A 57,098-nucleotide genomic window follows, 5' to 3' on the forward strand; every position below is an offset into this window, starting at 1 on the left:
GCCGCAAAGCTGCTGGGCTACGGCCCGCAGTTTGACGTGCGCCAGGGCCTGCGCCTGGCGGGCGACTGGTACGCCGCCAACCTGTAGCCGTCAGCTCTGCATCCCTGCAAATATGAAACCCCGCGCAAGCGGGGTTTTTTGCTGTCAAAGATCAGCATCGCGAGATGTTGCGAGAGTTCAGGCGTTGGATGTTCCTTTGAGTCGGTGGACGCTCCGCTGCCAGTTTAAACCATCCTCACGCCGCTCATCTGTCCCTATTTGTCGCCCACAACAAACGCCCCAGGGTACATGCCGCGAAAAACTTCAAGCTGCTGCTGCGCGCCGAACGAATCGGGCCACGGCCCTACCTGCACGTTCCACATGTTGTTGCTGCCGTAGACAAGCCGTCCTTGGTTGCCGCTCTGCGAAAGGATGCTGATGAGGTTGTCGGCGTTGATTCTGTCGGCAAAGGCCCCCACCTGCACGTAAAAAGCTCCCGTCAGGTCGCCGTCCTCCTGCATGCGCTCGACGCTGCCCATGCTCTGCACGCGCACTCGCGCCGTGCCGGGGCCGACAATGCTGAGTCGGTTGGCCGCAGCCCGCGAAAGATCAATGACGCGGTCGTCCACAAAGGGGCCGCGGTCGTTGATGCGCACGATAATGGAGCGGCCGTTGCCCAGATGCGTAACGCGCACCCTTGTGCCCAGCGGCAAAATCTTGTGGGCTGCCGTCATGGCGTACTGGTTGTAGGTCTCGCCGTTGGCGGTGGTTCTGCCGTGGAAGCCGGGGCCGTACCATGAGGCCGTGCCTTCTTCCACAAAGCCGTTGGCCGACTTGAGGGGGTAGTAGGTCTTGCCGCGCACCGTGTAGGGGCGGCTGCCCGGCACCCCGCCCTTGTGCCAGGAGCGCGAGCCGCAGCCAGCGAGCAGGGCGGCGCAAAGCAGTGCTGTAAAAAAAAGCAGAAGTGGTCGCGCCGTCATGCACATCCGCGGCCCTGGCCAGCCAGATAGGGCAGGCAGGGGAGGGAATTTTTTTTGCCGCAGGCAGCGCATACGCCAGTTCCTTCGCATTGCGCAGTGGATTCGCACTCAAGCTCGGCCAGCAGGGCAAGACCATCCCGCCCCAGTCTGCCGCTTTCTTTTGCCTTGGCAAGCAGGGCAAGCGCGGGCTCGTGGCGACCGGCATTCAAAAAATCCCGGGCGGCCATGAGGTAGAGCCGCTCCCTGTCGTTGCCAAAAAGCGAGGCCAGCAAGTGGTCGTAGTTGGGCCCAAAGACGCGGCGGGCAAAGTCCTCCTCGCTGGCGAGCCAGCGGGCAAGATGGGCATTGTACCGCTCGACGGCCAGATAGCTCGCCAGCAGGCGCAACCCGTGCCCCAGTACGTGCATGATGCGCGAGAGTTCGCGCGACGAGCTTTCGGAGGTCTGCCCGCCGAGGCCGCGCAGGGGGTTGTACATGTCTGCCGTAACGGCAGGGCTGCGCGAAATCTGGATAAGACGGTTGGCGTAGTGTTGCCCCTGAAAGGCGTCTTCCTTCAGCTTGCCGCATTCATGAAAGGCATAGCCGATGCACCAGTCTATCAGGGCCTCAAGGGCTTTTTGCGCTCTCGCTCCGCCCGGCAGCACGCTGTCGGCATGGCGGCGCAGGGCGTTGATCTGCGCAAGCTCGGCCTCATTGCCGCTTTCTGCCGGCGGGTCTTCGAGCAGCGGCAGCTCCACGACGGGCATGCCGCCCGGCGCCATGGCCTCAATGCCTGGGCTGTTGCGGAACAGGTGGTGGGCGGTGTCTTTGAGCCGCCAAAAAACCCCCTTGCGCATGGCCTCGCCCAGGAGGTCGCGCAAGGCGGTGTACGAGACGGCCCCATCCACGTCAAAGCGGTGGCGCTGGTCGGCCAGCAGGCTGTAAACTGTGCAATAGTCGCGCACAAGATCGCGCACGAGAAAATCGCGGTTGGCCAGCAGCCAGCGTCCGTTCACGCTTCGTCCTCCTGCAGCAGGGCGCGCGCTACGGCAATATCGTACAGCAGCGTGGGGTCTGCCTCGGGGTTGCGGTCTTGCTGATACATGCGGGCAGCGCTGCGCACAATGGCCATGCTGAGCCAGGGGTGTCGCTCCCACACTTCGGGGTGGTCGCCCCGCCAGAGTCTAAACTCGACCTCGCCGTCCGGCCCGCGGCGTACGTAGACGCGCGACTGGGGGTTGCCCGCCTGCGGGTGGTAGTACAATCCAAGTTGGTCTTTCATTACTAATAGCCCTTGCTGGTCCGCAGCCAAAGCCGCGCGTTGGTGCGGTACGCCCGCACATGCCGATGTCAGCATACGCGCAAGCAGGCGGTTTGCCAAGGGCGGGAAATATTGTTGTGAAAAATTATACAATATTTAAGAAAAAAGTTGCTTTTTGCCCGAAAAAATTCCCCCCAGCTACCGCCTAAAGTAATGATTTTGCCATACTGTGTTCACGTGCATTGTGTCGCAAAGCCTTGAGCGACGGGTATTCACACTCCTTCTGTGTATATCGTGCCGCCCCGGTTGTCATTAGGTTGAAAATGGGCTAAGCAGTGATTTGACCGCGTTGCGGCCTGACGGTCGGAGGCCCTTGCACGTCCGTTATCCGCGATCCCTTGGGGCGTCCCGATTTTGCGGGGCGTGCGTATGCTGGTTTGTCCTGCATGCGTGTGCTGGCGGGTAGTTTACCGCCACGCATGGGCAGCGATTTCGCGCCTATACCCCGGATTGCCGCACCGGATCGCCGCAGTTGACCGGCACGTCACGCGAACGCGTGATACAAACAAACCATGTGGAGGTATGGCAATGGCGAAACATGCAACCCCCTTGTTGGACCAGCTTGAAAGCGGCCCTTGGCCGAGCTTTGTGTCCGACATCAAACAGGAGGCGGTCTCTCGGGCCAAGAACCCCAAGGGTCTTGACTATCAGATCCCTGTGGACTGCCCCGAAGACCTTCTGGGTGTACTTGAGCTTTCCTACAACGAAAAGGAAACCCACTGGAAGCACGGCGGCATCGTGGGCGTGTTTGGTTACGGCGGTGGCGTTATCGGCCGTTACTGCGACCAGCCCGAAATGTTCCCCGGCGTGGCCCACTTCCACACCATGCGTGTGGCTCAGCCTTCGGGCAAGTACTACCACAGCAAGTTCCTGCGCGACCTGTGCGACATTTGGGACCTGCGTGGTTCCGGTCTGACCAACATGCACGGTTCCACCGGCGACATCGTGCTGCTTGGCACCCAGACCGCCCAGCTGGAAGAAATCTTCCACGAACTGACCCACACGATGAACGTCGACCTGGGTGGTTCCGGCTCCAACCTGCGTACGCCTGAAGCCTGTCTTGGCCAGTCGCGCTGCGAATATGCCTGCTACAACACGCAGGGCATGTGCTACCAGCTGACCATGGACTATCAGGACGAACTGCACCGCCCCGCCTTCCCCTACAAGTTCAAGTTCAAGTTCGACGGTTGCCCCAACGGCTGCGTGTGCGCCATGGCGCGCTCTGACTTTGCCGTTGTCGGTACCTGGAAGGACGACATCAAGATCGACCAGGACGCCGTGAAGGGCTATGTGGGCGGCGAATTCGCCCCCAACGCCGGCGCTCACTCCGGTCGCGACTGGGGCAAGTTCGACATCCAGAAGGAAGTCGTTGACCTGTGCCCCTCCAAGTGCATGAAGTGGGACGGCTCCAAGCTTTCCATCAAGACCGCCGACTGCGTGCGCTGCATGCACTGCATCAACACCATGCCCCGCGCTCTGCACATCGGTGACGAACGCGGCGCGAGCATCCTCGTGGGCGCCAAGGCCCCCGTGGTGGACGGCGCCCAGATGGGTTCGCTGCTCGTGCCCTTCGTTTCCTGTGAAGCCCCTTACGACGACGTGAAAGAAGTCATCGAAAAGATTTGGGACTGGTGGATGGAAGAAGGCAAGAACCGCGAGCGCGTGGGTGAAACCATGAAGCGCCTGTCGTTCCAGAAGCTGCTGGAAGTCACCGACACTCCCGCCGCTGCCTACCATGTGAAGGAACCGCGTTCCAACCCGTACATCTTCTTCAAGGAAGAAGAAGTTCCCGGCGGTTGGACCCGCGACCTCGCTGCTTACCGCAAACGCCATCAACGCTAGTCAAAGGGGGAGAAGAACATGGCTTTTATTTCTTCCGGGTACAATCCCGCAAAACCGATGGAAGGCCGCATTACCGACATCGGACCCCATAAGTATAATGAATACTTTCCTCCGGTGGTCAAGAACAACTTCGGCAAGTGGCTCTATCACGAAATTCTTGAGCCCGGCGTGCTCGTGCACGTGGCCGAAAGCGGCGACAAGTGCTACACCGTCCGCGTGGGCGGCACCCGTACCATGTCCATCACTCACATCCGTGAGCTGTGCGACATCGCCGACAAGTACTGCGGCGGATACCTGCGCTGGACCACCCGTAACAACATCGAATTCATGGTCGACAGCGAAGCCGGCATGAAGGCCCTGCGCGACGACCTGAACAGCCGCAAGTTTGACGGCGGTTCGTTCAAGTTCCCCGTGGGCGGCACCGGCGCTGGCATCAGCAACATGGTGCACACCCAGGGTTGGGTGCACTGCCACACCCCCGCCACCGACGCCTCCGGCCCGGTCAAGGCCGTGATGGACGCCGTGTTTGAAGACTTCAAGTCCATGCGCCTGCCCGCCCCCGTGCGTATCGCGCTTGCTTGCTGCATCAACATGTGCGGCGCCGTGCACTGCTCGGACATCGGCCTTGTGGGTATCCACCGCAAGCCCCCGATGGTCGACCACGAATGGGCTGACCAGCTGTGCGAAATTCCTCTGGCCGTGGCCGCCTGCCCCACAGCCGCTGTGCGTCCCACCAAGGTGGAACACAACGGCAACAAGGTGAACTCCATCGCCATCAAGGAAGACCGCTGCATGTACTGCGGCAACTGCTACACCATGTGCCCCGCGCTGCCCATCTCGGACGGCGAAGGCGACGGCGTTGCCATCATGGTTGGCGGCAAGGTTTCCAACCGCATCAGCATGCCCAAGTTCTCCAAGGTCGTTGTGGGTTACATCCCCAACGAACCGCCCCGTTGGCCTTCGTTGACCAAGATCGTGAAGCACATCGTTGAAGTGTACGCGGCCAACGCCAACAAGTACGAACGTCTGGGCGACTGGGCTGAACGCATCGGCTGGGAAACCTTCTTCAAGATGACCGGCCTTGAATTCACTCACCACCTTATCGACGACTTCCGTGATCCCGCCTACTACACTTGGCGGCAGAGCACGCAGTTCAAGTTCTAGGCATATCTCGTTTTAACCCCGGCGGCGCATCCGCGCCGCCGGGACAGGAGAACCACCATGGCTGACGACAAAGACGTTGTTGTTGAATTTTTGAATAGCAAATCCGCGTCCAAGTCCAAGTTCTATTTCAAGGACTTCCTTGAATTGTTCCCCGATCGCGGTCCCCGCGACGTGAAGAAAGTTCTCACCAAGCTGGTGAACGAAGAAGTGCTGGAATTCTGGTCTTCCGGTTCCACCACCATGTACGGCCTGAAGGGCGCGGGCAAGCAGTCCGCCGCTGAAGGCGAAAATTAGTAGCGTAAGCACCGGCCCAGCGCCTGTTGCTTTGGGCTGCGCCAAAACGCGCTTTTTATTACGGTCGAGTACCTTGCGTACACTCCCTGCATAAAAAGCGCGTCTTTGTTGTCGCTGCGGCAGGTACACGCCGATGCCTCCGGCACTTGCTGCCGGTTATGCTTGATTCACGTCGGGCCAGCAGGCCCCGGTCATGCCCGTACGGGCATGAGCATCCGCGAGGCGCGTCAGCCTTTGCGTGGTAGCTTCAGCAAGTTATGCCGCAACGCAAGTTGTGGCATTTCTTGCTTTTGGGTGCTTGAGGGGTAATGCTTTGCCATGCCTGACGCAAAACGCGATTGCCTGGCGTCTGCGCTGGGCGGGTATGGCAGCATGCCGCGATGCGCCGCTACGCCTGCGCAGACGCAGATTTGCCGGGTCGGCATTACGAAGCGTCATCCATTTGGCCAAGACGCAGCAGGAGGCCGTATGAGCACGTCGTTTACCCTGCCTGATGCAGAAAAAAAGTTTCTTTCACAGCAGGCCCGCACCTCCATTGAAGCGGAGTTGCTGGGAAAAAATGTTGCGGATATTCCTCGACCGCCAGCGGCGGAATTTGCCCCGGGCAGCGCGCTGCACCGCAAGCTTGGGGCCTTTGTTACGTTGCACATCAGCGGCAATCTGCGTGGCTGCATAGGCAATATTGTCGGGCGCGAACCGCTGTACGCCACAGTATGGCACATGGCCCAGGCTGCGGCCTTTGCCGATCCGCGTTTTCCCGCTCTGGGCCTGGCGGAGTGGCCGCGCGTCAACATGGAGATTTCCGTGCTGGATGAGCTGACGCCCTGCCCCGACGCGCAGGCAGTGGAAGTGGGCCGTCACGGGCTGGTGCTGCAGTACGCCGGGCGCAGCGGCGTGTTTTTGCCTCAGGTTCCTGTGGAGCAGGGCTGGGACAGGCTGGCTTACCTGGACAACCTGTGCGGCAAGGCGGGCCTGCCCCCCGGTACGTGGAAACTGCCCGGCGCACAGCTCTTTTGGTACGAGGCCACGGTGTTCAAGGCCTAGCGTGCAGGCCATTGCAAACAAAAATATGCCCTACACCTGCAACCATTGCTGGTATGGGCGCTTATTAAATGTCTTTCATTGTAAAACCAACGTCAAGAAGCATTTTATAAAGCTCAATGTGCGTTGTGTTGTCTATGTTGTTGTTCTCGCAATTTTATTTTACCCCTTTTTTTACTTGTCTGGTTTCTTCGAAAAGCCCGGCAACGTAATTATGTTCGTAATCCTCTTCGCAGTTGAAGTGTGAATTTTACTTGGTCATGACCATTTTCCACTTAAGGCTAATAGTTAAAAACATTTGCTCTATATAAATTGTCGCTATTGGCTTTTTGACAAATGCCTTGCTCTGGATTAGTTTACGTCATTCTCAGGGCGGGGTGAGAGTCCCCACCGGCGGTGATGCGGCGGCCAGACGGCCCCGCCAGCCCGCGAGCGCCCAGTGTTTGGGGTCAGCAGATCCGGTGCGAATCCGGAGCCGACGGTTACAGTCCGGATGGAAGAGAACGGTTTTATGCCGCGCGCAGCGGTGCGTCCTTTATTTGAAGGCGCCCTTTGCCTTGCGGCCCGTCCACGCCCTGATGCACCATCTCCCGGCCCGCGAGGCCGGAAACAGGAGAACGGAATGCATCAGTCCTCATTATCCCTTTCGTCATTCGGCACTTCTGAAGAGCGTGTGCGCGCTGCTCTGGCTTCGTTGAGCAAAGGCGGCGGCGTTTGCGTTGTGGATGACGAAAACCGGGAAAACGAAGGCGACCTCATTTTTAGCGCGCAGCACATCACCGTGCCGCAGATGGCCATGCTGATACGCCACTGCAGCGGCATTGTCTGCCTGTGCCTCACCGACGAGCATGTGCAGCGGCTTGAGCTGCCCATGATGACGGAGCACAACACCAACACGCAGGGAACAGCCTTTACGGTCACCATTGAGGCGGCCACCGGCGTTACCACGGGTGTTTCCGCCGCTGACCGCGTGGCCACCATCAAGGCGGCCGCTGCGCCCTGCGCCAGACCTGCGGATTTGCGCCGCCCCGGTCATGTCTTCCCCCTGCGGGCGCGCCCCGGCGGCGTGCTTGAACGGCGCGGCCACACCGAGGCGACCGTTGATCTCATGCGTATGTCTGGTCTGGAGCCGTGCGGCGTGCTGTGCGAGCTGACTCTGGATGACGGCGAAATGGCCCGACTGCCCGAGGTGGCGGGCTTTGCCCGCGCCCACAACATGCCTTTGTGCAGTGTGGAGGATATTGCGGCGTGGCGGTTGGCTATGGGTGATCTGCACCTCGCCGCCAGCGCATAATTGATGGGCGCGCTGCAAGCGTCTTTTGCCGCGCGCGTCTTTTGCCCGCGCGTGTCTTTTGCCCGCTGACAGCGTCAAGCAGGGCTTTTTGCTCCAGTCGAGTACCATTGGCGTACACTCCCTGCGCAAAAAGCCCTGCTTTTCTCGTCAGCGAACAAAATCCATCGCGCGGGAAGTCAAGGAGTCGGCTTTCTGGACGCAAAGCGACCCTTCCTCACAAGGCGCAGGAAGTCTGGTCTTCATGTAAAACAATAGCCCGGTTCATCATCTGAACCGGGCTATTGTTTTAATGGCGCTGTCGCGATTAGCCGAAGTATTCGTGGGGAGACTCGAGGACTTGAGTAAAGAGCTTATAAAATTCAGCCAGATGTATTCCGTCAATGAAGCTGTGGAGCGCTTCGATTGACACGGTGATGTTGCCTGAGGAATCAATTTTGCCAAAAAGGAATCTGGGTACAGTGTCGACCCAAGGGTCTCCCCACGGGTTGGTTGCTGACAGTATGGGGATATCTGGCACGCAGCTAAAGTAGATTAGGCTCTGGGCGTCGCCGCCCTCGGGATAAAGGGTTGGGGCCTGGTCGGCAACCGTCCGTGCCGCGGTGATGTTGCTGCTGAATGCCGAAAATTTTTTATCAAATTTTGCGACGCAATTGCAGTGCAGCGCTCTGCCCTTGGGGATGTAGGTAAACGCTGCATCAATGCTGTCAAATTCCGCAGGGCGCAGATTAACGATTCTTTGTCTGAAGCCAGCGACGCTATTGGCGGCGAGCATGGCGGCAAAATAGATGCAATCTGTAAATCTAAAGCCATGCTGCTTTTTTACTACGCATAATTGGGCAACATTTGCCGAAAAAGAAACACTGAAGCACGGATTTTTACGAGACTGAAAAAAATTAAAGTGTTCATTTCTTTCCCACGAATCATCAAGGTATTTCATAATGAATCCTGGTGCGTCGCTGTTTTTTTAAACAAGGATGCACATTGCCTGACATCTCAGGATAATCATTGCAGACTATCGGCTGCGGTCTGACGCTGGCACGGCTGCAAGTGTTGGGTAAATTCTTTTCAGGTGCTTAATATCGCTACTCAACCGGCGCGAGGCGTTGGGCCAGCCTGGTATAGCGCTTGCGGGTCTTGTTGTTGTTTACGGCCATTTTAAGGGCGCGGGATTCGCCCACGAGGATGACCAGCTGCTTGCCGCGCGTAACGCCCGTGTAGAGGAGGTTGCGCTGCAGCAGCACATAGTGCTGCATCATGATGGGTATGACCACGGCGGGGTATTCCGACCCCTGCGATTTATGGATGGAGATGGCGTAGGCGGGCGCTATTTCGTCCAGTTCGTCAAATTCGTAGGGCACGACGCGCTCGTCAAAGGTGATGCTGAGAGTGCGCTCGTGCACGTCCATAAAGCTGATGCGGCCCATGTCGCCGTTAAAAACGTCCTTGTCGTAGTTGTTGCGTATCTGCATGACCTTGTCGTGCAGGCGAAAGCAACGGTCGCCACGGCGCACTTCTATGCCGTGGGGGTTCAGGGCTTCCTGCAGGCAGGCGTTCATGCGGCCGGCGCCCACAGCGCCCTTGTGCATGGGCGTAAGCACCTGAATATCGTCTACGGGGTCAAGGTTGAAGCGGCGCGGAATGTGGTTGCGCACCAGGTCCACAATAAGCTCGGCGGCTTTTTCGGCGTCGTTCTGGTGGATAAAGTAAAAGTCCGAGAGCCGTTCCTTGCTCGATTCCAGCGAGGGAATTTCGCCCCGGTTGATGAGGTGGGCGTTGCAGATGATTTCGCTTTCCGCTGACTGGCGGAAGATTTCGGTCAGCTCGACAACGGGCACAACGCCGGAGCTGATGATGTCCGAAAGCACGTTGCCGGGGCCCACCGAGGGCAGCTGGTGCACGTCGCCCACGAGCACAAGGGTAGCGCCCAGCGGCACGGCCTTGAGCAGGTGGTAAAAAAGCAGGGTGTCCATCATGGAGGCTTCGTCCACCACCAGCAGGCCGCAGGCGAGGGGGTTGTCCTCGTTGCGGGCAAAGCCGTCTTCCTTGGGGCTGTATTCGAGCAGGCGGTGGATTGTGCGCGACTCGCGGCCCGATGTTTCGGACATGCGCTTGGCGGCGCGGCCTGTAGGCGCTGCCAGCAATATGCGGGCGCGCACCTCGCCAAAAAGCTTGATGATGGCGTTGATGATGGTTGTCTTGCCCGTGCCGGGGCCGCCGGTAAGCACCATCAGCTTGCTGCGGGCGGCGGTGCGCACGGCTTCGAGTTGCTCGGGCGCGAGCGAGATGTTGAGCTCGCCCACCACCTTGTCCACCAGGGCGTCAGGCTTTTCAAAACGCACGGATTTGGGCGAGCGCAAAAGACGCTGGATGTAGAAAGCGGTCTTGGATTCGCAATGGTGGTAGCGGCGCAGGTAAACGCCCGTTTCGCCTGAGGCGTCGGGCATGTCCAGCTCTTCGCGTACGATGCGCTCGTCGCTTTCAAGGGCCGCGAGGGCGTCCTCCACCAGGGCTTCGTCCACGCCCAGCTGAGCGCAGACGGCCTCGGTCAGTTCGGCCTGCGGCAGGTAGACGTTGCCGTCGTCGGTGGACTTTTGCAGCACGTAGAGCGTGCCCGCCTGAATGCGCAGGGGGTTGTCGTGCTCAAAACCGAGCTTGGCGGCGGCCGCGTCGGCGGTGACAAAGCCGATGCCGTGGATGTCCATGGCGAGGCGATAGGGGTTTTCGCGCACGATGGCGAGGGCCTCAGCCCCGTAGGCGCGATAGATGCGTACGGCGTAGGCCGGAGTAATGCCGTGGGGCTGCAAAAAGAGCAGCAGATCGCGCATGCCCCGGTGTTCCGCCCACGAAGTGCGGATGCGGTCAAGGCTCTTGCTGCCTACGCCGCGTACCTTGAGCAGGCGTTCGGGCTCCTCGTCGAGGATGCGGATGGTGTCTGTGCCAAACGTTTCGACAATGCGTCCGGCCATCTCTTCGCCAACGCCCTTGATGAGCCCTGAGGCGAGATAAAGGCGAAGTCCCTCGCTGGTGGCGGGGAGAATTTCTTCGGAGTTCTGAAACTCGATCTGACGGCCAAACCGGGGGTTGTTGACCCAGCGCCCGGAAATTTTGAGCTGTACGCCAGCCTGGGGGCTGACCATATGCCCGATGCACGAAACCGGGTCGCGCGGGCGGGTAAGGCCCGCGTTGCCGCCGCCGCTGCTGACGCTGGCGGGCAGTAGGCGCAGTACGGTGTAGCCGTTTTCTTCGTTGTGAAAAACGACGCGCTCAACAGTGCCTGTAAGTTCAACGGCGTCAGGATGCTGCAAAAGGGGCAGGTTGTTCATGGGCGCGGATTGCTCTTGTTGGCGGGGCTTGCGGCGGCCTTGCGCTGGCGCGACCACCAGAACCAGTTGCACTGTTCGTACGGCAGCTGGGGGTTTTGGGCCTGGGCCACGGCGCAGCAAAACACGTCCAGGCAGCATATATCAACGGCTTGCCCCTTGATGCGGCACAGGTCGTTGTACAGGGCCTGCGGGTCGCGGCGGGCCAGGTCGCGCACATCTGCAACCCCAAGCAGGCGCAGGTCTTCAAGTGTGGCCGGGCCTACGGAGCGCAGCGCGCCAAGCGGGCGGGCGTCCGTATTTTTGTTCACAGGCCAAGCCCCATGCGTTGCTGCAGCAGCAGGGCGTCGGCCAGCGCCAGGGCCGTCATGGCTTCCATCACCGGCACAACGCGCGGTATGGCCGCAAGGTCGTGCCGTCCGCCAATGAGTACGGAGGCTGCGTTGCCCTCTTTGTCCACGGTTTGCTGGGTGACGGCAATGGAGGCGATGGGTTTGACGGCGGCGTGCATGACAATGGTCTGCCCGCTGGAGATGCCGCCCAGTATGCCGCCCGCGTGGTTGGAGGCAAAGGCGGCCTTGCCGGGCTGCGGCGGATCTGCGGGCAGCAGCGGGTCGTTGTTTTGCGAGCCGTGCAGTTTGGCCGCGCCAAAGCCCTCGCCGACGGAAAATCCCTTGACCGCGCCAATGCTCATGATGGCGTGGGCCAGCACGGCCTCGAGCTTGTCAAAAACGGGTTCGCCAAGGCCTGCGGGCACATTGCGGGCCTCGATGCGCACAATGCCGCCCAGGGTGTCGCCAGCCTTGCGGGCGGCCAGCACCACCTGGTCCCACAGCTGGGGCATGGCCTCGGTTGCGGCGCAATAGGGGCGGTTGCGGGCGTTTTCCAGATCAAGGGAGGCCCAGTCCTGCACGGCTGTGCCGCCCAGCTCCACGCAGGCAGCCAGGATCTTTACGCCGCGCCGTTCAAGTATCTTGCGGGCAATAACGCCGCCAGCCACGCGGGCGGCGGTTTCGCGACCGGAGGAGCGGCCCCCGCCCCGGTGGTCCCGTATGCCGTTGTATTTCTGAAAATAGCCCCAGTCCGCATGCCCTGGGCGAAAGATTTCGGCCAGATTGCCGTAGTCGTGCGAGCGCTGGTCTTCGTTGGCGATGTAAAAGGCAATGGACGTGCCGGTGGTCACGCCTTCGTACACGCCGGAGAGCAGGCGCACGGCGTCAGATTCCTTGCGCTTGGTGGCGGTGGGCCCCTGACCGGGTTTGCGGCGGTCAAGCTCGGCCTGGATGTCGGCCTCTGTCAGCTGCAGGCCTGCGGGGCAGCCGTCAATGACGCCGCCAAGGCCCACGCCGTGAGATTCGCCGAATGTCGTCAGTCGCAGAGCCTGTCCAAATGTATTGCCAGCCATGTGCTACCTCGCCTTCACTACAGCATTTTAAGACGCAGCGTCAGCGCGTGCATCTCTGTGGCGGGCGTCCGCTCGCGTGGTCGCCGGAGCGGTTTCAGGGTGAAATTGCCCGAGAGCCGCGCCAGGGTGCGCGTCCAAGTGCTTCAGTATAGGCAAGGCCGGGACGGCTTGCAACTCGCACGGGCCGGATAGTTTGCCGTCGCCCGCCGGGCGGGCGTATGGAGGCGCGGCAGACAAGGCGGAAAAGCTGCGGCAGTGTGGCAAAGAGGCGGAAGAAACGGCAACGGGGCAGGGATCGGCCCAATGGGTGATCCCTGCCCCGCGCCAGTGAATTGGCCGGAGGTGTTAGACCTTGGCGGCGGTGCGCAGGTCGGCCACGGCGTCGGTTTTTTCCCAGCTGAATTCGGGCAGCTCGCGGCCAAAGTGGCCGTAGCACGAAGACTTCTGGTAGATCGGGCGCTTGAGGTCAAGACGCTTGCTGATGAAGTAGGGGCGCAAGTCAAAGACGTCGCGCACGGCCTTGGTCAGCATCTCGTCAGAAAGTTCGCTGGTGCCCTGCGAGGAGACAAGCACGCTGACGGGTTGGGCCACGCCGATGCAATAGGCGATCTGCACTTCGCACACTGGGGCGAGGCCCGCGGCAACCACGTTTTTGGCAATGTAGCGGCCCATGTACGCGCCGGAACGGTCAACCTTGGAGGGATCCTTGCCGGAAAAAGCGCCGCCGCCGTGGTGGCCGCTGCCGCCGTAGGTATCCTGGATGATCTTGCGGCCGGTAAGGCCGCAGTCGCCCATGGGGCCGCCAACCACAAACCGGCCCGTGGTGTTGATGAAAATTTCGCAGGCTTTTTCATCAAAATAGCCGGAGGGCTCCAGAATGGGGCGGATGACGTGTTTTTTTACGGCTTCGACCACATCAGCCTGGCTGGCGCTGGCAGCGTGCTGGGTAGAAACCACCACGTTGTTGATGCGCACGGGCTTGCCGTCCTGATATTCAAAAGAAACCTGGGTCTTGCCGTCGGGACGGAAAAAGTTCACCGTGCCGTCCTTGCGCACCTTGGCCAGCTGCTGCGAGAGCTGATGCGCCCAGTAGATGGGGGCGGGCATAAGGGTGGAGGTCTCGTTGCAGGCAAAGCCAAACATCATGCCCTGGTCGCCCGCGCCCTGATCTTCGGGCTTTTCGCGCAGCACGCCTTGCGCGATGTCGGGCGACTGGTGGCCGATGGCGTTGATAACGGCGCAGGTCTGCCAGTCAAAGCCCATATCGGAGCTGTTGTAGCCGATGCCCTTGATGGTTTCGCGCACAACATGGGGCAGGTCGGCGTAACCGCTGGTGGTGATTTCGCCTGCGATAACGGCCATGCCGGTGGTCACCAGAGTCTCGCACGCCACGTGGGCGTTGGCGTCCTGCGCCAGCAGCGTATCAAGGATGGCGTCCGAGATCTGGTCGGCAACCTTGTCGGGGTGGCCTTCCGTGACAGATTCTGAAGTGAAATAATACCTGCCCTTGGTTTGCATATGATTCTCCTTGGGCGCTCGCGTCAGTGCGGCGCGGGTTTATGAACGCAGCAGTATGTTGTCGATAAGCCGGGCTTTACCCATGCGCACCGCGCAGGCCATAAGCGCAGGGCCATCGACCTCGCTGAGCGGCGTTATGGATTCCGGGTGGACAATACTGAGGTAGTCCAGCCGCCCCATGGGCAAAAATTCCGCCCAGCGGCGCAGCACTGTTTCACGCAGCAGCTTGACGCTGGTTTCGCCGCTTTGCGCCAGCTTCTGGGCGTAGAGAAGGGCTTTGCGGATTTCGGGGGCGTGGGCGCGTTCTTCGGCCGAAAGGTAGACGTTGCGCGAGGATAGCGCGAGCCCGTCTGCTTCGCGTACGGTTTCGCGGGTCTCGATGCGCACGGGCACATCAAGGTCGCGGACCATGCGGCGTAGGATGGCCTGCTGCTGCCAGTCTTTTTGCCCAAATACGGCCACGTCCGCGCCGGTAAGCATAAACAGCTTGAGCACCACGGTGCATACGCCCCTGAAATGCACAGGCCGCGACAGGCCGCACAGACCGCGTGAAAGTTCGGGCACTTCCACCCATGTAGCGTGGTCAGGCGCGTACATGGCGCCGGGTTGGGGCATAAAGAGGATGTCCGCGCCCTGGCTGCGTGCGATTTCAGTATCTCGCTCGGTGTTGCGGGGGTATGCGTCCAGATCCTCGCCGGGGCCGAACTGGGTAGGGTTGACAAAAAGGCTCACCACCAGCCGTTTGGCCAGGGTGCGCCCGTGGGCCATGAGGTCTTCATGTCCCTGATGGTAATAGCCCATGGTAGGAACCAGAGCGATGTCGTCGCCAGCTCTGTGCCAAGCCTTGCATTGGGCCGCCAGTTCTTGGGGATTTGTTAATATCTGCATATCAAGGTATTGTGATATTGTTTATGGAGCAACATATATACACGCGAGCCGTCAGCTTGTAAAGATTCCGCCCAGGCAAAGAAACAGAGCCGCGCGCTGGGGATGCTTGACCCTGCCTGCCGCTGTGGGCATAACAGCCGATGGGGGTATATATGCTGAAACCGTTTTACCAGGGCAAGTTGGATACATTCTGCGCCATCTATGCAGTGCTCAACGGCCTGCGTTTGACCCACAGCATCCGCGTGCTCAAGGCTCGCGACATCCTCAACGAAACTCTGATGGGCCTTGCAGCATCGCCGGAGGCCTTCCGCGCCGTGCTGGAGCAGGAAACAGACTACTGCAGCCTGGTGGACGGCATGCTGCGCATACAGGGCAGGGCTTTTCCCCTTGAGGTACGCCAGCCGTTTACAGACGATGACGATCCATCTGTGGAGCAGGTCTGGGATTGCTGCCGTACATGGCTTGCGCCGGGCAGCGGCCGCGCCGTGATCTTTCGTTTTTTGCGCCACCTCACCCTGGACGGCCCGCCGGTAAACCGCCACTGGACCACAGCAGACGCGCTTGCGGGCGACGTGCTGCATCTGTTTGACTGCAGCCACGAGGCCGAGGCTATCCTGAATGTACGGAAGGACAGCTTTGTGACCCGTGCGGACGACATCTGCGAGGGCAAGCTGCTGCATATCCAGCCCTACACCATTCGTTTGCTGCGTCTGCCGCTGTAAGAAATTACGCAAACCTGATGGGGCGGGCCTGCGCCGGATTTGGCCTGGTTTTTGCGGCGCGCCCGGTGCCCATGCCCTCGCTGCCGCCAAAAAAAGCCCCTTGCGGGGCCGTGCGGTTGCTGCTTTGGCGGGGTAAAGGGGCGCGGGGCGGCCCCGGTACAATCAGTATTCCCTGGGGGGGGCTTCGTTGCTGATGGGCAGGCCCAGGCGCACGGCGTCTGCCTTTAGCTGCGGGTGCACCCAGAAGGCCTTTTCCTGCACAAAACTGAGCACTTCAAACTCCGCAGTATCCACCGGGCGGGAATAATAGAAGCCCTGCGCGCAGTTGCAGCCGCTGTTGAGCAAAAAGCGGGCGTGCTCCTTGGTTTCCACGCCTTCGGCCACAATGGACATGTCCAGGTCGCGGGCCAAGGCAATGGTGTCGCGGGCCACAATCTGACCGCGCTGATTGTTTATGCCGTCGCTGATAAAGGCCCGGTCGAGCTTGACCACGCTGAACGGCAGGTCGCGCAGCGTGCTCAGGGACGAATAACCAGTGCCAAAGTCGTCCATGGAAAAAACAAAGCCCGCAGCCCGCAACTCGTTCATGATCCGTATCAGGCGCGGCTCGTTGGCAAAAAACGCGCTTTCGGTCAGTTCCAGCTCCAGCATGTGACGCGGCAGGTTGTACTTGTTCAGGAGGCTGACAAGCTTGTTTGGCAGGTCGTCGTCATTAAAGTGCAGGCGCGACATGTTTACCGAAATGGGCGTGGGATCGTACTTTTTGTCCAGCCATGTGCGCAGTATCTGGCAGGTCTGGTCCCAGATGTGGGAATCGAGACGCACAATAAAACCGTTGCGCTCAAAAAGCGGAATAAACCGACCGGGCAGAATGAGCCCGTCAGTGGGATGCTGCCAGCGCACCAGGGCTTCGGCCCCCACAATGCGGCCGCTCGATATCTGCACCTTGGGCTGCAAAAAAAGCCGGAACTGGCCTTTTTCCAGCGCCTCGTACATCTGGTCGGTGATATAGCTCTCGTCGTGCAGCTTTTTGCGCAGCGCTTCATCATAGAAGGCAAAATTGACAATGTCGCTGCCCTTGACGGTTTTTTGCGCCAGATAGGCCCAGTCGCACAGAATGTGGGCTGGCGTGCGGGGATTTTCCACCGGGCAGATGCCAAAAAACAGTTTGACCCTGAAGGTGTCCGAGTAATGCTCAAGGCGTAGCGATAACGCCTGAACAAACTGCAGCGCACGTTCTGAGCCGCCAGCAAGGCATACGGCAAAAACGTCGGCGGTAAGCCGTGCAAAAACCTCTTTTTCGGGGGTAAGGCGCTGGCGCACAAGGCGGGCTATGCCCCGCAGCAGGCGGTTGCCTTCTTCCAGACCAAAGGATTCGTTGATGCCCTTGAACCCGGCCACGTCAAAACGCAGTATGCAGTACTGCTCGTGAGCCCGGTTTTTTACGAGCTTGTCGATTTTTTCAAAAAACGTCTGGGTGTTGTATGCGCCGGTGAGGGGGTCGTGCTCCGCCCGCAGACGCAGGGCCTGCTCGCTGCGCGTGGACGCGTCCACATCGTTGAGCGTGCCTATGTAGCGATCGTTTGATTCTCCGTCGTCAAGTTTGGTGTAGGTGACCTTGCACCAGATGTACTGGCCGTCGCGGCGGCGCAGGCGAACGTTTATCTCGCCAGACCGGATGCCCAGGGCCAGACGCGCCAGACAGGTGTCAAAGGGCTCCATGTCGCCGGCATAGAGAACGTCGTCCTCGCGCCAGACATCAAAGGGATTGCGCCCGTCATAGTCGCCAGCCAGCATCTCGGGTATGCGCGGGCTCAGGTAGGTAAGGTCTTTGCCGCGCCACTCAAATACAAGGGTGCGGGTGTGGTCGACCACAGCCTTGTAGCGCAGCGCGTCAAGCTTTTGCTGCAAGAGATGTTCGTTGTCGTGCCCCATCTCGTCAGTGTCGTGCCTGCTTTGCATATCTTCGGTGCAGACAAGGTACATTTGTCCTTCGCCGTGTCGCAGCGCGGCAAAGGCAATGATGCGCACCCAGCGGTACGAGCCGTCCAGGGCTTTTTGGCGAAGATCCTGAGCCGCAAAGGCGGGCGTGCCCGCCAGGCGTTTTTGCAGGCCCTGGGCGGAAAAAAAGCTGGCAAAAAGCCCGGCGTCTTCGGGGTGCACCCGCGCGGCAACGTCCGCCCGTATTTTTTCAGAAAGCTGCAACGCAGGATCCGCAGGGGCAAAATGGGCAGGATTGTGGTAGATATTGCTAAAAATATCAGTTTCAAAATCAATGAGGCTGATGTCGTCATAGTGGCTTTGCAGCGCTGCGATCGGATAAATCTTCCCCGCATCTTCCACAGACTGTCCGCCATCTGTCGCAATGGCTGAAGTGGCAATATTTGCAGGGGAAAGTATTTTCATGTGGTTCCGCCTTGCGGCATTACAATCTGCGAGAGGGGTGTTCAACAACAAATTATATCTAACACCAGAAGTATCGTTTTGCAAATGTTGGCGGTTGCATGGACAGGAGCCGGCCGCGCGGCCCTCTTTGCATGGCGGATGACAATCGGCCCGCCCCTCTGTATTGTGCCCCGATGACAACCGTAAAATTTGCCGCATCTCTTAAAGTCTGGTCACTGAGTCTTGGCTGCCCCAAAAACAGGGTGGACAGCGAGCGTCTGCTCGGCTCGCTGGGCGTCGCCGTGCAGCATGTGGAGCACATGGGCAAGGCTCGCCTGGTATTCATCAATACCTGCGGGTTTATTGACCCCGCAGTGCGCGAATCTGTACGCGCGGTGGTGGATGCCGTACAAAGGCTCCAAAAGTGCAAGGTCAAGCCCCTGCTGGCCGTTGGCGGCTGCATGGTGGGACGTTATGGCGCTGCGGAGCTGGCAGCCGAACTGCCCGAAGTGGACGTGTGGCTGCCCACCGCCGACATCCCGCGCTGGTCTGCCATGCTGGCGGCGGCGCTGGGCTTGCCCAAGCCGCCTGTGCATATCCCCGGGGGAGGCAGGCTGCTTTCCACCGGTCCTTCGTACGCCTGGCTCAAGGTGGGCGAGGGCTGCAGGCACAAGTGCGCTTTTTGCACCATCCCCTCCATCCGGGGCGGACTCAAATCGCTGACTGCCGACGACATCGCCGACGAGGCCCGCGCGCTGCTGGCGCAAGGTGTGCGTGAGCTGGACCTTGTGGCGCAGGACCTCACCTCGTGGGGAGTTGACCTTGGCCTCAGGCACGGACTGCCGAGCCTGCTCGAAAAACTGGTGGGGCTTGAAGGGCTGGCGTGGCTGCGCCTGCTCTACCTCTACCCCAGCGGCGTTACGCCGGAGTTGCTGCGGTTTATCAGAGACTGCGGCGCGCCCTTGCTGCCGTATCTGGATATCCCCCTGCAGCACGCGCATCCCGATGTGCTGTCGCGTATGGGGCGGCCCTTTGCGGGCGACCCCCGGCGCGTGCTCGACGCTGTTCGTGCGGTGCTGCCCGACGCCGCCTTGCGCACGACCTTTATTGTGGGCTACCCCGGCGAAACCGAAGAACATTTTGAGGCACTGTGCCGCTTTGTGGAAGAAAGCCGCTTTCAGCATGTGGGGGTGTTCGCCTATCAGGCGGAAGACGGTACGGAGGCTGCAACCCTGCCCGATCAGGTGCCGGACGAGGTCAAACAGTGGCGACGGGATTCGCTGATGGAAATTCAGGCCGACATCAGCAACCAACTGCTGGCGGCCCATGTGGGCAGCCGCATGCAGGTGCTGGTGGACGCCCCGCACCCCGACTGGCCTGGTCTGCACAGCGGGCGGGTGTGGTTTCAGGCGCCCGAGGTGGACGGCATCACCTATGTGAGCGGACCCGGCGTTGCGCCCGGAGCGCTGGTGGAATGCGACATTGTGGAGAACAGCGACTACGACCTCACCGCGCTGGCCTGAGCCCGCTGCCAAATAACGGGGTAAACCCCAGTCCAAAATATCCCCGAAGGGCGCGAGCCCTTCGGGGATATTTTGGGAAACGTGCTGAGCACGCCCTCAACCAGTATTAACCCTGGATCAGGTTCATGGCCATCTTGGGCATGCTGTTGGCCTGCGAGAGCATGGCAACAGACGACTGGGTGAGGATTTGGTTGCGGACGAACTTCGTCATTTCCGTGGCCACGTCCACGTCGGAAATGCGGGATTCTGCCGCCTGCAAGTTTTCAGCCTGGGTTGTAAGGTTGGAAACGGTGTTTTCCAGCCTGTTTTGCAAGGCACCCAGGTGCGCCCGGATCTTGTCCTTGGAAACCACGGCATTGGTAATGGCAACGAGAGCCTTCTGCGCCGCCTCCTGGGTCGAGATGGTCTTGCCGTCGGACGTGGAGTCAGCCTGATCGCCTACGCCCAGAGCCGAGGCGGTGCTCGTGCCGATCTGGATGTAGTAATAGTCTTCCGCCGAGTCGTTGGCAGAGCCAAAGTGGACCTTCATCTTGCCCGTGGAGGTCATCTTGCTGCCGTCGTGCGTGTCACTTGACAGATTGCCGTCCAGCAGGTGGATTCCGTTGAAGTCCGTGGCATTGGCGATTCGGGTAATTTCCGAAGCCATGGCCTGGTACTCCGACTCGATCATCAGACGCTGGGTGGAATCGTACGTGCCGGTGGCAGCCTGTTCGGCCAGTTCCTTCATACGGGTCAGCTTTTCGTCGATGACGCCGAGGGCGCCGTCAGCTGTCTGGATGAGGGAAATGGCGTCGTTGGCATTACGCACACCCTGCTGCAGAGCAGTGATGTCGGTACGCATCAATTCGCGGATGGCGAGGCCAGCGGCATCGTCCGCCGCGGAGTTGACGCGCAGGCCTGTGGACAGACGTTGAGTCGAAGTCTGCAGGTCGCCGTAATGCTTGGTCAGGTTATTGGCAACATTAGAAGCCATTGCATTGTGATTGATATACATGACATTCCTCCATGAATGTTCTGTCTGCCCGGCGGCGCACTGCGCGCGCCCGCTTCCATGCGGACTGCCGCCGTTCATCCCGCAAATGCGGGGAAAAAGTTTATCAAAACCGGCCTGCGGTCAGCTATGCCGACCCAGACTGTAGCCTTAAAACGACAGGCGCTTTTGCCAATCTGATTCGTGGCTTCAGAGAGGCAATATTTGCCTGAAAACCTGCACTGCGTTTACAGCAGGATTCATGCCAGAAAATTTCATCAGGGGCGTCAAGATACTGTCAGGCTAATGGCAATCAGCTGCCCACATGGGTTATGCACAGGGTATTGACAGCAATAACGATATGATTATCTACAGGATATAAAGATTTACACAGGAGGTTTGCTATGAGCAATAATCTTCGTATGCTGCCCGGTCGCTGGTTTGCGCCTCGCGATGCCGCATTTTGTGTAAACAGCCCTTCGGGTATGCCCTTGCGTGATGAAATTGACAGAATTTTTCAGGGTTTGTTCAACGGGATGGTCTCGCCGTGGGGCGAGAGCGGCCGCTTGCTGCCCGCAAACAGCGATGGCCGCGAGCAACCCTTGACGCCCCGGCTGGATATGACAAGCGACGACGCGGCCTATCTGCTGCGCATAGAATTGCCGGGTGTGGAAGCGGACAAGGTCAACGTGGCCGTTCAGGACAAGGAGCTTGTGATCTCTGGCGAAAAACAGCGAGAAACAGAAGAGAAAAATACCGATCAATACATCCGCGAGAGGGTGTTTGGCTCGTTTCAGCGTATGCTGACCTTGCCGGACGACGCGGACGTAGAGGCCATAACAGCCGCATATAAAAACGGGGTGCTCAGCGTGACGGTTCCCCGTAAGGCTCTGGCCGAGTCAATGTCCAAAAAGATAGATATCGTGCGGGAATGATGCTTGCGGCCAGCACTGCGTAAGCAGTGTGCTGGCCGCAGGGTTTGAGGGGCAGGGAGCGTTGGCGCGCTCCTTGCCTTTTTTTGCAGGTATGCGTCAAACAAAAAAAGCCGAACCGCGAGCGGTTCGGCTTTTTGTAAATCTGGTTGGTTGCGGCCTTAAAACTCTCCCCAGTCTCGCGGCCAGTTACGGGCTGTTGCCCTCCACCACCTGGTTTTACCGCTAGCCAGAAATCAGCGTCATGGCCATCCTGGGCATGCTGTTGGCCTGCGAAAGCATGGCCACGGCAGACTGGGTGAGAATCTGATTGCGGACGAACTTCGTCATTTCCGTGGCAACGTCCACGTCCGAAATGCGCGATTCCGCCGCCTGCAGGTTTTCGGTCTGGGTGCTCAGGTTGGAGATGGTGTTCTCCAGCCGGTTTTGCAGCGCGCCCAGGCTTGCCCGAATCTTGTCCTTGGAAACCACGGCATTGGTGATGGCCACCAGGGCCTTTTGCGCCGCTTCCTGCGTGGAAACGGTGATGCCGTCCGTGCCGGTAGCCTGGTTGCCCACGCCCAGAGCCGAGGCGGTGCTCGTGCCGATCTGGATGTAGTAATAGTCTTCCGCCGAATCGTTGGCCGTGCCAAAGTGAACCTTCAGCTTGCCGGTGGCCGACATCTTGCTGCCGTCGTGCGTGTCGCTTGACAGGTTGCCGTCCAGCAGGTGGATGCCGTTGTAGTCCGTGGCATTGGCGATTCGGGTAATTTCCGAAGCCATGGCCTGATACTCCGACTCGATCATCAGACGCTGGGTGGAGTCGTACGTACCGGTGGCGGCCTGTTCTGCCAGTTCCTTCATACGGGTCAGCTTTTCGTCGATGATGCCCAGGGCGCCGTCGGCGGTCTGAATGAGGGAGATAGCATCGTTGGCGTTACGCACGCCCTGCTGCAGGGCGGCGATATCGGTACGCATAAGTTCGCGAATGGCCAGACCGGCGGCATCGTCCGCTGCGGAGTTGATGCGCAGACCCGAGGAGAGTCGCGAGGTTGAGGTTTGCAGGTCGCTGTAATGCTGGGTCAGGTTGTTGGCCACTTGAGAGGCCATGCTATTGTGATTGATATACATACATTCCTCCATGAATGCTGTACGTCCCAGGCGGCGCGAAATGCCGACGCGTCCTTGCGTGCTACCGCCTTTTGTCAACTTAATCGGCGCGGGCGCAAAAAGTATTAGGGGGCTGTGGCACTTTTGACGTGCGGGCATAATAGCCAAAAACTGGCTTGTAGCGCCAATTTTTGGCAGATACGCCCAAAACGAGCTGGAGGAAAAGAGGAAAATTTTTCCGCACTGCCCCGCGCGAGCATATTTTGCCGGGTTGCCCGTCGGGGCGGGCAAGGCTTCCGTGGTTGTCCGCGAAGGCCGGGAAAAAAAGCGGCGGGCGTTGCAAACGCCCGCCGCATAGCGACAGTGTCGGCTTCTGCCTGGGGCAGAGCCTGCATGCGCGGGGCATGCGAGCCGTTAGCAGTCCTTGCCCACCATGAGCAGCAGCCGCAGCAGCTGGTTGGTGAAGCCGGATTCGTTGTCGTACCAGATAAGCAGCTTGACCATGGTGCCGTCGAGCACCTGGGTGGAAAGCGCGTCGACCACGCCGCCGTAGGTGCTGCCCTTGTAGTCTATGGACACCAGCGGTTCTTCGGAAAAGCCCATGTTGTCGGTCAGGACGCCCTGGCTGGCGGCCTGCAAGGCCGCGTTGACGGCGGCGGCGTCACAGGTTTTTTCCACTTCGCAGGTCAGGTCCACCAGCGAGCAGTCAAAGGTGGGCACGCGCACCGACATGCCGTTGAGCCTGCCTGCCAGCTCCGGCATGACCTGCTCCACGGCCTTGGCGGCGCCGGTGCTCGAGGGCACCATGGACACGGCGGCGGCACGGCCGCGACGCCAGTCTTTATGGGTGCCGTCCAGAATGCGCTGGCTCATGGTGTAGGAGTGGATGGTGGTCATGAGCCCGTGGCGAAAGCCAAAGGTCTCGTGCAGCACCTTGACCGCAGGGGCCAGACAGTTGGTGGTGCAGGAGGCGGCCGAGATGATGTTGTGCTGCGCGCCGTCGTAGGTGGCGTGGTTGACGCCCATAACGATCATGGCGTCCACATCCTTGCCGGGTGCGGAGATAACGACTTTTTTGGCGCCGCAGGCCAGGTGCTGGGCGAGACCTTCCCTGTCCTTGATGGTGCCGGTGGTTTCCACGGCCAGGGTTACGCCCAGGCGTTCCCATTCCCATTCGCCCGCCTTGCAGCGGGTAACGGCGATGTGGCGGCCATTGACGATGATGCCGTCTTCATCGTGATCAACCGTGCCCTGAAAGGTTCCGTAGGTGGAATCATACTTGAAAAGATAGGCCAGCGCGGCATTGTCCGCGCGGGCGTTGATGGCGGCGATCTGAATGTCTTGATTGTCGGCCATAAGACGCAGCAGATAGCGGCCGATGCGGCCAAAGCCGTTCATTCCAACTTTCACGGGCATGATTCGCGCTCCTTGGGGCGGTAGTGATTAGGCTTTATTTGAAGATCCCATGACATTGCGGATCTTGTGGGCCACCATGTTTTTGACGGCGTCGCGCGCGGGGGTCAGGTAGGCGCGCGGGTCAAACTGATCGGGGTGTTCGGCAAGGTACTGACGGATGGAGGCGGTGACAGCCAGGCGGATGTCCGTATCCACATTGATTTTGCACACGCTCATGCCTGCGGCCCTGCGCAGCATGTCTTCGGGCACGCCCCTGGCTCCGCCCACCTGACCGCCAAACTGGTTGCACTGGCTCACAAATTCCTGCGGCACGCTGGATGCGCCGTGCAGCACCAGGGGGTAGCCCGGCAGCTTGTCGCCAATGCGGGCCAGACGGTCAAAATCAAGCTTGGCTTCGCCCTTGAACTTGTACGCGCCGTGGCTCGTGCCGATGGCGACGGCCAGCGAGTCGCAGCCGGTGCGGCTGACAAATTCCACAGCTTCGTCGGGGTCGGTGTACACGTGCTCGGCGGACTGCACATGTTCTTCAATGCCCGCAAGCTTGCCCAGTTCGGCTTCAACCCACACGCCGCGCGGGTGGGCGTAGTCCACAACCTGTTTGGTCAGGGCGATGTTTTCTTCAAACGGCAGGTGCGAGCCGTCGATCATTACCGAGGTAAAGCCGCCGTCGATGCAGTCGCGGCACATTTCAAAGCTGGGGCCGTGGTCGAGGTGCACCACGACGGGGATGGAGGGGTCGAGCGCCAGGGCTGCTTCCACCAGCTTCATGATGTATATCTGGCCGGCATATTTGCGCGCGCCCGAAGAAACCTGAAGGATGACAGGCGATTTTTCCTCGGAGGCCGCGCTCATGATGCCCTGTATGATCTCCATGTTGTTGACGTTGAAAGCGCCAATGGCATACCCGCCCGCATGGGCGGCAGCGAACATTTCTTTGGGATTGATAAGAGGCATGGTTTCCTCCAGAGGGTCTGGCATTGAGGACGGTAAAAACACAGTTGTCATCCGAAAATGACAAGTATGAACATATACCAATTTGCCGCAAAGGGGAATGCCTGCAGCCCGACAAAGAGGCTGACTTTCCGCTGCCCCGGCTGTGCCCTGCACCGGCCGGGCCGCGCATGCGCATATGTCCGTGCGCGGCTGTAGCGTACAAGGGGCGGCAGCGTCAAGGGGCCTTTGCCGTTTGTCTATTTTTTCGGCGAGTTGTGGCCATCGCCCCAGGTTTGCGCCGCAACGGCGGGGCTAGCCCAGCCGCATGCCCTCCAGCGCCTGCAAGCCCTCGGCATCGGTAAAGTCAAAACGCAGCGGGGTCAGGGTTATGTATCCCCGGTTGAGCAGGTCTTTGTCCGAATCGGGCTCTATGGATTTCTGGGGAATTTCGCCTTCCAGCCACCAGTAGGGCGCGCCGCGCGGATCGAGGCGCTCCGTGTAGGTGTTTACCCACACCGCGCTGGTCTGGGGGCAGACGCGCAGGCCTTTGACGTCGTCCAGCGGGCAGGCGGGATAGTTGACGTTGATCACCCTGCGGCGGCCCAGCCGCGACCAGTCGATGCGTTCGGCCAGGGCGATCAGGTGCCGGGCCTGCGGCAGCAGGTCGCCGTTTTTTACCTTGCAGCAGTCGTGCGAGACGGCGATGCTCGGCAGGTTTTCGTGCGCGGCCTCCGTGGCCGCGCCCACCGTGCCGGAATAGAGGATGTCCGGGCCAACGTTGGGGCCCGCGTTGATGCCAGATATGACCATGTCGGGCTTTTTGGGCAAAAGCTGCCCAAGGGCCAGTTTGACGCAGTCGGTGGGTGTGCCGTAGATACCTAGGCCCTTGAAGTCGGGTTCTTCAAATTCCATGGCCCGTACGGGCTCAAATACGGTCAGCGAGTGCCCCACGCCAGACTGCTGGCTCATGGGCGCCACAACATGCACAGTATGCCCCGCCTCAAGCAGGGCTGCGTACAGCGCGCGCAGGCCGCGCGCGCGGATGCCGTCGTCGTTGGTCAAAAGAACGTCCATTTGACAATACCTCGGAAAGAAGGGAAATTCGCCCTAAGGCCCGCGTGTTTTCAGTGTTTGGAGCGGCCCTGCCATTTCAGGAAGCCTGGCCGCATGGGCCATGCCCGCGAAGCAAAAAGCATATGCCCGGCGCAAAGGCGCGCCGCTGGAACGATATATGGAAAAAGGCTGTTACGTCAAAGATATTGCCCCCGCCTCGGAGGCGCGCGGCATCTTCGTGATTACCCAGGCGGCGCAAGGGCAGTCGCGCAACGGGCCATACTGGCGGCTTACGCTTGCTGACGCAAGCGGCAGCCTTGAAGCCAAGATATGGCACCCCCTGAGCGCGGAGTTCAGCGAACTGGCCGCAGGCACGCTGGTGTGGGCAGAGGGGCGCGCTGGCCTGTACCGCGATCAGGTGCAGCTCACGGTAGAGCAGATGCGCATGCTTACTGAAGAAGAATGCGCATCGGTGGACCATGCGGCCCTTATGCCTGCCAGTCCCTTTCCGCTGGATGAAATGCTTGATGAACTGCTTGATCTCATCAAGAAAGAATTTGTCTACCCGCCGTGGCGCAAGTTTGTGCAAGGCTTTTTTAACAACGACGAGCTGCGCGCGGCCTTTCGGGTCTGCCCTGCAGCCAAGGGCGTGCACCATGCGTATGTGGGCGGCCTGCTTGAGCACACGCTGAGCGTCTTCAAGCTTTGCCGCCGCATTGCCGATCATTATCCGGAGCTGGACAGACAGACGTTTCTTGCGGGGGCCCTGTTCCACGACATGGGCAAGATCCGCGAATTTTCTGGCGGCATCGCCAACGATTACACCGATGAGGGCCGCCTGCTGGGGCATCTCATGCTGGGCATTGAAATGCTGGAGCCGTTTCTGGCTAAATCGGGGCTGGAGGAGCCGCTGCAGCGGCATCTCAAACACCTGATATTGAGCCACCATGGCGAGCTGGAGTTCGGCGCGGTGCGCGTGCCGCATACTCCTGAAGCCATGGCCCTGCACTATGCCGACAACCTGGACGCCAAGATGGCCCAGTGCCGAGGTCTGTTTGCCCAGATAGAGGGCGACGGAGAGGCCTGGACCCCGTGGCAGGCTACGCTGGGGCGACCCGTGCACCGGGCCGCGCGTACGCCGGACAACGCCGCCCCCGCAACCCGCAAAAAAGCGGTGAAAGAAGAATGTTTATCACTTTTGAAGGTATAGAAGGCGCGGGCAAGTCCACGGCCATCAACTATCTTGCGGGTTTTTTGCAGGAAAACGGGCTCGACCCCCTGTGCACGCGCGAGCCGGGCGGTTGCGCACTTGGGCGCAGCCTGCGTTCCATCCTGCTTGACGCCCGCACGCGCGAGCTTTCAAGCCGGGCGGAGCTGTTTCTGTTTCTTGCGGACCGGGCGCAGCATGTGGCGGAGATTGTCCGTCCCGCGCTGGAATCGGGGCAGACGGTGCTGTGCGACCGATATACCGATTCCACACTGGCCTATCAGGGCTATGGACGCGGCCTGGATACAGAGTACCTGAGCAGGCTCAACCAGGCGGCCACAGGCGGCCTGCAGCCGGAGCTCACCCTGTTGCTTGATCTGCCCGTGCGCTGCGGGCTTATGCGCGCCGGCGAGCGCAACAGGCAGGAGGGGATGGTGGTTTCAGAGGGGCGTTTTGACGCCGAAAGTCTCGATTTTCACGAGCGGGTGCGTCAGGGGTTCCGGGCGCTGGCCGAGGAAGAACCCGATCGCTTTGCCATCGTCGACGCCTCGCAGCCGCCGGAAGACGTGGTTCTGCAATGCCGTTCGGCCATCGAGTCGCATTTGCGGCAGCGGGGCAGGGGGCTGGAATAATATTTGCGGCGCGGGCGGGGCATGCGGCCCCATCAGTGCCGCGCCTGCCATGCGGGTTTTGGCGCGGTATGCGCGCCGCCAAGGAGAACTTATGTACGAATGCTATACGCTTGAACTGGAAGGCTCGGCCCTGCGCTTTGCACCCCGCAAGGATGGCGGCAAAGATCTGGCCTATCTGCCCGGGCAGCCGCCCAAGGGCTATACCCTGATCAATCTCATCGGCGACCCCGCCCTGCTGCACTGCGCCATCTTTCGCAAAGAGGAAGGCCCGGGCGGCTTTTTTGTCATGCACGACACCGAGGGCGTGCTGTTTATGGCCGTGGCGGATACCAACCTGACCTACGGCATGGGCCTTGCGCACATGGGCCGCATGGTGACGTACGCCCGTTATGGCGCGGACATATTTGAAGAACTGTCAGAAGATGATGGCTGATACCGCTCTGGCCCCCCTGGCGGCGGGCCGCAGACTGGGCGTGGTGTTTTTTCCCGCCTTTGACTGGGCCATTTCCGAGACCCATCCGGAACGGGAAGAGCGCCTGCTCTACACACGCGACCAGCTGCTTGAAGAAGGCCTGTTCGACATCCCCGGCATTACGGAATACCGCCCGGCTTTTGCCACATATGCCCAGCTTGAGCGCGCGCATTTCTGCCTGCCTTCGGCAGCGGCGGTGAGCACCGATTCGCACCTGGCTTCGGCGGGGGGGGCCATCCGCGCCGCCCAGCTGGTGTTTGAAGGGCGCGAGCAGCGGGCCTTTGCCCTGGTGCGGCCTCCGGGCCACCACGCCATGCGCGTGGTGCACGGCAACCGGGGCTTTTGCAATATCAATAACGAAGCCGTCATGGTGGAGTATATCCGCGACCACTATCCGCGTCCCGATGGCCGCCCCCTGCGCATCGCCATCGTGGATACGGACGTGCACCACGGCGACGGCAGCCAGGATATTTTCTGGAACGACCCGCACACGCTGTTTATTTCGCTGCATCAGGACGGGCACACCCTGTACCCCGGTTCGGGTTTTCTGCCGGAATGCGGCGGCCCCGGCGCGCTGGGGCGCACCGTCAATATCCCCCTGCCGCCCGGCACCTCGGACGAGGGGTATCTGTACGCCATTGAACATGCGGTGCTGCCCATTCTGGAAGATTTCAAGCCCGACCTGATCATCAACTCCGCTGGGCAGGACAACCACTTTACCGACCCCCTGGCCAACATGAAGCTTTCGGCCCAGGGCTATGCGGCGCTCAATGCCGCCCTGCAGCCCAACATAGCGGTGCTTGAGGGCGGGTATTCCATACGCGGGGCGCTGCCCTACGTGAATCTGGGCATCTGCCTTGCGCTGGCTGGCATGGACGCCTCGGAAATCCGCGAGCCGGGCTGGACGCCGCAATCCACGCGCCAGCACCCGCAGGTGGGTGAATACATCGCCCATCTGTGCCCGCAGGTCAGGGACGTATATTTTCATCCCCCGGCGCGACCCTCGGAGGGCGCGGAAGAAGACGGCTGGTGGGTGCGCCGCAAGCATATCTTTTATGATACGGACATGCTGCGCGAGGGGCAGACAGAAGCTTGGCGGCTGTGCGGTCAGTGCTCCGGCCTTGGACGCATCGAGACGGCCTCGGAGCGGGTGCCGCGTTCGCTGTGTCTGCTGGTGCCGCGCCATGCCTGCCCGCAGTGCCGGGCAGAAGGCCGAGAGCTTGCCGCGCAGGCACACAAAAGCGGGCGGTACGCGCATGTGCGCGTGCTGGACGGCGACGCCGCAGACCCTGGCGAGACGCAAAAAGCTGGGGAATGAGCAGGAGCGGACAGTTTTTATGCCGCGACCTGTTGACGCCGGAACTTTTACGGGCCATAAGGCCGGTTCCGCGCGCGGCGTAACAGGCTTGTCACGCCGCTCGGGCAGTATGGTTGCCGGTGCGGGCAGAGGCGTTCATCTGTTAATCGCCGACGTCGCCGCAGGCAATCGGCGCTCGCAGGCGCATCGTATGAAAATGGCGGCGCGGCCATGCCGTGCAGTGGTATAGGACCTCTTCCATCACGGAGAAGGAACATGTCTCATATTCTGATTATTGGCGCGGGCGGCGTAGGCAGCGTTGTGGTGCACAAGTGCGCGCAGGTGCTCAAGGAAGGCGGATTTTCAAAGGTGACGCTCGCCAGCCGCACCATTGCCCGCTGCGATGCCATTGCGCAAAGCGTCAGGACGCGTCTTGACGTTGAAGTGGCCACCGCTCAGGTGGACGCGGACAACGTGCCCGAGCTCTGCTCCCTCATCCGTCAGGTCAAGCCTGACGTGGTGTGCAACGTGGCCCTGCCGTATCAGGACCTGCACATCATGGACGCCTGCCTTGAATGCGGCGTGCACTATGTGGATACGGCCAACTACGAGCCGCTGGATACCGCCAAGTTTGAATACAAGTGGCAGTGGGCCTACGACGAGCGCTTCCGCGAGGCCGGGCTTACGGCCCTGCTCGGGTCGGGTTTTGACCCCGGCGTCACCAACGTGTACGCGGCCTGGGTGCTCAAGCACCAGCTGGACGAGGTACACGTGCTCGACATCATCGACTGCAATGCGGGCGACCACGGCCAGCCCTTTGCCACCAACTTCAACCCCGAAATCAATATCCGCGAGGTAACGGCGCGCGGACGTTACTGGGAGCGCGGCGAGTGGGTCGAAACTGATCCGCTTTCCTGGTCCATGAACTTTGACTTCCCCAGCGGCATTGGCTCCAAAAAGTGCTTTCTCATGTATCACGAGGAGCTGGAATCGCTGGTAAACAACCTCAAGGGCATCCGTCGCGCGCGTTTCTGGATGACGTTTTCCGAGAACTACCTCAACCACCTCAAGGTGCTCGGCAACGTCGGCATGACCCGCATCGACCCCGTGAAGTTTCAGGGGCAGGACATCGTGCCCATCCAGTTTCTTGCCAAACTGCTGCCCGACCCGGCCTCCCTCGGCCCCCTGACCAAGGGCAAGACCTGCATCGGCGACCTCATGCGCGGCCTCAAGGACGGCAAGGAAAAGACGGTCTACGTGTACAACATCTGCGACCACGAAGAATGCTACGCAGAGGTTGGCTCGCAGGCCATTTCGTACACCACGGGCGTGCCCGCCATGATAGGCGCCAAGATGGTGGCTCAGGGACTGTGGCGCAAGCCCGGCGTGTGGAATATGGAGCAGTTTGACCCCGATCCCTTCATGAAGGATCTCAACGTCTACGGCCTGCCGTGGCAGTGCCTGGATGTGACCGGCAAGATATAGCCAGCGTACTGGTTTGCTTATTGCGAAATTCCGGCGTCTGCCCAGGCAGGCGCCGGAATTTTATTGCTGGCGACCCCGGCGTCGCTGCTTGTCAGGCATTGGGGATACCGCTAATTTATTGGTCATACGAATCCGCACGGGATTGCGGCAAGCTCTCCGCAACCCCGCGTAGCGGCACGTCCCAAATGAATGCCAAAGTCCCTCGGCGGCTTACGCGGCGGGTACGACGCAACGTGCGTATGGCAAGGTATGCCGGATGATTGCAAAAACAATTCTTATTTTTTTTCTAAGCATCTCCTGTGCCGGAATGCTGTATGCCCTGAGCTATTCGTCGCGGATAGCCCGGTCGAACGGGTATGCGGCATTTATGTTTTTGTTCATGGCAATTTTCATATATTCTGTCGGCTATATATTCGAGCTTTCGTCAACCACCCCCGAAACCATCTATCTCTCCTTAAAAATAGAGTATCTCGGCGCGCCGTTCATACCGGTGCTCTGGTTTGTTTTTGCCATTTATTACAACAACCACGCCATAAAGAGCAAAACCCTGCTGGCCCTGCTGTTCGTGATTCCGGTAATAACCGTTGTCATGCTCTATACCAACGGGTACCACCACGTTCATTACAAGACCTTTGCCGTGGACGACAGCGGCCCCTTTCCCGTTGCCGCGACACAAAAGGGCTGGTGGTATTATATTGATTTTATTTACAAGATGCTTCTTGCCTTTGCCGGTCTTGGCCTGTTTGCCGTGGCTTACGGCAAGGCCTCGGGCTACCGCAAGCGTCAGGCCAAGACCATCTTTATCGGGGCGTTTTGCATCTGGACAGGCAATCTGCTGCAGACCCTGGGCCTTGCCCCGTACGGCATTGACATCGAACCTTTTTTTCTCTCGGCGGCGCTGCCCCTGAGTGGGTTTGCCATGTCGCGCCTGCGCATGTTCGACCTTGTGCCCATTGCGCGCGACAAGGTTTTTAAAACCATGAGCGCCAGCGTTATCGTGCTCGACGACAGGCAGCGGGTGGTGGACTTTAATGACAGCGCGGTTTCCATACTGCCCGCCTTGTCGGACGACGCGGTAGGGCGGCATGTGAGGGCCGTGTTTCCTGCAGAAACGACGTTTGACATCGACGGGCTGGTGCAAGAGGAGGCGGCGGAGATATCCTTGCCGGTGGGCGGCGGCATGCGCTTTTACAAGGTTTCCTGCGCCAGGGTGGCCGCTTCGGGGCATAATTCCGGCCTGATCATCTCCCTGTACGACGTCACCGAGGGTAAGGAGATGCTCGAAAAAATGCAGCGCATCGCCTCACGGGACGCGCTGACGCAGGTGTTCAGCCGCTGGTATTTTATGGATGCGCTGCAGCACGAGGTTGAGCGCTGCAGGCAGGCCGGCGGCCGTCTGAGCTTTATGCTGCTTGATATTGACCACTTCAAACTGGTTAACGACAGCTACGGCCATATGGCGGGCGACAACGTGCTGTGCGGCATTACCCGCGTGCTCCGGCAGGTGCTGGGCGCGGGGGCCATGCTGGGGCGCTATGGAGGAGAGGAGTTTTCCATACTTTTGCCAGGCATGGGGCAGGCGGAAGCCGTGGCGGCGGCCGAGCGGCTGCGGCAGGCGGCTGCGGCTGCGGAAACCCGCTTTGGCGGCGTTGCCGTCATGGTGACGATCAGCATCGGCGTTGCGGAGGTTGCCTTTGCGCCCGGCGCTGCGCAGGGCATGTCCAACCTGCAGCTTTGCGACGCCCTTATCTTGGCGGCGGATACAGCCCTGTACCAGGCAAAGCAGGATGGCCGCAACAAGGTGCGCTCTACAAGCCTTGCCTACGGCGTGCCGGGGGATGCGCAGCCATAAAAATTGCCCCGCAGGCGCGGGGCAATTCGGGCGGCAGTCCGCCGCAGTGCAGCCCGGCATGACGCCGGTTTTTTACGGCCTACAGAATAATGGTCACCAGAATACAGAAGAAATCTGTTTCATGAGCAATGCACCTGCCGGGTTTATGCGTACTTGCGGCTTATTTCGTCCCCGGCTTTTTCGACGTCTTCGCGCATCTTGACGCGGGCCTCGGCGATGCGTTCGTTGAGTTCGGGGTCGGACACGGCCAGAATCTGTGCGGCCAGCCATGCTGCGTTGCGGGCCCCGGCCTTGTCGGTGGCAACAGTGGCGACCGGGAAGCCAGGAGGCATCTGCACCGTGGCAAACAGCGCGTCCATGCCGCACAGCGCGGCGCTGGAAACGGGGATGCCAATGACCGGGCGCGTGGTGCGGGCAGCCACAGCCCCCGCCAGATGCGCGGCCATGCCGGCGGCGCAGATAAACACGCGCGCGCCCTCGGCCTCGTGGCGGCGCACCAGTTCTTCGGTGCGGTCGGGGGTGCGGTGAGCGGAGCTTACGGTAATAAAAAAGCTCACACCCAGGCTTTTAAGAACGTCGACGCATGGGCTGACCTTTTCCTCATCCGACTTTGAACCCATCAGGATGACCACTTGCGGCATAGTGCTTCCTTCCTCTCATGCGGCGCTGCGCGCCGGATACGCTTGAACAAAAAAATCGTTATTTACCTGCAAGACGGCGGATGCCCTTTTCGCCAATGTCGGTACGGTTAAACCCGCCCTGCATGCGAACTTTGGCAACACCGGCATAGGCGGTCTTTTTGGCTTCGGCCAGGCTGTCGCCCAGAGCGGTGACGCACAGCACGCGCCCGCCGTTGGACACGAGCGAGCCGTCCTTGATGGCGGTTCCACTGTGAAAAACCTTGACTCCGGGCACGCTGTCGGCGTCTTCAATACCTTCGATAGGCAGGCCCTTGGCGTACGAGCCGGGGTAGCCCTTGGCCGTTATCACCACGCCCAATGCGGTCTGGCTGGTCTGGCCGAGGCTTGCGGGGTCAAGCTTGCCGCGCACGGCGGCCATCATGATGGCGGGCAGGTCGCCGTCAAGGCGCATGAGCAGGGGCTGGCATTCGGGGTCGCCAAAGCGCACGTTGTACTCCAGCACCTTGGGGCCCTGGGCGGTCATCATCAGCCCGGCGTACAGCACGCCCACAAAGGGGTGGCCGTCCAGGGCCAGCTCGCGCAGGATGGGCCGCACGGTGAGGTCGGCCATTTCTTCCAGCATGCTGTCGGGCAGCACCGGGGCCGGGCTGTATGCGCCCATGCCGCCCGTGTTGGGGCCTTCGTCGTTGTCAAAGACGCGCTTGTGATCCTGGGCAGAGGGCAGGGGCACGGCGCGCACGCCGTCGCACACGCAGAGAAAGGAGGCCTCTTCGCCCACCAGGCATTCCTCAACCACCACCAGATTGCCCGCATCGCCAAAGGCGCGCTGGGTCATGATTTCGTCGATGGCGTCCAGCGCTTCACGTAGGGTCTGGGCGATGATCACGCCCTTGCCCGCCGCAAGGCCGTCGGCCTTGATAACCAGAGGCGCGCCCACCTTGTTGATGTGGTCGCGCGCCGCCTGCGCATCGCTGAACACCGCGCAGTGGGCGGTGGGCACGTTGGCGCGGTTCATGATTTCCTTGGCAAAGGCCTTGCTGCCCTCAAGCCGCGCGCCGTAGGCGTCGGGCCCAAAGCTGGGAATGCCCGCCTCGCGCATGCGGTCGACCACGCCAAGCGTCAGGGGCAGCTCCGGACCGGGAATGACGAGGTCGATATGCTCCTTGCGGGCAAAAGCCAGCAGGCCGTCCAGGTCGTCCACAGCGATGGGCACGTTTACGGCCCCCTCGCTGCTGGTGCCGCCGTTGCCGGGCGCCACAAACACGGCGCGCACTTCAGGGCTTTGCAAAATTTTCCAGACCAGGGCGTGTTCGCGGCCGCCAGAGCCGATCACAAGGATGCGCATGCTTTACTCCAAAAACTGTTGTCCGTTTGATTGCCAAGGTTGTAAGAGCGGCAAAACCTGGATGGGTTTTGCCGCTTGAGAGTGTTGATACTGTCAACACGACCGGAAATCAGGAGCAGGCTGCGGCTGTGCCGCGCCGCAAGCGACTGATTTCCGTGCCTTCCCGCCCGGCGGCCTGGCCGACGAGGGCGGCGCAAACCCCGCGAAGCGGAGTTTGTCATCAGTCTGGAGCGGCAAAACCCGGATGGGTTTTGCCGCTTTGATGGTTGGCTATTGCCTGAGCTGCGGCCTGGCCGACAGCTCAAATCGCGCTGCGTCCGCAGCAGATAAAAACGGCCCCCCGCGCTGGCGAGGGGCCGCATACCCCGCTAGTTGGGGCTTACTTCAAAGTCGCTCAGGTCCGCAGGCACGTTGGGGTTGGTGGCCGAAACGTCCAGGGGATAGGCGGTGATCATGCACTGGCGGCTGCCAATGCCAAGATCAGGCGAGGTGTTGAGGCCCACAACAAGGTCAAGGATGCCGTTGTTGTTCACGTCGCCGAGGTCAACTTCGGCCACGGAGCCACGGATGCGGCGGGTCTTCCACTTGAGGCCGAGGCCCACGCCGTCCCAGTACAGGGCGTGAACTTCACCCTGCGGGAAGAAGCGGTAGCGGTCAAAGAACTGCGCAGCAGTAGAAATGGGCTTGTTGACGATCAGCGTATAGTCGCCGGTGTTGCCGATGTCGGCGGCGATAAGACGCATGGGGGCGTAATACTTGCTGGGCAGCTGATAGTTTTTGTCAATGCCAAGGCCGGGCATGCCCTTGTAGTGGTCCATGCCGGTGGCGGAGCCGGAGTAGCGCTCCATGGTGGTATGCACAAGGTTGTTGCTCATGCCCTGGAAGAGCTTGATGCGCTCGTCGTCGGTCAGCATGACGAGCTGCTCGCCCTTGCCGCTTTTGCCGCCGGGCAGCCATACGCAGTTAAAAACGGTAGCGCCCGTGGGCAGGTCAATGCGGGTGCCCATCGTATACTTGCCGTCCTGCTTGGTCATGATGCGCACGCCGGGGGCAAAGAGCTTGAGCGAGTCCCAGGCCTGGCCCACAAGGGTGGGGGCGTAGGTGGGGGGCACGCGCATGACGCTCACAAAATAGGGAATACGCTCGGCAATGGTCGTGAGCTTGTTGCCCTTGAAACTGTAAATGTACGAGTAGGGGCGGTTGGACGTGTCTTCCGTGGTGGTGATCACCAGGGCCATGCAGCGGTCGCGGTTGAGGTCGATGGCGCGCATGGAGAAGTTGTTGTTGGAGCGCGAGACGGTCGTCTCGGCCAGCAGCTTGAGCTGTCCGTTGGCGGGCCAGGAGTAGATGCGCAGGTCGTGGTCGCTCAGAATGGCGACTTCGTTTTTGCCGTCGCCGTTAAAGTCGCCCACGGCCATATCGACCATGTTGTAGGGCAAGCGCTGGGTGCGCAGGCGCGAACCGTCTTCAGCGCCAGCGCCCTGATAGCGGAACTGCGGGTTCAGGTAGACCTTTTGCTGGCCGGTTTCGTTGGTAACGATGTCGCTGTTGGCCGTGGCGCCGCGCGGCGAGGAGGAGGCGGTGGAACCGGGGGTGCGCACTGCGCCTGACATGCCAAAAACTTCCTGGCTCATGGCTGCGGTCAGGTTCTGCACGCTGTTGGTCAGCTCGCTCACCGGGCCCTGGGCGGACTTGCTCCAGGTCTGACCGGACTTGTCGACGCTGTTGACAACAACCGTGCATTCGTTGCCCATGACGTTTACAGAACCCCAGATGGCGTTGTCCGCCCCGGAGGAGCGCAGCGCCTGCTGGGCTTCTGCCTGACTGGAGGCCTTGGCCTGTCCGGCGCGGGCTTCGAGCATGCCGGGCCGGTCAAGACGGCCCTGTATGGTGGCCGGTACGGCCTTGGAAAGATAGGCGTAGCTCTGGGGGGCATTGACCGTAAACGGCAATACCACAGCGCTTTTTGCTGCGGCGCTGACGGCGCCCGCAGCAACGGCCACGAGCAGCAGGCAGACCGAAAAAGTCAGTCGCATGGCGAATTTCATTCCATTCTCCTTGAGTATTCACGCAAATACCCGGTAAAGTACGGCCACCCGGGCCGCTGTGGCGACCAGCCGGTTCACGCGGTCAAAAAACCGCAGCCCGGCACGCCCGCACCCGCGCACTATACGCACACTTGCCGCGCCACGCAATACGCAAGGCCCCCTCCGCGCAGGCGCGCGGGCATAAATAGGCATAAATTCCTTGCGGGAAGGACGCGCTGCCCATACTATGCCGCATGCCCAAGATTCTTTCGCGTTCTTTTCGTCTGGTGTGCGCCCCGGAACAGATACCCGCCGTGGAGGCCCTGTTGCGCGCGCAGGGGTATGAATTTGAGCCGGAGCCTTTTTCGCCGCTCTGCCGCCGTCTGGTGGACGAGCCTCGCCCCCTTGGCGGTTCACTGGCGGCTTTTTTCGGCTACATTTATATTCAGGACCGTTCGTCCATGCTGCCGCCCCTTGCCCTTGCCCCGGCCACGGGCAGCGCCGCGCTGGACATGTGCGCCAGCCCCGGCAGCAAAACGGGTTTTCTGGCCCAGCTGGTGGGGCCCACGGGTTTTGTGCTCGGCAACGAGCCGTCGCCCACGCGCCTTGGCACCCTGCGGGCCAATCTGCATCAGCTTAATCTCATTCAGGCGGGCACGTGCTCCTACAGCGGCGACGCGCTGCCACTGCGGCCCGGCTCGTGGCAAAACATCCTGCTTGACCCTCCATGCTCCGGCTGGGGAACAGCGGAAAAACACCCCCAGGTGCTCAAACTCTGGCAGGGCGACAAACTTGACAGTCTTACGGGCCTGCAGCGGCGGCTGTTGCGCCATGCGGCCTCGTTGCTTGGGCCCGGCGGTCGGCTCGTGTATTCCACCTGCACGACCAACGTGGACGAAAACGAAGCGCAGGTGCGCTTTGCCGAGCAGGAGCTGGGGCTTGAGCGGGTGCATCTTGAGCCCTTTGCCGGTTTTGTGTGGGAGGAGTTGCCCGGCGGCGAGGGGACGCTGCGCGTGGACGGCGCGCGCTCGCAGGCCCAGGGGTTTTATGTGGCCCTGCTGCGCAAGCCGGGTCAGCCCGCCGGGGATGTAAATTTTGAGGGCAGCGCCGTACCGGCGGCAAGCGCCGCGACGCAAGCGCCCGACATGTACGCGCAGCCCCGGCTGGAGCAGCAGTTTGACAGACGCGGCGCAATGCGCGGCGGGCGCAACTGTGGCGGCGGCCCTGCGGCGCGGCAGTCCGAGCGCCCCCTTGGCAGCGTCCTGCCAGCGCAAAGCCTGGCCTGCGCAACGTGCGATCCCGCCTTGCTGCCGCCGGGGCAGGCCGTGCTGTATGGCGAACATGTGCGCTTTGTGCCGCCTCACGCTAAAGGGCTTGTCCCCGCCGGGTGCGTGTGGCAGGGAGCGCTGCTTGGCAAGCTTTGCGGCGGAGTTCTGGATGCTGCGCCGAGGCTGCGCCTGCTCATGCCGCGCAATGCCGGGGCCGCCAGCCTGGTGCTGGACGACGTGGCCGACATTACGGCCCTGCTGTGCGGTCAGAGCCGCCAGACGGGCCTTGCCGGGCGCGAAGCCGCGCTGTGGTGGCGGGACATGCCGCTGGGGCGCGTGGTGCTCAAGCAGGGCAGGGCCGTAGCCAGCTTTAAATAACTCTGCGGCAGGGCTGCGGGGCAATCCTGCGGCCCTGCCGTGTATTTTTTCTCTTGCGTCCGTCTGGGCCGCACATCCCCGTGCTGCACCTGTCCCCGAACGTGCCCCCAAATGTGCCGCTGAAACCGCGCCGCAAGACTGCGCCGTGGTGGTCAGTCTTTGCCTGCGGCCAGCATCCTGAGGCCCCACGCCGACTGCCCGAGCGAAAGCCCCCCGTCGCCGGGCGGCAGCTCGTGGTGAACGAGGGCAATGAGCCCCTGCTCGGCCAGCGCCAGCGGCAACAGCCGCGCCAGCGTGGCGTTTTGCATCACCCCGCCGGTCAACCCTACCGAGTGCACGCCAGCCTTGCGTGCGGCGCGGCCAGCCATGGCCGCCAGCGCTCGCGCAAGGCTCAGGTGGAAACGCGCGGCGATTTCGCCGGTATCCATGCCCTGCGCCTGAGCCTGAACCGTCTGGGCAAACAGGCCCGCGCTGTCCAGCTCAAGCAGCCCCTGCCTGCTGGCAATGCCCACAGGCCAGATCAGCTGGGCCGCAACCCTGTCGCGCGCCCGGCCTTCCAGCGCCGCCCGTATGGGTTCCGCCGTCCGGCTGGCGGCATCTTCAAGCCGGATGGCCGCCTGCCCCTCGTAACTTGTGTTCAGGCACAGCCCCAGTTGGGCGGCCACGGCGTCAAAGAGCCGCCCGCAGCTGGACGTGGCCGGGCAGTTGATGTTGCGCCGCAGCATCTCCTGCACGGCGGCAGCGGCCTGCGCCTGTTCCGGCAGCCAGGGTGCGGGCAGCTGGGGAAGGGGAATCTCCGCCTGCCGGCACATGGCGTGCAGGGCCAACGCAATGCGCCAGGGTTGGCGCACCGCCGCGTCGCCGCCCGGCAGGGCAAAGGGGGCAAGGCGGCCCAGCCGTTGCCAGTGCGGCCGATCAAGCTCCATAAGCAGCAGCTCCCCGCCCCAGACCGTGCCGTCGTCGCCAAGGCCCGTGCCGTCAAGGCAGAGGGCCAGGGCCGGGCCATAGTGGCTGTTTTCGGCCAATACAGCGGCGGCGTGGGCGGCGTGGTGCTGCAAGCGCCACAGGGGCAGGCCTTCGCGCCGGGCGCGGGCCTCGGCATAGCGGGTGGAAAGAAAATCGGGATGCGCGTCGCACACCAGTGCCTCGGGGCGCACTTGCAGCAGGCTTTCAAGGTGGGCGGCCACCTCCTCATAAAAAGCCAGCGTGGCGGGGTTTTCCAGATCGCCGATGTGCTGGCCCACAAAGGCCTCGCGCCCGCGCGTCAGGCAGATGGTGGCCTTGAGCTCCGCTCCTGTTCCCAGCACGCAGGGGGCGTGCTGTTCCGCCTCTGGCAAAAAAACCGGTCGCGGCACATAGCCGCGCGCGCGCCGGTAAAACAGCGGTTCAGAAAGCAGGCCCGCGCCAGCAGCTCTGCCCGTGGGCTCTGCAGCAGTGCCTGTCGCAACGTCTGCCACAGCAGGCAGGCGCGGCTGCAGGGTTACCACGCTGTCGTCCACGCGCACCAGAATATCGCGGTCGTGCAACAGCCATGCGTCGGCCAGATGCTCCAGACGGTTCAGGGCTTCGCGGTTGCCAAGGCAGATGGGCTCGCCGCCCGCATTGGCCGAGGTCATGACCAGCACCGGGGGCAGGGGCGCGAGCGCGGTCAGCCGGTCAAAAAGTACGGCGTGCAGCGGCGTGTAGGGCAGCATGAGGCCCACCTTGCCCGTATCGGGCGCGACCTCTGGCGGCAGCCATGCGGTATCGGCGGGCCCGCCGGGCGCGCCCTTTGGCGACTGGTTCTGCTCCCGGCGCGGGCAGAGCACCACGGGCTTTTCCGGGCTTTGCAGCAGGGCCTCGTGCTCTGGCGTGAGGGCGCAGAGGGCGCGGGCCGTGGACAGATCGCCCACCATCAGGGCCAGGGGCTTGTGCGGGCGTGTCTTGCGCAGGCGCAGCTCCCGCAAACTCTGGGCGTTACGGGCGTCGCAGGCCAGCTGAAAGCCCCCCAGCCCCTTGAGCGCCAGAATCCCCCCCTGGAGCAGGGTTTGCGCGGCCCTTCCAAGTGCATCGTTCATATTTTTGGCGGTGGGGGCGGTGCATCCCTCGCGGGCTGCCTTCGCGTCCACAAACCACAGGCGCGGGCCGCAGGCCGGGCAGGCCACGGGCTGGGCGTGAAAGCGCCTGTCCGCCGGGTTGGCGTACTCTGCGGCGCACTGCGGGCAAAGGGGAAAGCAGCTCATGGACGTGACGGCGCGGTCGTAAGGGATGGACCGCGTAATGGTGTAGCGCGGCCCGCAGTTGGTGCAGTTGGTAAAGGCGTACTGATAGCGGGGGTTGGCCGGGTCGTGCATGTCGGCCAGGCAGTCGGCGCAGACGCTCATGTCGGGGCTCACAAGCACGCTGTGCCCGGCCTCGCCAGAGCTGGAGACAATGCGAAAATTCCGTTCGCCTTCAACCGGTTGCAGGTCGTGCTCCACCACGCCCGTCAGACGGGCCAGCGGGGGCAGCTCGGCGCGCAGGCGGCTGCCAAAGCGCCGCACCTCGTCCTCCGTGCCCTGCAGCTCCATGCGCACGCCTTCGGATGTATTGCCCACCGTGCCCGTGAGCCCGCCCTCGGCGGCAAGCCGGTAGACAAAGGGGCGAAAACCCACGCCCTGCACCTGCCCGGAGGCCACAAAGGCTCTTCTGACCGTCAGTTTGTTACTCATGCCATGTACATACAGCAAAGAGCAAAAGGTGTCAGCAGGGAGCGGCCCCGTTGCGTCGCGGCGCATGCATGCTTGCGAGGGTACGGGGTTTTCGGTATTTTGAAGGTTGCATGCCGCCAAGGTCATCCCGCCAGTGCGGCATCCAACCCGGCATATCCGGTAATCAGGAGCGTCTATGCCCCCCGTGCGTACCATCGGTTCCCGCATCCGTGGATTCCGCGAAGAGCGTGAAGTGGATCTGCATACTCTTTCCCAAAATACGGGCCTTGCGGAAGACTATCTTGAAAAGCTGGAATCAGACGCGATTTACCCCTGCATCGGCCCCCTGCAAAAGGTGGCCCGCGCCCTCGGCGTGCGCCTGGGCACGTTTTTGGACGACCAGTATTCGCGCGATCCCGTGATGAGCCGCATCAGCGACGAGGCCGAGGCCGATGAAGCTTTGCACACAGGCCGCGTGCCCCGTCCCAGCTACACCTACCACGCGCTGGCCAAGGGCAAGCACGACCGCAACATGGAGCCGTTCCACATCCGCATTTACCCCGACAACGGCGAGCGCAAAACCACCTCGCATCAGGGCGAGGAATTTATTTGCGTGCTCAAGGGCGAGCTGCTTGTGGTCTATGGGCGCGAAACACGCGTGCTCAAACCGGGCGAGACCATCTACTACAATTCCATTGTGCCCCACTATGTGGGGGCGGCGGGCGACGAACCCGTGGAATTTCTGGCCGTGACATACAATCCTTAAGGCGCGCGCAATGCCCTTCAGGCCGCAAAACAGCCCACACGCGGCGCCGCCGCCGCAGCACGTCTTTGGGAGGATGCATGGAAGAAAAAGTTCGTGAGCGTCAGGCGCAGTTTGAACTGCGTGAGTGGACGTTGGGGCAGGTGCTCGACAACACGGTGGCGCGTATCCCCGACAATGAGGCCCTTGTTTACCCAGACCGCAACTACCGCCAGACCTGGAAAGAGTTTGGCGCGCTGGTGGACGACTTTGCCAAGGGGCTGATGGCCCTTGGCGTGCAAAAAGGCGAAAAGGTCGCCGTATGGGCCACCAACGTGCCGTACTGGGTGGCCCTGCAGTTTGCCACAGCCAAAATCGGCGCGGTGCTCATTACGGTAAACACCAACTATCGCGAGCACGAGTTGCGCTACCTGCTTACGCATTCTGAGTGCGAAAATATTTTTCTTATCGACAGCGTGCGCGACCACGACTATCTCGACACCCTGTATCGCATTGCCCCCGAGCTGCGCATACAGTCGCGCGACCATCTGGTGTGCAAAAGCCTGCCGCACCTCAAGCGGGTGTGCTTTTTGGGCGCCGAAAAACACAGGGGCATGTATTCCGTGCCAGAAATTCTTGCGCTTTCCGTCATGGTGGACGATGCGGAGTACGCGGCCCGTCAGGCCCAGCTTGACCCGTGGGACGTCATCAACATGCAGTACACCTCGGGCACAACGGGCTTTCCGCGCGGGGTCATGCTGACCCACGTGGGCGTGGGCCTGAACGGGTACTGGATCGGTCGCCATCAGAATTTCGGCCCCGACGACCGCGTGTGCCTGCCGGTGCCGCTGTTCCATTGCTTTGGCTGCGTGCTGGGTGTTTCCGCTGCGGTAAACAACGGCGCAACCATGGTTATCCTTGAGTCGTTCAACGCCCTCAAGGTGTTGGCCGCGCTGGACAGCGAGCGCTGCACGGCCGTGTACGGCGTGCCCACCATGTTTCTGGCCGAGCTGGAGCATCCGCTGTTCAAGCGGTTTGACCTCTCGCACATGCGCACGGGCATCATGGCGGGTTCGGTCTGCCCCGAGCCGCTCATGCGCCGCGTGGTGGAAGACATGAACATGACCGAAATAACCATCTGCTACGGCCTTACCGAAGGCTCGCCGGTTATGACCCAGTCTGACATCCACGATCCGCTGCCGTTGCGCTGTGAAACCGTGGGCTGCGCCATGCCCGGCATTGAGGTGCGCGTGGGCGACCCCGAAACCTGCGAGGAGCTGCCGCGCGGCGAGGTGGGCGAGATTCTTTGTCGGGGCTACAACGTGATGAAGGGCTACTACAACATGCCCGAGGACACGGCCAAGACCATCAGCCCCGAAGGCTGGCTGCATTCTGGCGACCTTGGCGTCATGGATGAAAACGGCTACCTGCGCGTCACGGGCCGCATCAAGGACATGATTATCCGTGGCGGCGAAAACGTCTACCCGCGCGAGGTAGAGGAATTTTTGCTGGGTATGCCGGGCATTCTGGACGTGCAGGTGGTGGCCGTGCCCAGCCGCAAATACGGCGAGGAAGTGGGCGCGTTTATCATCCCCCGGCCCGGTGTGGAAATTTTGCCCGAAGACGTGCGCGATTATTGTCGCGGCAAGGTTTCGTGGTTCAAAATTCCCAAATATATTACTACGGTTACGGGCTTTCCTCTTACGGCCAGCGGCAAGATTCAAAAATTCAAGTTGCGCGAGATGGCGGCCGAACGCTGGCCCGAAGCCATGGAGCGCTGAGTCTGACGGCCGCGCCTGGTCTGTGACGGGCGCGGCCTCATCCATTACGGCCTGACCTGAAAGGGGGAATGCATGCTTCTCAATGCCGTTCTGTGCGTCTGGAACGAGGAGGATGTTATTGCCGCCACGGTCAGACACGCCTTTGCCCAGGGCTGCACCGGCGTGTTTATTGTCGACAATGCCAGCTCAGACGGCACGGTGGCGGCTGCGGAGGCCGCCGGGGCCGTGCTGGCGGCAGCGTTTGACAGCAAGTATTTTAACGAAGACCTCAAGGTCACCTACCTCAATGAGGTGGTGCGCCGCTGGAACGAGCAGCACAACCCCGAGAGCGCCTGGTGGCTTTTTGCCGATGCCGACGAGTTTCCCGCCCTGGACGGCGGGCTGCGGATACTTGACTTTCTGGAGGGGCTCGACCCGGCCATTCGCGGCGTGCAGGGCTATCTTTTTAACCACCTGCCCACCCATCAGCCCTACCTAGCGCCGGGGCGGCATCCTGCCGATTTTATGCCCCTGTGCTCCAAAACATGGGGCGGCAAAGTGCCGCTGTTGCGCTACGACAGGGGGCGTCCGCACCTCTGGTCCATCGGCGGCGCGCATGATGTGGTGACCCATGGCGAAGCCCTGCCTGTCGTGCAGGACGCGTTGCAGATACACCACTTTCCGCACCGCAAGCCAGAGAGCACATTTGCCCGGCTGAAAAAGCTGGTTTTCCGCAATGAGGACGGCACAAGCCGCAGCGACTGGCACGACAACTTTTTACGGCAGGTGGGCGCGAATATCTCGCAGTACAACGCGCGCCATGACGAACTCATGAGCATGTACAGCGACAACCGGGGCAAGGAGCTGCTGTGCGGGCCGCTGGAATACGACTTCCGCACCCTTGTGCGCTGGTACGACGCCTACGACGATGTGCCCTTTGCCGCCCCACCGCTGGAGCAGAGCCTTTGCCGGGCTGTGTACTATTTCTTTTTGGAAGAGTATGACATTGCCCTGTGCAGGTTTAAGGACTCCTTTGATTTGTGCGGCGATGCCGACACCCGCCTGCGCATCCTGGTAAAAATGGCCGAATGCCTTGCGCATTCCTCTGCGGATGATGCGCGCGCCCTGCTTGTGCCCCTGGTGCGGCAGGGCAATCACGCCGTAAATGAATATATCAACGTCTTTTGCGGGCATATCCTTACAGGGCAGGCCCCGCCGCCAAGGCCGCAAAGCGGCCCGGCAACGGCCAGAATCGGCGTCAGCCAGAGCGTTTTTCCCGACGGCGTGGCCCAGAGATACGCCGCCATGGCCGCAGATATAAGCGGCGACTTCCGCCCGTTTTTCCGCTGACCGGGCAATGCCCGGCACAACCGTAATCACTGCAAAGAGCATCCATGAGCAATCAAGATTTTTCGTTAAATGGCGAGTCTCCCCTGTCCATGTCCGGCATCGGCGATATCCCCCCGCAGGCAACCTCCGTCCCCGCCGCAGCCCCAGCGGCAGCCGTTGCCGCGCCGCAGCCGTGCGCCTGCCCTCTGGCGCAGGTGCCCGCAAACGTGTGGAAGGAACTGCTGCGTCGTCCCTTCCGCAAGCGGCATCCCATTATTTTTTGGGGATTTGTCGTGTTGTTGCTGGCGGGCGTCGGCGTGCTGGGGGCCGTAATTGGCGGCAACGGGCTTATGGGCGGCCAGCGCATGGCCCTGGTCTCCGTCTCTGGCCCCATCATGGATCCCGAACCTACGCTGGAGTGGATACGCAAGGTCGAGCGCGACCCCTCGGTGGCGGGCGTGCTGCTGCGCGTTGACTCCCCCGGCGGCGGCGCGGCGGCCTCGCAGGAGCTGTATAATGCCCTGAGCGCCCTGGCCGGCAAAAAGCCCGTGGCCGTCAGCATGGGGTCGCTGGCCGCGTCGGGCGGACTTATGGTCAGCATGGCCGGGTCGCGGATATTCGCCAACGCCTCGACGGTCACAGGCTCCATTGGCGTGCGTATGGATATTCCGCAGCTGCAGGGGCTTTTGGGCAAGATCGGCGTGGGGCAGGAGACAATAACCACCGCGCCGTACAAGGACGCGGGGTCGTACATGCGGCCCCTCAGCCCCGAGCAGCGCGAGTATTTTAAAAAAGTGCTCGACGATATGCACCAGCAGTTTGTGGACATCGTGGCCAATGGCCGTCATATGGAGCACGCCCGCGCGGCGGCCCTGGCCAGCGGCAAGATTTTTACCGGGCGCGAGGCTGTGCAGCTGGGGCTGGTGGACGAACTGGGCGGGCAGGATTCGGCCCTGGCCTGGCTCTCGGCCCAGTGCGGCGTGCCTGCGGAACGCAAGCTTCTGTCGCGCCCCAAGGAGGGCGGGTGGCTGCCGCGCGGGCTCAAGACCATGCTGGGTGTTGACCTGAGAGCGCTGGGGGGCCTTGCCGCCAATGAGCCTGTGTTTCTTTATCAGTTTTAGCGGGTTGCAGCGCCGGGCCTTTGAGGCCGCAGGCAGCGGCCGGGCAGGGCGTTATGGTATAATGTATAGTTATGTCAGTGTATTGTGATAATTTGGGACGGCTGTTATAGACAGCCGTCCTTGCTTGTGCAAATATGCACCCCGAAAATTCATGCGCTCTGCGCGGTTGTTTGAAGGAGTCATTGTCAATGAGATATGCGCTGTTGGGTTCCTTGATGGCCTGCGTGCTGTTGTCGGGCCTGTGCGGTGTGGCGGTGGCGGCGGAAAAAAAATTCAACCATTACAGCATAGACCTGCCGGGCAAGTGCACAGCTACGGAAAAGGACGGCATCGCAACGGTCAGCTGCGGGCAGGATTCATTTTTTGCCATCGGCATTTTCACCAAGGCCGAAGCTGGCGGTCTGACGCCCAAACAGTTTGCCGAAAAACAATCGTCCAGGCTCAAGGGTACAGCTCCCGTCAAGGCTGACGACGGCGGCGGCTGGGCCTTTCAGGCCATGTCCGGCAGGGTGATGACCCACGTGGACGTGTCGTCCGAGGGTGATCTGACCCTGCTGTTTATCAGTGACGTGAGCGACAAGGACTGGCCCGAAGCCCTGCAAAAAGCCTATGATTCGCTGCGCGGCGCGGACGACTCCTCGGATGCGCTGATCCAGAAATCGCTTTTTGAGCGCGAATAGTACAGCCCCCCAGCACAAAAATCTGGCCCCGTCGGAGCATCCGGTGGGGCCTTTTGCGTTGTTTGGGGCACTGTAATGCGGGAGCGCTGTCGGGGGGAGGGGTACCCGGTTTGTTGCGGCCGCGTTGCCTCAGCTGATCCCGTCCACGCTGCACAGGTCGCTGTCAACCTTGTTGCGTCCGCCGTCCTTGGCCCGGTACAGGGCTTTGTCGGCGACCCTGATCAGTTTTTCGCAGGCCTGATGGCCAAAGCGGGCCGAGTTTGCGTCGATGCCCGCCACGCCTATGCTGACGGTCACAAACCCGTAGGCTGTTTGGCAGTGCGGAATGCGCAGGCCCTCCACTGCCTCGCGTACCCGTTCCGCCACGTTCAGGGCGTTTTCCTTGCCGGTCTGCGGCATAACAATGGCGAACTCCTCGCCGCCATAGCGAAATATCTCGTCAGCCGGTCTGAGCAGCGCCGCGCCCATGGCCTGGGCCACTCGGGCCAGACATTCGTCCCCCGCCAGGTGGCCGTAGGCGTCGTTGTACAATTTGAAGTTGTCCACATCGACCATGCCCACGCACATGACCCCGCCCTCCCGGGCCAGCCGCGCCATCTCCTTGTGCAGTGTCTCGTCAAAGTGGCGACGGTTGAACACGCCGGTCAGGTAATCCTTGGCGTTCATTTCTTCCAGCGTGCGGTTGGCCGCTTCAAGGCGGCGCTCCAGGCCTTTGCGCATGCTGATGTCGCGCATGAACACGCAAATGGAGGTGATGTCGCCGCAGGCGGTGGGCAGGCCAAAGGCGGATATGGCGTAATCCTTGCCGCCATGGATAATCTCCCGCTCGGGAAACTTCTCGCCCGCATCAAACAGCGCAAAGGCGCTGTTCACCATTTCCATGGTGGGGACGCCCATTTCGCCAACATGGCAGCGCACCAGCTCGTTGGTGGGCCTGCCGGTCAGCCGTGCGTACGGGCTGTTGACCGTGCGCAGCCGTCCCTCCCTGTCTATGAGGCAGAAGGCCACAAATGCGCGCGCAAAGATAGCTTCAAAGGCCGGGGACATGCCGGAATGGATGTCCACAGCGCCGATGCAGCGTTCACTGCCGGCAAAGGCTGTAATGTTGCCGTGGGCATCCCGGAGGGGCGTAATGTTCAGGGTGGTGATGGTATGCGTGCCCTTGGGGCACACATAGCGCACCGTGCACCCCGCAAGGCCGTTGCTGATGGATGCATGGTCAAGGGCCTGGCACAGCAGGGCCGCATCCTCCGGGTGCATGCAGTGCGTTAGCGGGCTGCCGGACAGGGACCCCTCGGGGATTCCCAAAAGCCGTTCTTTTGCAGGGTCGACAACGAGATATGTAAGATCAAGGCCAATGCGCCAGTGCACCGTGCTGCTGTTCTTCTGGACCGACAAGCTTTACCCCCCCCTCGCAACAGCCCTGAAACGCCTTCGGCAGCAGGCACCGGGCTGTATTGCGCAAAAAAATGCCGATTTTATGTACAGTACACCAACGAGAAAGGTTTTTCCAGCTATTTCACGCATGGCCGGGGTGATTACATCTATATCGAAGAGGTAATTTGTCGGGAGTTTGCAACAATGACTAATGAAAGTGGAATTATTTTTTCAGACCAGAAAATAAGGAAACCAGATGGTAGCTGCTAGCGGCGGAAGGGATGGGAATGTGACGCGGTCACTTTTTTGGACGGGGGGCAACCGGCGCGGTGCAAAAAAGGAATCAGGCGGAGAAATGCCGTCAATCAATGGCCGGAATAATCAAGAACGTTGTTGAGGGGAGCGCTGTGGCTCTCTATGCGCCCCTGCGTAAAAATGTGGCGGGTCAGCCGCCAGGCTTCCATATCAAGCACGTCCAGCTTGCCCTTGTGTGCGGGCTGTATATGGGTCGTCAGCGCCAGCAGCACTTCGTCAAGGGGAAAGTAGGTTCCTTCAAAGGAAATGCGGGCCATGTCGCCATCGCGTTCCAGCACGGGGATATCGTCGTTGTCCGGCAGCGCGTCGGCGCAGGCGTTTGCCAGCGCGGCATACAGGGCATCGTCCGCCGGGTAAATGTGCCCGTAAACCTTGAGCAGGGGCTGGCGGCTCAAGGTGTGGCCGCCTTATGGGGCGGTTGGGGCTGATCTGTGGCGGTGGGCTGCGTTGCAGGCGCGACGGCGTCGTGTACAGAAGGCGTGAGGCAAAGCTGCTGCTCTCGCGCTGCAGCGAGTCCTTCGCAATCGCCAAGGGCGCAGGCGGCCGTGAGGTCCGCGCATGTGCCCTGGGTATTGTTGCGCAACATACGCAAGGCCCCGCGCGCGCGCAGCAGCCGGACCCTGTCGGCGGTGTGCAAAAAAGCTTCGGGCGTGGCGTCAAGGGCCGCGCTCAGGTCGTCCTCGGCCAGCGCCAGCTGCTGCAGCCGCCAGTGGGCCAGCGCGCGGATGTATCTGGCCCTCGTAAGGTCTGGTGCGAGATCAAGCGCAGCGGCGGCGGAGGCGATGCTGCGTTGCGGCATGCCTGACTGCAGCTGCGACTCCGCCAGCAGGAGGCGCAGGGCGGCGCTGCCGGGCAGGTCTGCGGCGGATTTTTCCAGCAGGGGCAGGGCGGCGGCCCCGGTCAGCCAGCCCTCCGGCTCAAGGCGCAGTACATCCATGGCAGCCAGGCAGGCGGTCAGCTCAACCGCAAGGATATCGGCCTTGTGCAGGGCCGCCCTGCGTGCGGCTTCCTGCCGCGCATCCGGCATAACCGGCATGGGAGGGTTTTGTTTTATCTGCCCCGGCGGCGTCGCCTTGGCCACATACCACGTACCGCCCGAACCGGGCTCAATGTTGGCGCGGATCTGGCCGCCTGTCATGGCGTCAGCCGCCGCAAGTTCATCGGCGACCTGGCGGGCCGAGGCCAGCGCGTTGGCAAGATCTGTCAGGAGCAGTCGCCGCGTCAGCAGCACATCGGGGTTGCGCAGCAGACGCAGCAAGGTTTCGGCGGCATCGGGTCTCGCCAGCAGCGTAACGGTTACCCCCTGCGCGGCTGGCCCGCCATCGGCGTCCGCCATGGCAGGCGACCCTTCCACCAGGGCGGTGTACAGCTCCGCAGCCAGAGCCGTGCGCTCGTTGGCTTCGGTAACTCCCATGCGTATGTCGCGCCTGTTGGGCAGCTGTGCGGCTGCGGCGCGCAGGGCTTCAAGCTGGGCAGCTGCCTCGGCGCACAGCTTTTGCGCATGCGGCGGCAAGGGTGCGACAGGGCATTGCGCGCTGCTTTTGACGGGCGAAGCCAGCGGCAGGGAGCCGGGCTTTGAGGCAAGGGGCATATCGTCGGGGGAAGGCGCGGCAGCATCCTGCCCTTGGGGCGAGGGGGCGGCTGCATCCTGAGAGGGCGCACCCGCATTGTTTGCAGCGGGGAGGGGGGGCTGATTGGGCGAATTTTCGGCGGCGTACGCCCTGCCGCCGGTTGTGATGACCGGCGGCAGGGCAAAAATTTCCAGCATGACGGCAAGCGTCATGCCGAAAAGCAGGGGACGCAGCGCCCGCATGGGCTTATTTTTTTGCCTCGATGGTCTGGACAATCTTTTGCGCCATGGGCTTGACCAGGTCGCGCAGGGTTTCCAGCATCAGGTTGTCGGCAGCGCTGCCCGAGGGCAGACCGGTGCGCGACTGGGAGGCGTTGAGCGATTCACGCATGATGCGGGCCTGCCTGTTGGCGAGCACGTAGTTGGCCCGCAGCGAGGTGGCCATGTCGGTGGTCGAGGTCTCGCGGATATTGGCCTCGTCGATCTGGCCGGTCACCAGAAAATCGGGGTTGCCCTTGCGTGCTTCGTTCACGCTGATGGAGTACGAAACCTGCATGCCGTTGCGGGCCAGCTCGTCGGCCAGGGCCTTGCTGATCCACTGCGACACATTGTCGGTGGTCACAAAGGCGCTGTTGTCGCGGCGCGTTCCTATAACGCTCTGATCCATACGCTTGTCTTCAAACGTCACAACGGTCACACGGGGAGCGTTGGGAGAAGGAAGCACGGAAGCGTCCAGCGGTGGGGGCGGCAAAAGCCGAACATTGTTGCTCGGCCCGCAGGCTGCAAGCAACGCCAGCAGGGAAACACAAAGAACAATGCGTAGATGTTTCATGACGGCCTCTCGTAACTTGTATAGAAAATCTCCAGATTACGCTTAACCGTTTATACGCAAAATCTGCTTTTTGCAAGGATCGCGGGCGGCCTCATGCGTATCAGCGCAGGCGCATGCGTGCTGAAGCCGCCTTGCAGGCTGTGGCCCAGCGTGCTACAGCCTGTCTGTTGCGCTCCTTCCACGGAGCTCTTGTTATAATCCCGCGCAGTGCGCGTTTTTTTCAGGAGCGGCTATGATCGACCTCAAATTGGTGCAAAAACAGCCTGAAGTGCTGACCAGGGCTTTGACCGACCGGCATTCAGACCTGAACGTAAATGAATTTTTGGCGCTGGACGCCCGCCGCCGCGCCCTGCTGACCGAGGTGGAAACCCTCAAAAGCCGCCGCAATGCCGCCTCGGCGGAAGTGGCCGCCAAAAAGCGCGCGGGTGAGGACGCCACGGCCCTGCTGGCCGAGATGAGCGGCGTTGCCGATCGCATCAAGGAGCTGGACGTGGAAACCGCCCAGGCCAAGACCGATGTGGAAACGTGGCTCATGCGCGTGCCCAACCTGCCCGATGCTTCTGTGCCTGCGGGCAAGGACGAAACGGAAAATGTCGAGGTGCGCCGCTGGGGCAAGCCCCGCGAATTTGACTTTGCGCCGCGCGAGCACGGCGAGCTGGGCGTGGCCCTTGGCGGGCTTGATTTTGAGCGCGCCGCCCGCCTCACGGGCAGCCGGTTTGTGGTTTCGCTCAAGTGGGGAGCACGGCTCGAACGCGCGCTGGTAAACTTTTTTCTCGACCAGCACACCATGGCCGAGGATTATATTGAAGTTTGCCCGCCTTACATGGTCAACCGCACCAGCATGACCGGCACGGGCCAGTTGCCCAAGTTTGAGGAAGACCTGTTCAAGCTGCGCGAGTGGGACTACTATCTCATACCCACTGCCGAAGTGCCGCTGACCAACCTGCACGCGGGCGAAGTGCTGGACGAGGCCGACCTGCCCCGCGCCTATTGCGCGGCCACGCCCTGCTTCCGCTCCGAGGCGGGCAGCGCGGGCAAGGATACGCGCGGGCTTATCCGCATGCACCAGTTTACCAAGGTGGAGATGGTGCGTTTTGCCCACCCCGACGGCAGCTTCAACCAGCTGGAGATCATGCGCGGCCACGCCTGCAATCTGCTTGAGATGCTTGAACTGCCGTACCGCGTCATCACCCTCTGCACCGGCGACATGGGCTTCAGCTCAGCCAAGACGTACGACGTGGAAGTATGGCTGCCCACGCAAAAAACCTACCGCGAAATCTCGTCCTGTTCCAACTGCACAGATTTTCAGGCCCGCAGGGCCGACATCCGCTTTAAGCCCAAGGGCGGCAAGGCAGCGTTTCTGCATACGCTCAACGGCTCCGGGCTGCCCACGGGCCGCACCATGGCCGCCATCCTCGAAAACTGCCAGCAAAAGGACGGCAGCCTTGTGCTGCCCAAGGCGCTGGTTCCCTATATGGGCGGCGTGGAAGTTATCGAGCCGAAATAGCGCGGCAGCACACGCAAAGTCTACTGTAAAGCCGGGCACTCCCTGAGGGAGTGCCCGGCTTTTTGCGGTCAGAGCTGTTTGGAGGGGATCAGGCGGGCTGATTTTTTTTGCGGCGCAGCACGGCTGCCGCCAGCGTCATATTGGCAATCAGGCTCAGACCCAGCAGGATGCGCAGCGGCATGGCAAAACCGCCCGGACCAACCTCGGTCGGCGGGGCCCCGTCAGCCGTAGTTGCGGCCTGCAGGGCGGCGTTGACCTCCATAGGGTGCTCGACCCTGTGTCCCATATTATCGGCCATGATGATGCGCCAGAGGCCCGGAGCGTCGGGCATGAAGGCAAAGCGCCCCTGCGCGTCGGTGCGGCCATTCTGAAACTCCACCCTGGCGTCGGCGGGGCTGTACACCTCCACCTTGGCATAGGTTGGCTGCTCGCCGCCAGCATAGGCAAACTGCACCAGCACCACGCCTTCGTGCCAGCTGTGCGCCGCATACAGGGCATGGGCATGGCCCTGGGCGGCAGTGCCCGCCACAAGCAGCAGGGCCCCAAGAACAATGGCCGCCATGCCGCGCGGATGAATAATGCGCATGAAACAATCCTTGCTCACTGTGTTGCAGCGTCGCAAACGGCCTCAGGCCGGGTGCCAGACCTTCCCCGGCCCGAGGCCTGCGGGTTGGGCTGTTATTTTACAGGAAAAACATAGGTGGCCCGCAGGTGATGCTCGTCCGCATCAGCGCCGGGGGTCTTTTCCACCACGGTGCTGCGCAGCATCCACAGGGCGGGAGCGTCTACGGTAAAGCTGGCCTTGCCCTGCGCATCGGTTTGCGCCGTGAACTTGTAGGTATCCTGATCCTTGCTGAAGCCGTCATGGGTCAGGCCCACAACCGCGTTGGGCACAGGCTTGCCGCGCAGCAGCACCTGCGCGCCAATGGGGCTGCCGGGCTTGGCGTCCGCAGGGTTGGTCAGCAGCACTATTTCCAGGTCCTGACCAAGGGCCTTGCTGTACAGGGTGTCGCTATGGCTGGGGTTGAGCAGGGTCTTGGCAAATTTTTCGTACTTGCCCGACGACTTTACCTTCATGCCCTTGGCCTCAAGGGCAGCGCGGCTGCCTTCCATTTCGCCCTGGGTGGTTTCGCACCAGATCTGGGGCAGGCGATGGCCTACAAGCAGCGCGGGGCCGCTCTGGGCGAGGGTAAAATCGCCGACCAGGGCCGCAAGGGCCTTGTCTTCCGCCAGCGCGATGTCGGTATTTTTGCCGTTTTGCAGCAGGTACAGACGCACGTTTGTGGGGTTTTCAGCTTCTTCGCTGACCATAAAAACGTGCGCGGCCTGAGCCTGCAGGCGGGTTTTTTGTCCGGCCGCCGGGGTGGCTGTGTCTGGTTTGAGAATGAATTCGTGAGCCTGCGCGGCGGTGGAAAGTACGAGGCCCGCGAGGGCCAGAGCCGTGCAGAGATGCAGACGGAGATGTTTCATGGGGGAACTCCTTGTGTTACTAAATTATAAAATATGCTACCAACGAGTGAGTGATATGGCAAGTCGTAACACGACACAAAATAAAAAAGCCCGCAAAATACGGGCTGTTGGGCGCAGTGAAAAAAAGTATTTTTAAACCGTAGCAAGAATCTGCAGGGCAGCCAGGTGCTCCAGCTCTTCGGCCAGGCACAGGGCGTCTGCCAGGGTGCGGCCCAGGCAGCACAGGCCGTGACCGGCCATCCACACGGCATCCTTGCTCGCGGCGGCCATGGCTACGGCGTTGGCAAGGTCGGTGGTGCCTGGGGGCAGCGCCGGGGAAAAGCCCAGTTTTGCCCGCCAGACCTCGGCTTCAAAAAGCGGCAGCCGCAAAAAGTCCTCCTGCCTGCCTGCCATGCGCAGGCTCAGGGCCAGCAGCCGGCGGGGGTGGGTGTGCAGTATGGCGTCGCAGTCGGGCCGGGCGCGGTAAATGGCCAGATGCATGCCTGACTCTGAGGATGCCGGCCCGCCAAGCAGGGTTGCGCCCGTGCCGATGTCCATAAGGCAGCAGTCGGCCGGGGTTATCCTGCCCTTGGCCGTGCCGCTGCGGGTTATGCACACTGTGCCGGGCGCATGGCTGCCCAGCCTGCGGCTGGCGTTGCCGTTGCAGCCGGAGAGCAGGCCCTGCTTCCAGGCGTCGCGGCATACGGAGCGAAATTCTTCGACCATGGAGGCAGGGATGGAAAGCTGCGCCTCTGCGGACGGGGCTTGGGGCCGCTGCAACTTGCTGCTCATGCGGGGTTTCCTCTGTTTTGCCATGCACGCAGGTCAAGCTGCGACAGCTCTCCCTGCTGGGTGGTTTCCACACTGTTGACCAGACGCACCATAAGCCGCTGCAGGGCCTTGTGGGCGGGGTTGAGCGTAAAGACAAGACCGTCTGCGCCCATGGCGGGCAGGTACTTGCGCCCCACGTTAAGGGGGATGACCCCCTGCTCGTAGAGCAAAAGATACATCAGATAGGCCTTGGTGCCGGAAAGATCGGCGGTGTGGCTTGTGTACTTGCCTTGTTCCTGCTGGGGGTCGACAAATTCCGGCTCCGCCCCCAGGTGGCGCAGGGCGTCCTGTTGGGGAGCGTAGGCCAAAATGTAGCCAGCCTTGCGGGCGCGCCAGCTGTATTCGAGGTCCTCGTAGCCGTAGCGGCCAAAACCCTCGTTCCAAAAGCCCAGCCGCTCGTGCACGGCGCGGGGTATGCAAGCGCAGGCCCCGTTGCAGCAGGCTACTTCGAGCGCTGTGGAGCCGTCCGCGAGTTTGAGGGGCGCGCCCTCGTGCTTGGGGCACAGCCTGTAGCCAGCCATGCCCAGCCGGGGGTTGTCGGCCAGCATGCGCATGAGGCGGTCAAGCCACTGCGGGTCAAGCACCTCCACGTCATTGTCCAGCTTGACGTAGAAATCGGCCCCGTCAGCATCGTCCCAGGCAAGGTTGGAGGCAACGGCCACGCCCATGTTGCGGCGCAGCAGATGCAGGCGCATGTGCGGGTGCTCGCCGACCAGCCCCTGCAGATATTCCCGCGTGCCGTCGGTGCTGCCGTTGTCCACCACCGTCAGGCCATAGCCCGGCGGCGTGTTTTGCAACAGGCTGGCAAGGCAATGTCTTGTGAGGGCAAGCCTGTTCCAGGTGACCATGCCGATATGGGCGCGCACGTCAGGCATCCTGCTGGTAGCGGTCAAAGTGGTCAAACCCGCGCATGGCGGCCAGCTTGTCCAGGGGCTCGTTGTTGCAGACGATGCCGCCGCCCGCCGTGACGACGCCGATGCTCGTAAGTCTGGGTATGGCGGCGTGCAGGGGGGGCAGCATGTCGGGCGCGCAGGAGCCCAGCAGGGCGTAATCCTCGCCGCCCAGCAGCGCCTCGTGAACAGGGTTTTTGCCCGTCGCATCGGCGTAGCCCACCACCTCGGGGTGCAGCTGGCCGCGTGCCAGCAAAATTTCCGCCCCCAGAGTTCCCCGGCCCGACTGCCCGCCCGCGCTCAGCTCGCCTGTAAGGCCCAGCAGGCGGGGCAGGTCGCGCATGATGCCGTCTGAAACGTCCATGAGCGCCGGGGGCCGCGCGTTGAATCCCGCCCTGGCCAGCATGAGCCCGGCGTCCACCTGCGGCTCGGGGTGCAGGTGCGCCGCGCAGGCGCAGGGCCAGTCCGCAAGGGCCGCCCGGCCATGGGCTTCAAGTACGTTGAGCCCCACGCGGGCCAGGCCCAGCCGTCCCACGACAAACAGCACGTCGCCCGGCATGCTGCCGCCACGGGTCAAAAAGTTGCCGGGGTCAGCCGGTTCGCCCCAGACGGTTATGGATATGTGCAGCCGCTCGCAGCCGGAAAGGTCCCCCCCGGCCAGCACCATGTGGTGCTCCGAGGCGAGAGATGCCATGCCGGAAAAAAAGGCCTCCAGCCACGCGGCGTCCACCCAGCGCGGCAGGCCGAGGCACAGGGTAAAGCCCACAGGCCGCGCCCCGCAGGCGGCAAGGTCGCTCACGTTGACGGCCAGCGCCTTGTAGCCTGTTTCTTCAGGCGTAAAATACGCGCGGCGAAAGTGGATGTCTTCGAGAAACAGGTCGCTGCTCACAGCCAGCGGGCGCGTCCCCCTGAGGACGGCGCAGTCGTCGCCGCGCCCCAGCAGCAGCGAGGGGCCGGTCTGCGGAAAGTGCCTGCCCAGACAAGCCAGTATGCTGTCTTCGGAAAGGGCGTGGTGCGGGGCGTTGTGTGCGGGGGGCGTGGGCATGTCAGCTCTCCAGAATCAGGTATTCGCTCAGTATGACCTTGAGGCCAAAACCGGGAAAGTTCACCTGCACCTTGTCCGGCGGCAGGTGGCGTATGATCTTGCCGCGCCCGAAGATGCGGTGGCGGCAATAACACAGCTCGCCGCTTGAGGGCGCTGCCGTCCGGGGGGGCGGGCTGCCCTGCGGGGCCTGCCGCAGACCGGCTGGCTCGGCGTTTGCGGCTGGCGCATCCTCCGGGGGCAGCTGGCAGTCGTCATAGGCCTCAGGGTTTGGGATGCGCTGCGGGCGAGGCAGCAATCCGTCGGTAAAGGCCCCGGCGGGCATGGCGGGG

At 61.7% G+C, this 57,098-nt stretch carries 51 protein-coding genes and 1 riboswitch (2 of these 52 running past the window's edge); of the genes, 22 read left to right on the forward strand and 29 right to left on the reverse strand.

The window, feature by feature from the left end:
- A protein-coding gene (locus tag DDIC_RS00475) for an SDR family oxidoreductase (protein ID WP_136398624.1) crosses the window boundary here: on the forward strand, positions 1–87 show its end. It extends 936 nt beyond the left edge of the window; the window shows 87 of its 1,023 coding nt (coding positions 937–1,023); its start codon lies beyond the left edge, outside the window; it ends in the stop codon at positions 85–87.
- A gap of 167 nt (positions 88–254) precedes the next feature.
- Here DDIC_RS00475 and DDIC_RS00480 read toward each other — a convergent pair whose 3' ends face one another.
- Genes DDIC_RS00480 through DDIC_RS00490 form a run of 3 tightly spaced genes read right to left on the reverse strand, consistent with a single transcriptional unit; the run spans position 255 to position 2,220 of the window.
- Positions 255–959 (reverse strand): septal ring lytic transglycosylase RlpA family protein, encoded by a 705-nt coding sequence (locus DDIC_RS00480; protein ID WP_247647506.1) that lies wholly within the window; start codon positions 957–959, stop codon positions 255–257.
- Complete coding sequence (locus tag DDIC_RS00485; RefSeq protein WP_136398626.1) at positions 956–1,954, reverse strand: hypothetical protein; 999 nt, start codon at positions 1,952–1,954, stop codon at positions 956–958. Before DDIC_RS00485 ends, DDIC_RS00480 begins: the two co-directional genes overlap by 4 nt.
- A complete protein-coding gene (locus DDIC_RS00490; protein WP_136398627.1) occupies positions 1,951–2,220 on the reverse strand; it encodes a hypothetical protein in 270 nt (89 codons plus the stop codon). Before DDIC_RS00490 ends, DDIC_RS00485 begins: the two co-directional genes overlap by 4 nt.
- A gap of 567 nt (positions 2,221–2,787) precedes the next feature.
- Here DDIC_RS00490 and dsrA point away from each other — a divergent pair.
- The 5 genes from dsrA to ribB all read left to right on the forward strand — a co-directional run bounded on the left by dsrA (position 2,788) and on the right by ribB (position 7,894).
- Positions 2,788–4,101: a dissimilatory-type sulfite reductase subunit alpha gene (gene dsrA, locus DDIC_RS00495; protein ID WP_136398628.1), complete on the forward strand. Its 1,314-nt coding sequence runs from the start codon at positions 2,788–2,790 to the stop codon at positions 4,099–4,101.
- Positions 4,102–4,119: 18 nt separating this feature from the next.
- A complete protein-coding gene (gene dsrB, locus DDIC_RS00500; protein ID WP_136398629.1) occupies positions 4,120–5,265 on the forward strand; it encodes a dissimilatory-type sulfite reductase subunit beta in 1,146 nt (381 codons plus the stop codon).
- A gap of 57 nt (positions 5,266–5,322) precedes the next feature.
- On the forward strand, positions 5,323–5,559 hold the full coding sequence (locus tag DDIC_RS00505; protein WP_136398630.1) for a dissimilatory sulfite reductase D family protein: 237 nt from the start codon (positions 5,323–5,325) through the stop codon (positions 5,557–5,559).
- 468 nt (positions 5,560–6,027) lie between these two features.
- Entirely contained in the window at positions 6,028–6,603 is a 576-nt protein-coding gene (amrA, locus tag DDIC_RS00510; protein WP_136398631.1) for an AmmeMemoRadiSam system protein A, read from the forward strand.
- A 356-nt stretch (positions 6,604–6,959) separates the two neighbouring features.
- Positions 6,960–7,109: riboswitch (FMN riboswitch) on the forward strand.
- Positions 7,110–7,222: 113 nt separating this feature from the next.
- The gene (gene ribB, locus DDIC_RS00515) at positions 7,223–7,894 is read left to right on the forward strand and encodes a 3,4-dihydroxy-2-butanone-4-phosphate synthase (RefSeq protein ID WP_136398632.1); all 672 of its coding nucleotides are present in this window, start codon (positions 7,223–7,225) and stop codon (positions 7,892–7,894) included.
- A gap of 304 nt (positions 7,895–8,198) precedes the next feature.
- Here ribB and DDIC_RS00520 read toward each other — a convergent pair whose 3' ends face one another.
- The 6 genes from DDIC_RS00520 to panC form a co-directional block, all read right to left on the reverse strand.
- Complete coding sequence (locus DDIC_RS00520; protein WP_136398633.1) at positions 8,199–8,831, reverse strand: CatA-like O-acetyltransferase; 633 nt, start codon at positions 8,829–8,831, stop codon at positions 8,199–8,201.
- A 145-nt stretch (positions 8,832–8,976) separates the two neighbouring features.
- Entirely contained in the window at positions 8,977–11,217 is a 2,241-nt protein-coding gene (gene recD2, locus DDIC_RS00525) for an SF1B family DNA helicase RecD2 (protein ID WP_136398634.1), read from the reverse strand.
- Entirely contained in the window at positions 11,214–11,525 is a 312-nt protein-coding gene (locus DDIC_RS00530; RefSeq protein WP_136398635.1) for a helix-hairpin-helix domain-containing protein, read from the reverse strand. Before DDIC_RS00530 ends, recD2 begins: the two co-directional genes overlap by 4 nt.
- Positions 11,522–12,619: a chorismate synthase gene (aroC, locus tag DDIC_RS00535; protein WP_136398636.1), complete on the reverse strand. Its 1,098-nt coding sequence runs from the start codon at positions 12,617–12,619 to the stop codon at positions 11,522–11,524. Before aroC ends, DDIC_RS00530 begins: the two co-directional genes overlap by 4 nt.
- Before the next feature lie 345 nt (positions 12,620–12,964).
- Complete coding sequence (metK, locus tag DDIC_RS00540) at positions 12,965–14,137, reverse strand: methionine adenosyltransferase (protein WP_136398637.1); 1,173 nt, start codon at positions 14,135–14,137, stop codon at positions 12,965–12,967.
- Between the two features lie 39 nt (positions 14,138–14,176).
- Positions 14,177–15,025, reverse strand: coding sequence for a pantoate--beta-alanine ligase (panC, locus tag DDIC_RS00545; RefSeq protein WP_136398638.1), 849 nt, complete (start codon positions 15,023–15,025; stop codon positions 14,177–14,179).
- 152 nt (positions 15,026–15,177) lie between these two features.
- Between panC and DDIC_RS00550 the strand changes: the two genes are divergently transcribed.
- A complete protein-coding gene (locus DDIC_RS00550) occupies positions 15,178–15,747 on the forward strand; it encodes a hypothetical protein (protein ID WP_136398639.1) in 570 nt (189 codons plus the stop codon).
- Between the two features lie 162 nt (positions 15,748–15,909).
- Here the strand turns inward: DDIC_RS00550 and DDIC_RS00555 are convergent, their stop codons facing one another.
- Positions 15,910–18,153, reverse strand: coding sequence for a putative bifunctional diguanylate cyclase/phosphodiesterase (locus DDIC_RS00555; protein ID WP_136398640.1), 2,244 nt, complete (start codon positions 18,151–18,153; stop codon positions 15,910–15,912).
- Between the two features lie 173 nt (positions 18,154–18,326).
- On the opposite strand from DDIC_RS00555, the gene rimO reads away from it, so the two are divergent.
- Entirely contained in the window at positions 18,327–19,655 is a 1,329-nt protein-coding gene (gene rimO, locus DDIC_RS00560; RefSeq protein ID WP_136398641.1) for a 30S ribosomal protein S12 methylthiotransferase RimO, read from the forward strand.
- A gap of 106 nt (positions 19,656–19,761) precedes the next feature.
- On the opposite strand, the gene DDIC_RS00565 is transcribed toward rimO, so the two are convergent.
- The gene (locus DDIC_RS00565) at positions 19,762–20,649 is read right to left on the reverse strand and encodes a flagellin (protein WP_136398642.1); all 888 of its coding nucleotides are present in this window, start codon (positions 20,647–20,649) and stop codon (positions 19,762–19,764) included.
- A gap of 380 nt (positions 20,650–21,029) precedes the next feature.
- Here DDIC_RS00565 and DDIC_RS00570 point away from each other — a divergent pair, with 380 nt between their 5' ends.
- The gene (locus tag DDIC_RS00570) at positions 21,030–21,560 is read left to right on the forward strand and encodes an Hsp20/alpha crystallin family protein (protein ID WP_136398643.1); all 531 of its coding nucleotides are present in this window, start codon (positions 21,030–21,032) and stop codon (positions 21,558–21,560) included.
- Positions 21,561–21,782: 222 nt separating this feature from the next.
- Here the strand turns inward: DDIC_RS00570 and DDIC_RS00575 are convergent, their stop codons facing one another.
- The 4 genes from DDIC_RS00575 to surE form a co-directional block, all read right to left on the reverse strand.
- A complete protein-coding gene (locus tag DDIC_RS00575; protein ID WP_136398644.1) occupies positions 21,783–22,667 on the reverse strand; it encodes a flagellin in 885 nt (294 codons plus the stop codon).
- Positions 22,668–23,060: 393 nt separating this feature from the next.
- Positions 23,061–24,062 carry a type I glyceraldehyde-3-phosphate dehydrogenase gene (gap, locus tag DDIC_RS00580; RefSeq protein WP_136398645.1) on the reverse strand — a complete coding sequence of 334 codons (1,002 nt, stop codon included), beginning with the start codon at positions 24,060–24,062 and terminating at the stop codon, positions 23,061–23,063.
- Between the two features lie 27 nt (positions 24,063–24,089).
- Complete coding sequence (gene fba, locus DDIC_RS00585; RefSeq protein ID WP_136398646.1) at positions 24,090–25,016, reverse strand: class II fructose-1,6-bisphosphate aldolase; 927 nt, start codon at positions 25,014–25,016, stop codon at positions 24,090–24,092.
- A gap of 291 nt (positions 25,017–25,307) precedes the next feature.
- Positions 25,308–26,069 (reverse strand): 5'/3'-nucleotidase SurE, encoded by a 762-nt coding sequence (gene surE, locus DDIC_RS00590; protein ID WP_136398647.1) that lies wholly within the window; start codon positions 26,067–26,069, stop codon positions 25,308–25,310.
- A 157-nt stretch (positions 26,070–26,226) separates the two neighbouring features.
- Here surE and DDIC_RS00595 point away from each other — a divergent pair, with 157 nt between their 5' ends.
- From DDIC_RS00595 to DDIC_RS00620, 6 genes are all read left to right on the forward strand, one after another.
- On the forward strand, positions 26,227–27,258 hold the full coding sequence (locus DDIC_RS00595; protein WP_136398648.1) for a 3'-5' exoribonuclease YhaM family protein: 1,032 nt from the start codon (positions 26,227–26,229) through the stop codon (positions 27,256–27,258).
- On the forward strand, positions 27,234–27,887 hold the full coding sequence (tmk, locus tag DDIC_RS00600) for a dTMP kinase (RefSeq protein WP_136398649.1): 654 nt from the start codon (positions 27,234–27,236) through the stop codon (positions 27,885–27,887). Before DDIC_RS00595 ends, tmk begins: the two co-directional genes overlap by 25 nt.
- A gap of 91 nt (positions 27,888–27,978) precedes the next feature.
- Positions 27,979–28,320 (forward strand): hypothetical protein, encoded by a 342-nt coding sequence (locus tag DDIC_RS00605; protein ID WP_136398650.1) that lies wholly within the window; start codon positions 27,979–27,981, stop codon positions 28,318–28,320.
- Entirely contained in the window at positions 28,310–29,677 is a 1,368-nt protein-coding gene (locus DDIC_RS00610; RefSeq protein ID WP_247647507.1) for a histone deacetylase family protein, read from the forward strand. The genes DDIC_RS00605 and DDIC_RS00610 overlap by 11 nt, the downstream gene beginning before the upstream one ends.
- Before the next feature lie 255 nt (positions 29,678–29,932).
- A complete protein-coding gene (locus DDIC_RS00615; RefSeq protein WP_136398651.1) occupies positions 29,933–31,141 on the forward strand; it encodes a saccharopine dehydrogenase family protein in 1,209 nt (402 codons plus the stop codon).
- A gap of 256 nt (positions 31,142–31,397) precedes the next feature.
- Positions 31,398–32,993: a histidine kinase N-terminal 7TM domain-containing diguanylate cyclase gene (locus tag DDIC_RS00620; RefSeq protein ID WP_136398652.1), complete on the forward strand. Its 1,596-nt coding sequence runs from the start codon at positions 31,398–31,400 to the stop codon at positions 32,991–32,993.
- Between the two features lie 143 nt (positions 32,994–33,136).
- Here the strand turns inward: DDIC_RS00620 and purE are convergent, their stop codons facing one another.
- The 3 genes from purE to DDIC_RS00635 form a co-directional block, all read right to left on the reverse strand.
- Positions 33,137–33,634, reverse strand: coding sequence for a 5-(carboxyamino)imidazole ribonucleotide mutase (gene purE / locus DDIC_RS00625; protein WP_136398653.1), 498 nt, complete (start codon positions 33,632–33,634; stop codon positions 33,137–33,139).
- Positions 33,635–33,692: 58 nt separating this feature from the next.
- Positions 33,693–34,979, reverse strand: coding sequence for a phosphoribosylamine--glycine ligase (gene purD, locus DDIC_RS00630; protein ID WP_136398654.1), 1,287 nt, complete (start codon positions 34,977–34,979; stop codon positions 33,693–33,695).
- A gap of 368 nt (positions 34,980–35,347) precedes the next feature.
- Positions 35,348–37,027 carry an FG-GAP repeat domain-containing protein gene (locus DDIC_RS00635; RefSeq protein ID WP_136398655.1) on the reverse strand — a complete coding sequence of 560 codons (1,680 nt, stop codon included), beginning with the start codon at positions 37,025–37,027 and terminating at the stop codon, positions 35,348–35,350.
- A gap of 233 nt (positions 37,028–37,260) precedes the next feature.
- On the opposite strand from DDIC_RS00635, the gene DDIC_RS00640 reads away from it, so the two are divergent.
- Entirely contained in the window at positions 37,261–38,652 is a 1,392-nt protein-coding gene (locus DDIC_RS00640; protein WP_136398656.1) for an RsmB/NOP family class I SAM-dependent RNA methyltransferase, read from the forward strand.
- 152 nt (positions 38,653–38,804) lie between these two features.
- On the opposite strand, the gene DDIC_RS00645 is transcribed toward DDIC_RS00640, so the two are convergent.
- Positions 38,805–41,342 carry a carbamoyltransferase HypF gene (locus tag DDIC_RS00645; RefSeq protein WP_136398657.1) on the reverse strand — a complete coding sequence of 846 codons (2,538 nt, stop codon included), beginning with the start codon at positions 41,340–41,342 and terminating at the stop codon, positions 38,805–38,807.
- Between the two features lie 175 nt (positions 41,343–41,517).
- Between DDIC_RS00645 and DDIC_RS00650 the strand changes: the two genes are divergently transcribed.
- The 5 genes from DDIC_RS00650 (at position 41,518) to DDIC_RS00670 (ending at position 46,953) form a co-directional block, all read left to right on the forward strand.
- Positions 41,518–42,087 carry a helix-turn-helix domain-containing protein gene (locus tag DDIC_RS00650; protein WP_136398658.1) on the forward strand — a complete coding sequence of 190 codons (570 nt, stop codon included), beginning with the start codon at positions 41,518–41,520 and terminating at the stop codon, positions 42,085–42,087.
- 77 nt (positions 42,088–42,164) lie between these two features.
- Positions 42,165–43,844 carry an AMP-binding protein gene (locus DDIC_RS00655; protein WP_136398659.1) on the forward strand — a complete coding sequence of 560 codons (1,680 nt, stop codon included), beginning with the start codon at positions 42,165–42,167 and terminating at the stop codon, positions 43,842–43,844.
- A gap of 72 nt (positions 43,845–43,916) precedes the next feature.
- Complete coding sequence (locus DDIC_RS00660) at positions 43,917–45,173, forward strand: glycosyltransferase family 2 protein (protein ID WP_136398660.1); 1,257 nt, start codon at positions 43,917–43,919, stop codon at positions 45,171–45,173.
- Positions 45,174–45,217: 44 nt separating this feature from the next.
- On the forward strand, positions 45,218–46,273 hold the full coding sequence (gene sppA, locus DDIC_RS00665) for a signal peptide peptidase SppA (protein ID WP_136398661.1): 1,056 nt from the start codon (positions 45,218–45,220) through the stop codon (positions 46,271–46,273).
- A 188-nt stretch (positions 46,274–46,461) separates the two neighbouring features.
- Positions 46,462–46,953 (forward strand): hypothetical protein, encoded by a 492-nt coding sequence (locus DDIC_RS00670; RefSeq protein WP_136398662.1) that lies wholly within the window; start codon positions 46,462–46,464, stop codon positions 46,951–46,953.
- Between the two features lie 129 nt (positions 46,954–47,082).
- Here the strand turns inward: DDIC_RS00670 and DDIC_RS00675 are convergent, their stop codons facing one another.
- From DDIC_RS00675 to DDIC_RS00690, 4 genes are all read right to left on the reverse strand, one after another.
- Positions 47,083–48,351, reverse strand: coding sequence for a sensor domain-containing diguanylate cyclase (locus DDIC_RS00675; protein WP_136398663.1), 1,269 nt, complete (start codon positions 48,349–48,351; stop codon positions 47,083–47,085).
- Between the two features lie 344 nt (positions 48,352–48,695).
- Positions 48,696–49,040: a hypothetical protein gene (locus DDIC_RS00680; RefSeq protein ID WP_136398664.1), complete on the reverse strand. Its 345-nt coding sequence runs from the start codon at positions 49,038–49,040 to the stop codon at positions 48,696–48,698.
- The gene (locus DDIC_RS00685; protein WP_136398665.1) at positions 49,037–50,458 is read right to left on the reverse strand and encodes a hypothetical protein; all 1,422 of its coding nucleotides are present in this window, start codon (positions 50,456–50,458) and stop codon (positions 49,037–49,039) included. The genes DDIC_RS00680 and DDIC_RS00685 overlap by 4 nt, the downstream gene beginning before the upstream one ends.
- Before the next feature lie 4 nt (positions 50,459–50,462).
- Positions 50,463–51,047, reverse strand: coding sequence for a hypothetical protein (locus tag DDIC_RS00690; RefSeq protein WP_136398666.1), 585 nt, complete (start codon positions 51,045–51,047; stop codon positions 50,463–50,465).
- Positions 51,048–51,279: 232 nt separating this feature from the next.
- On the opposite strand from DDIC_RS00690, the gene serS reads away from it, so the two are divergent.
- Positions 51,280–52,554, forward strand: coding sequence for a serine--tRNA ligase (gene serS / locus DDIC_RS00695; protein ID WP_136398667.1), 1,275 nt, complete (start codon positions 51,280–51,282; stop codon positions 52,552–52,554).
- A gap of 88 nt (positions 52,555–52,642) precedes the next feature.
- Here serS and DDIC_RS00700 read toward each other — a convergent pair whose 3' ends face one another.
- The 6 genes from DDIC_RS00700 to DDIC_RS00725 all read right to left on the reverse strand — a co-directional run.
- Positions 52,643–53,140, reverse strand: a complete 498-nt coding sequence (locus DDIC_RS00700; protein WP_136398668.1) for a DUF4198 domain-containing protein — start codon at positions 53,138–53,140, stop codon at positions 52,643–52,645.
- Between the two features lie 92 nt (positions 53,141–53,232).
- Entirely contained in the window at positions 53,233–54,024 is a 792-nt protein-coding gene (locus DDIC_RS00705; RefSeq protein WP_136398669.1) for a DUF4198 domain-containing protein, read from the reverse strand.
- A 132-nt stretch (positions 54,025–54,156) separates the two neighbouring features.
- On the reverse strand, positions 54,157–54,795 hold the full coding sequence (locus DDIC_RS00710; protein WP_136398670.1) for a class II aldolase/adducin family protein: 639 nt from the start codon (positions 54,793–54,795) through the stop codon (positions 54,157–54,159).
- On the reverse strand, positions 54,792–55,700 hold the full coding sequence (locus tag DDIC_RS00715) for a glycosyltransferase family 2 protein (RefSeq protein WP_136398671.1): 909 nt from the start codon (positions 55,698–55,700) through the stop codon (positions 54,792–54,794). Before DDIC_RS00715 ends, DDIC_RS00710 begins: the two co-directional genes overlap by 4 nt.
- 1 nt (position 55,701) lies before the next feature.
- The gene (gene thiL, locus DDIC_RS00720) at positions 55,702–56,769 is read right to left on the reverse strand and encodes a thiamine-phosphate kinase (RefSeq protein WP_136398672.1); all 1,068 of its coding nucleotides are present in this window, start codon (positions 56,767–56,769) and stop codon (positions 55,702–55,704) included.
- A gap of 1 nt (position 56,770) precedes the next feature.
- Positions 56,771–57,098: the 3' end of an ATP-dependent helicase gene (locus tag DDIC_RS00725; RefSeq protein ID WP_136398673.1), read on the reverse strand. It continues 1,973 nt past the right edge of the window; only the last 328 of its 2,301 coding nucleotides appear in the window; its start codon lies beyond the right edge, outside the window; its stop codon occupies positions 56,771–56,773.

This window comes from Desulfovibrio desulfuricans, from assembly GCF_004801255.1.
Lineage (GTDB): Bacteria > Desulfobacterota > Desulfovibrionia > Desulfovibrionales > Desulfovibrionaceae > Desulfovibrio > Desulfovibrio desulfuricans_C.

Coding starts and splice junctions, on each gene's coding strand:
- rimO (WP_136398641.1), top strand. CDS start 18,327: ATGACAACCGTAAAATTTGCCGCATCTCTTAAAGTCTGGTCACTGAGT.
- DDIC_RS00655 (WP_136398659.1), top strand. CDS start 42,165: ATGGAAGAAAAAGTTCGTGAGCGTCAGGCGCAGTTTGAACTGCGTGAG.
- DDIC_RS00505 (WP_136398630.1), top strand. CDS start 5,323: ATGGCTGACGACAAAGACGTTGTTGTTGAATTTTTGAATAGCAAATCC.
- DDIC_RS00690 (WP_136398666.1), bottom strand. CDS start 51,047: ATGAAACATCTACGCATTGTTCTTTGTGTTTCCCTGCTGGCGTTGCTT.
- DDIC_RS00700 (WP_136398668.1), bottom strand. CDS start 53,140: ATGCGCATTATTCATCCGCGCGGCATGGCGGCCATTGTTCTTGGGGCC.
- DDIC_RS00705 (WP_136398669.1), bottom strand. CDS start 54,024: ATGAAACATCTCCGTCTGCATCTCTGCACGGCTCTGGCCCTCGCGGGC.
- purD (WP_136398654.1), bottom strand. CDS start 34,979: ATGCGCATCCTTGTGATCGGCTCTGGCGGCCGCGAACACGCCCTGGTC.
- sppA (WP_136398661.1), top strand. CDS start 45,218: ATGAGCAATCAAGATTTTTCGTTAAATGGCGAGTCTCCCCTGTCCATG.
- DDIC_RS00490 (WP_136398627.1), bottom strand. CDS start 2,220: ATGAAAGACCAACTTGGATTGTACTACCACCCGCAGGCGGGCAACCCC.
- DDIC_RS00670 (WP_136398662.1), top strand. CDS start 46,462: ATGAGATATGCGCTGTTGGGTTCCTTGATGGCCTGCGTGCTGTTGTCG.
- panC (WP_136398638.1), bottom strand. CDS start 15,025: ATGCAGATATTAACAAATCCCCAAGAACTGGCGGCCCAATGCAAGGCT.
- DDIC_RS00570 (WP_136398643.1), top strand. CDS start 21,030: ATGAGCAATAATCTTCGTATGCTGCCCGGTCGCTGGTTTGCGCCTCGC.
- DDIC_RS00575 (WP_136398644.1), bottom strand. CDS start 22,667: ATGTATATCAATCACAATAGCATGGCCTCTCAAGTGGCCAACAACCTG.
- dsrB (WP_136398629.1), top strand. CDS start 4,120: ATGGCTTTTATTTCTTCCGGGTACAATCCCGCAAAACCGATGGAAGGC.
- dsrA (WP_136398628.1), top strand. CDS start 2,788: ATGGCGAAACATGCAACCCCCTTGTTGGACCAGCTTGAAAGCGGCCCT.
- DDIC_RS00480 (WP_247647506.1), bottom strand. CDS start 959: ATGACGGCGCGACCACTTCTGCTTTTTTTTACAGCACTGCTTTGCGCC.
- gap (WP_136398645.1), bottom strand. CDS start 24,062: ATGCCCGTGAAAGTTGGAATGAACGGCTTTGGCCGCATCGGCCGCTAT.
- purE (WP_136398653.1), bottom strand. CDS start 33,634: ATGCCGCAAGTGGTCATCCTGATGGGTTCAAAGTCGGATGAGGAAAAG.
- DDIC_RS00615 (WP_136398651.1), top strand. CDS start 29,933: ATGTCTCATATTCTGATTATTGGCGCGGGCGGCGTAGGCAGCGTTGTG.
- DDIC_RS00640 (WP_136398656.1), top strand. CDS start 37,261: ATGCCCAAGATTCTTTCGCGTTCTTTTCGTCTGGTGTGCGCCCCGGAA.
- DDIC_RS00565 (WP_136398642.1), bottom strand. CDS start 20,649: ATGTATATCAATCACAATGCAATGGCTTCTAATGTTGCCAATAACCTG.
- DDIC_RS00635 (WP_136398655.1), bottom strand. CDS start 37,027: ATGAAATTCGCCATGCGACTGACTTTTTCGGTCTGCCTGCTGCTCGTG.
- surE (WP_136398647.1), bottom strand. CDS start 26,069: ATGGACGTTCTTTTGACCAACGACGACGGCATCCGCGCGCGCGGCCTG.
- serS (WP_136398667.1), top strand. CDS start 51,280: ATGATCGACCTCAAATTGGTGCAAAAACAGCCTGAAGTGCTGACCAGG.
- metK (WP_136398637.1), bottom strand. CDS start 14,137: ATGCAAACCAAGGGCAGGTATTATTTCACTTCAGAATCTGTCACGGAA.
- DDIC_RS00620 (WP_136398652.1), top strand. CDS start 31,398: ATGATTGCAAAAACAATTCTTATTTTTTTTCTAAGCATCTCCTGTGCC.
- DDIC_RS00660 (WP_136398660.1), top strand. CDS start 43,917: ATGCTTCTCAATGCCGTTCTGTGCGTCTGGAACGAGGAGGATGTTATT.
- DDIC_RS00610 (WP_247647507.1), top strand. CDS start 28,310: ATGATGGCTGATACCGCTCTGGCCCCCCTGGCGGCGGGCCGCAGACTG.
- DDIC_RS00645 (WP_136398657.1), bottom strand. CDS start 41,342: ATGAGTAACAAACTGACGGTCAGAAGAGCCTTTGTGGCCTCCGGGCAG.
- recD2 (WP_136398634.1), bottom strand. CDS start 11,217: ATGAACAACCTGCCCCTTTTGCAGCATCCTGACGCCGTTGAACTTACA.
- aroC (WP_136398636.1), bottom strand. CDS start 12,619: ATGGCTGGCAATACATTTGGACAGGCTCTGCGACTGACGACATTCGGC.
- DDIC_RS00605 (WP_136398650.1), top strand. CDS start 27,979: ATGTACGAATGCTATACGCTTGAACTGGAAGGCTCGGCCCTGCGCTTT.
- thiL (WP_136398672.1), bottom strand. CDS start 56,769: ATGCCCACGCCCCCCGCACACAACGCCCCGCACCACGCCCTTTCCGAA.
- DDIC_RS00555 (WP_136398640.1), bottom strand. CDS start 18,153: ATGAAAATACTTTCCCCTGCAAATATTGCCACTTCAGCCATTGCGACA.
- DDIC_RS00710 (WP_136398670.1), bottom strand. CDS start 54,795: ATGAGCAGCAAGTTGCAGCGGCCCCAAGCCCCGTCCGCAGAGGCGCAG.
- ribB (WP_136398632.1), top strand. CDS start 7,223: ATGCATCAGTCCTCATTATCCCTTTCGTCATTCGGCACTTCTGAAGAG.
- amrA (WP_136398631.1), top strand. CDS start 6,028: ATGAGCACGTCGTTTACCCTGCCTGATGCAGAAAAAAAGTTTCTTTCA.
- DDIC_RS00520 (WP_136398633.1), bottom strand. CDS start 8,831: ATGAAATACCTTGATGATTCGTGGGAAAGAAATGAACACTTTAATTTT.
- DDIC_RS00550 (WP_136398639.1), top strand. CDS start 15,178: ATGCTGAAACCGTTTTACCAGGGCAAGTTGGATACATTCTGCGCCATC.
- tmk (WP_136398649.1), top strand. CDS start 27,234: ATGTTTATCACTTTTGAAGGTATAGAAGGCGCGGGCAAGTCCACGGCC.
- fba (WP_136398646.1), bottom strand. CDS start 25,016: ATGCCTCTTATCAATCCCAAAGAAATGTTCGCTGCCGCCCATGCGGGC.
- DDIC_RS00595 (WP_136398648.1), top strand. CDS start 26,227: ATGGAAAAAGGCTGTTACGTCAAAGATATTGCCCCCGCCTCGGAGGCG.
- DDIC_RS00685 (WP_136398665.1), bottom strand. CDS start 50,458: ATGCGGGCGCTGCGTCCCCTGCTTTTCGGCATGACGCTTGCCGTCATG.
- DDIC_RS00650 (WP_136398658.1), top strand. CDS start 41,518: ATGCCCCCCGTGCGTACCATCGGTTCCCGCATCCGTGGATTCCGCGAA.